Consider the following 57,261-nt stretch of genomic DNA (forward strand, 5'->3'; position numbering starts at 1 on the left):
CACCACCACCGTGCCGAACTCGGTGCGGAACAGCGAGCCGGTGGGGCACACGTCGAGGCAGGCCGCGTGGGTGCAGTGCTTGCAGACGTCCGACATCATCAGCCAGCGGAAGTCCGTGCGGCCCTCCGCGCCCCCGCCGCGCCCCGGCGGCTGCGCCCCGGGCATCCCCAGGAACTCCGGCCCGGCCGTCCGGCCCGGTGGGGTGGGGCGCCCGGCCGGGCGGGGCTGCTCGACGAACGCGACGTGCCGCCACGAGTTCGCGGTCAGCGCGCCGGTGTTGTCGTACGACATGCCGAGCAGGTCCAGCCCCGAGCCGGGGACGTCGTTCCACTCCTTGCAGGCCACCTCGCACGCCTTGCAGCCGATGCAGACGCTGGTGTCGGTGAAGAACCCCATCCGGGGTGGCGCGTCGGCCCAGCCCGCCTCCGGGGCCGGATCCAGCGGCCCGGACAGGCTGTGCGGGTCAGGAAGCATCACGGCCCTCCCCGGCACCGTCGGCGGCGGCCGGCGGGGGAACCGCCCCCGGGGTGAGCGTCGGGGCCGGATGGCCGGGGACGATGCCCGCCCGCCGCTGGTAGTCGGTCACCAGGTCCAGCAGGGCGGAGCCGGTGGGCCGCCGGCCGGGCCGCACGTCGCAGGTACCGATCTTGCTCTCCTGGATCAGCACGTTCGGGTCGAGGGTGATCCCGAACAGGTCGTTGGCCGAGTCGCCGGTCACCAGCCCCTCGAACCCGAAGTGGTACGGCAGCCACACCTGGTGGATCACCCGGCCGTCCACCCGCAGCGGCGTCAGCCGGTCGGTGACCAGCACCTTCGCCTCGATGACCGCCCGACCACTGACCAGGTGCGCCCAGCCCAGGTGCTCCAGGCCCCGCTCGGCGGCCACCTGCGGGGACACCTCGACGAACATCTCCGGTTGCAGCTCCGCCAGCGGACGCACGGTGCGGCTCATCCCGCCCGCCGTGTGGTGCTCGGTGAGCCGGCTGACCGTGAACACGTACGGGAACACCTGGCTGTGCTCCTGCGGCGGGCTCGGGTTCACCGAGTTCACCGGGTGCGCGTACACCTTGCGGGTGGGGTTGGCCTGCTGCCGGTAGAGCGGGTTGCGCACCGGCGACTCGGCCGGCTCGTAGTGCGTCGGCAGCGGGCCGTCGAGCACACCGCTGGGCGCGTACAGCCAGCCCTTGCCGTCGCCCTGCATCACGAACGGGTCGTCGCCGGCGATGCCCTCCGGGCCGGACGCGCCCTCCGGCGGCCGGTACGTCGGCGGTTTCGTCTTCTCGAAGTCCGGCACGTCGTAGCCGGTCCACTCCCCCGCGTCCGGGTCCCACCAGACGTAGCGCTTGCGCTCGCTCCACGGCCGGCCCTGCGGGTCGGCGGAGGCACGGTTGTAGAGGATGCGCCGGTTCGCCGGCCACGCCCAGCCCCACTCCGCGGCCACCCAGTCCTGCTCGTGCCGGGGCTTGCGCCGCGCCGCCTGGTTGACGCCGTCGGCGTACACCCCGGAGTAGATCCAACAACCGACGGCGGTGGAACCGTCGTCGCGGGCCTCGGCGAACGTGGACAGCGGGCGGCCGGTCGCCACCTCGTAGCCGTTGATCTCGCGCAGCACCGCCTCGGCGCTCGGCTCGTCGTGCGGGCCGTGCGTGGGGTAGTCCCAGGCCAGGTCGAGCAGCGCCCGGTCGCGCGGCAGGTCGGAGCCGGCCAGCTTCTCCCGCAGCCGCCGCCCGAGATGGTAGAAGAACCACAGCTCGGAGCGGGCGTCGCCCGGCGGGTCGACGGCCTTCTCCCGCCACTGCAACAGCCGCTGGGTCTGGGTGAAGGTGCCCTCCTTCTCCACGTGCGAGGCCGCCGGCAGGAAGAACACCTCCGTCCCGCACCGCTCCGGCACGATCTCGCCGGTGGCGACCTCCGGGCCGTTACGCCAGAACGTCGCGCTCTCGATCATGAACAGGTCGCGGACCACCAGCCAGTCGAGGTTGGCCATGCCCAGGCGCTGGGCCCGGCCGTGCGCCGACCCGACCGCCGGGTTCTGGCCGAGCAGGAAGTAACCCTTCACCTTCCCGTCGATCATGTTCAGCACCTGCTGGTACGTGCCGTGGTCGCCGGTCATCCGGGGCAGGTACCCGTAGCAGAAGTCGTTCTCCGGCGTCGCCGCGTCCCCCCAGTACGCCTTGAGCAGACTCGCCGCGTAGGCGCGGGCGTTGCCCCAGAAGCCCTTCTGACCCGGGTGGCGGATGCTGTCCACCCACTCGTCGAAGGTGGGGTGGTCGGCGTGGTGCGGCATCGGCAGGTAGCCCGGCAGCAGGTTGAACAGCGTCGGGATGTCCGTGGAGCCCTGGATGCTGGCGTGCCCGCGCAGCGCCAGGATGCCCCCGCCGGGGCGGCCCATGTTGCCCAGCAGCAGCTGGATGATCGCGCCCGTACGGATGTACTGCACGCCGACGCTGTGCTGCGTCCACCCCACCGAGTAGATCAGCACGCCGGTGCGCTCCCGACCCGAGTTGGCCGTCCACGCCTCGGCCAGCTCCAGGAACCTCTCCCGCGGGATGCCGCAGACCCGCTCCACCATCTCCGGGGTGTAGCGGGCGAAGTGCCGCCTGAGGATCTGGTAGACGCAACGCGGGTGCTGCAACGTCTCGTCGCGTTCGACCTGCCCGCCCACCTGGGCGCCGTGCGACTCGTGGCGCAGCCCGGCGGCGGTGTCGCGCTCCTTGGCGGTGTGCCCGCTGCCGGAGTCGGACTCGTGGCCCGCGTACTGCCAGGAGTCCTGGACGTAGGAGCCGGTCTCCGGGTCGAAGCCGGAGAAGAACCCGTCGCCGTCCTCGGTGTCGACGAACCGCTCGCTGACGATCGTCGCGGCGTTCGTGTACGCCAGCACGTACTCCCGGAAGTCCAGCTCGTTCTCCAGGATGTGCCGCACCACGCCACCGAGCAGCGCGATGTCGGAGCCCGCGCGGATCGGCAGGTACGTGTCGGCCAGCGCGCTGGTGCGGGTGAACCGCGGATCGACGTGGAACACCTTGGCGCCGCGCCGCTTCGCCTCCATCACCCACTGGAAGCCCACCGGATGGGCCTCGGCCATGTTGGAGCCCTGGATGACGACGACGTCAGCGTTGGCGACGTCCTGCTGGAAGTCCGTCGCGCCACCGCGACCGAAGCTGGCCCCCAGACCGGGGACGGTGGCGGAGTGTCAAATGCGGGCCTGGTTCTCGATCTGGAGCGCCCCCATCGCCGTGAACAGCTTCTTGATGAGGTAGTTCTCCTCGTTGTCCAGCGTCGCCCCGCCCAGGCTGGAGATGCCCAGCGTCCGGTTGAGCGGCCGGCCCTGGCTGTCGACGTCCTCCCACGTCTCGGCACGGGCGGCGAGGATCCGGTCGGCGATCATGTCGAGCGCGACGTCGAGGTCGAGATCCTCCCACTCGGTGCCGTAGGGGCGCCGGTAGCGGACCTTCGTCTGCCGCAGCGGGCTGGTGACCAGGCTCCTGCTGGCGGAGCCCTTCGGGCAGAGCCGCCCCCGGGAGATCGGGCTGTCCGGGTCGCCCTCGATCTGGGTGACCCGGTCGTCCTTGACGTACACGCGCTGCCCGCAGCCGACCGCGCAGTAGGGGCAGACCGAGCGCGCCATGCGGTCGGCGGTCTCGGTGCGGGCGGTCAGCCCGGCCGAACGCGCCGACTGCGCGGCGGCGCCCCGGCCCAGCGGGTCGGTGCCGGTGAGCTGCCGGTAGACCGGCCAGCCCTCGATGAAGGTCCGCAGACCCATCCCGCGACACCCCCTCCCGCGGCCCCGACGCCGTCGACGCCTCGAACACTAGGGCAGCCGGCACGCGCCCGCGACCCGAGCCCGCCATCACCACCCGCCCGCCGCCGTCCGCGCCCCACGACCGCTTTCTTTCACGTACGCGAAACCGGCGCCACCCGAGCCGGACTGGCTCGGGCGACGCCGGTTCGTACCTGCTCGGGACGTGCCGTCGGCCGGCACCCGTGTTCGGGTGCCGGCCGGCGGTCCCCCTTGTGGTGGAAGGTCTGTGTCAGCTGTTCCAGTGCTCGGTGACGAGGTCGGCGGCCTGCTGCTCCCACTGCGCGTAGTGGTCGGGGTAGGCCGACACCTGCACCGTCTGCGCCGCCTTCGTCAGCGGCATGTCCTGCCACCCGTCGACCTGCTTGAGACCCTTCAGGAACGCCATGGTCGAGTACTCCGGGTCGGTGATCTGCTCCACCGTGCCCCAACCCGAGGACGGGCGCTGCTGGAACAGGCCCTGCGAGTCATGGTCGTTGCGCTCACCCAGATGACCCAGGTTCTCCAGCTTCGACTCCTGCAACGCCGTCGCGATCGCCACCACAGCGGCACGCTCGTCCATCCCGGCCTTCTTCGTCGCCGCGACGATCGCCTTCACGTTACCGACCTGCTCGTCCGACAGATCGATCCGCGACTGCGCACCCTGCACACCGTGCGGAACCAGCTTGCCCTTGTCCACGCCCGGCTTGTCGGCCTGCACCGCCACGGTCACGGGCGTGCCCTCGACCGGCGAGGCGGCGTGAGCGGCAGCCGGACCGGCGAACACACCACCGGCAAAGGCCAGACCAGCAATACCCAGAACGCTCTTACGCATGATCGTGTTCACGATGGGCTCCATTCGGGGGGAAGGCACCCACGAGCCGAAGGGGGTCGGCAGCAGGGGTGCAAGCACCGTCCGGCGCTCAAGGAAGCTCAAGGAAGCTCAAGGGGAAAAGATCAGACCGACCAGGATCTCGCCGGGGCGGGGGACGCCCTCGCGTCGGCCGGACCATGTGTAACGACCGCCGGCCCGCCGTCATTCCGGGCCCGGCACCCCCGCCCGCAGGCGGCGACGTGCCCTCACTCGGCCGTACGCAGGGTGTAACGACCCCGACCCCGCCACGATTCCGCACCCACGATGCCCCCGATCACACCCCGAAACCGGACACCCGACCCGACACCCGACACGCCGGACACCAGGCGGCCCAGGACGTCGGCACACGCCGGGCACACGCCGCAGACCGAACGCTCGGGCGCAAACCGGATCGTCGGCGAGCGGCGCCGATACGAACAGGGCGGCACGGACGACGCGCAACCACCGACGGGGTGTGGCCCGCCGTGCCCGGCGCAGGGATCAAGCCTGACCGCCCGGAGCCGGGCACGGCGGGCCACACCCCCACCACGACGGCACCGCATCCTGACCACCCGAACCCGGCCACGGCGGACCACACCCCACCACGACACAGAGCAGGCCAGAAGAAAGGCCCGAGAACCCCGCAGGCCACACCCCGCCCACCACCAGCACCGACAATCGCGGAACCGGGCGTACCCTGACAGCATGCACGGCCTCTCCCCCACCGCGACCCGCGTGGCCCACCTGGCCCGCCCGGGCCGGCCCGCCGTGGTGACCCGGACGCTCGCCGAGCTCACCGGTCCCACCCGAGGCGTCGTGGAGCTGCCCGTGCGGCTGATGTGGAACGCCGACCGCACGTTCGACCTGGGCGACCCGGACGAGCTGCTCTGGATGTACGAGAACGTCCTGCGGGAGACCACCCGCGCCGAGGACCTCCGCACGCTCATCAACGGACGCACGCTGCGCCGGGTGTGGCGGCTGCTCAACCTGCCCCGGGGCGTCCGCCAGGCGTGGGAGAGCCGCCACCGGGGGCTGCGTACCGCGTGAACACCCCGCACCCGCACGAGTTCTATCGCGAGGTGGCCCGGGTGGCCCTGTCCGCCGCCGGGCCCTACCGGTTCGTGCTCGGTGGCGGGGTGGCCTGGGCGGCGCACGGGCTGGTGACCCGCCCAACCGAGGACGTCGACCTCTTCGCCGACGTCGAGGGGGCGGCCGCGGCGGCGGCGGACGGGGTGCGGGCGGCGCTGGAGCGGGCCGGCTACGAGGTGAGTGACGCGGATCCCGACAGCGAGCTGGGTGACCTGTTCGACGGCTTCGACCGGGACCTGAAGGACTTCGTGGTGGCCCGGGCCGGGCGGCGGATCCGGCTCAGCCTGGCCCGCCTCGACCGGCACCGCAGTCCCGTGGTGATGGACCTCGGCCCCGTCATGGACGTCCGCGACCTGATGGCCAACAAGACCGCCGCCCTGGTCAACCGGCGGGAGGTCCGGGACTACATCGACGTCGCGGCGGCCCTGGCGCAGCACGACGTGGCGGAGCTGCTGGAGCTGGCCCGCCAGCTCGACCCCGCGCTGGACGAGGCGGACGTGCGGGCAGCCGGCCGCTACCTGGACCGGCTGCCCGACCGCCGCTTCGCCCGCTACGGCCTCGACGCCGCCGCCGTCGCCCGCCTGCGCGCCCGCCTCGCCGCCTGGCCCCGCTGACGCGGCGGCACGGCGGGCCTACTTGGTGGGGCGCCCGCCGGTGACGCCGAGGATCTCGCCGGTGACGTAGCTGGACTCCTGGGAGGCGAAGAAGACGTACGCGGGGGCCAGCTCGGCCGGCTGGCCGGGGCGGCCCTCCGGGGTGTCCTGACCGAACTGCTCGACCTTCTTCTCGGGCATGGTCGCCGGGATCAGCGGCGTCCAGATCGGGCCGGGCGCCACCGCGTTCACCCGGATGCCCCGGTCGGCCAGGTCGGCGGCGAGCGCCTTGGTGAAGTTGGCGATGCCGGCCTTGGTGGTGGCGTAGTCCAGCAGTTGCGGCGACGGGTCGAACGCCTGGATCGACGAGGTGTTGATGATGGCCGACCCCTCGGCCAGGTGCGGGATCGCGGCCCGGCAGAGCCAGAACATCGCGTACAGGTTGGTCTTGAGGACCCGGTCGAACTGCTCGTCGTCGATGCCGAGGATGCCCTTGTCCTGCGACATCTGGTAGGCCGCGTTGTTGACCAGGATGTCGATCCCGCCGAGGTCGCGCACCGCGCGCTCGATCAGCTCCTCGCAGTGCCGCTGGTCGGTGATGTCGCCGCGCACCGCGACGCCCCTGCGGCCGGCCTCCTCGACCAGCCGCACCGTCTCCCGTGCGTCGGCGTCCTCCTCCTGGCCGAGATAGGAGATGAGCACGTCGGCGCCCTCCCGGGCGTACGCGATGGCGATCGCGCGGCCGATGCCGGAGTCGCCGCCGGTGATCACCGCCCGCCGGCCCGCCAGCTTGCCGCTGCCGTGGTACGACTCCTCGCCGTGGTCCGGCTTCGGGGTCATCTCCCGAGTCGAGCCGGGCGGCGTCTGCTGCTGCTTCGGTTGCCCCTCCTGCTGGCCGTACTGGCTGGTGGGGTCCTGCTGGGTGTGCTGGTCCTCGGTCACCGACGTCTCCTCGCGCACCGGTCGGGTCTGGTCCCCCACCGCCCTACCCTGCGGAGGCGGGCGGAAACTGGGCCCACGGTGTTACACCGAACGACCTGCAGGCGCTGGTGGTGTGAAACACCTCGGGCTGCTGTGGCAGGAGTGACGTGCCGCTCGTTATGGTGCGCTCGGCGCCTCGCAGGCGCCCGAACCCCCATGGAAGGGCACGTCATGACCTCTCCCTCCGGCCCGTCGCGTCGGACGGTGCTCGCCGCCGCGGCCGCGGCGGCGAGCGTCCCGCTGATCGCCGCCACCCCCGCCCAGGCGGCCGGCGCGGCCCGGTCGCGAACCTGGGACCTCACGATCCTCGGCACCTCGGACACCCACGGCAACGTCTACAACTGGGACTACTACCGCGACGCCGAGTACGACGACAGCAAGCACAACGACGTCGGCGTCGCCAAGCTGGCCACCCTGGTCAACCAGATCCGCGCCGAGCGGCGCGGCAGGGCGACGCTGGTGCTCGACGCCGGCGACACCATCCAGGGCACGCCGCTGGCCACCTTCTACGCCAAGCAGGAGCCGATCACCACCACCGGCGCGACGCACCCGATGGCCAACGCCATGAACGTGCTCGGCTACGACGCCGTGACCCTGGGCAACCACGAGTTCAACTACGGCCTGCCCCTGCTGGCCAGGTGGATCTCACAGCTCGGCTTCCCGGCGCTGGCCGCCAACGCCGTCAACGTCGCCACCGGCAAGCCGGCCTTCCTGCCGTTCGTCATCAAGAAGGTCTCCGTCGGCTTCGCCGCGCCGCCGCTGCGGGTCGGCATCCTCGGCCTGACCAACCCCGGCAGCGCCATCTGGGACAAGGCCAACGTCGAGGGCAGGCTGCGGTTCGACGACATGATCGACACGGCAAGGAAGTACGTGCCGATCATGCGGGAGCGCGGCGCCGACATCGTGCTGATCTCCGCCCACGGCGGCGACAGCGGCACCTCCAGCTACGGGCCGGAACTGCCGATCGAGAACCCGACGGCGCTGATCGCCGAGCAGGTCCCCGGCATCGACGCGATCCTCTTCGGCCACGCCCACGCCGAGGTCGCCGAGAAGTTCGTGACCAACACCGAGACCGGCGAGCGGGTGCTGCTCACCGAGCCGTCGAAGTGGGGCCAGCGGCTGAGCCGGATGGACTTCACCCTGGCCCGCGAGAAGGGCCGGTGGAAGATCACCAAGAAGTCCGCCGCCCTGCTCAACACCAACACCGTCGTCGAGGACCCGCAGGTCCTGGCCGCCGTACGGGCGCAGCACCAGAAGACCGTCGCGTACGTCAACCAAGTGGTGGCCCGCTCCACCGTCGAGCTGTCGGCGGCTGAGAGCCGGTACAAGGACACCCCGATCCTGGACTTCATCAACCACGTCCAGACCGAGGTGGTCGGCAAGGCGCTCGCCGGCACGTCCTACGCGGCCCTGCCGGTGCTGTCGATCGCGGCGCCGTTCAGCCGCACGGCGGTCTTCCCCGCCGGCGACGTGAAGATCCGCGACGTGGCCGGGCTGTACGTCTTCGACAACACCCTCGAGGCGGTCGTGCTCAGCGGCGCCGAGGTGCGCACCTACCTGGAGTTCTCGGCGAAGTACTTCCGGACCCTCGCCCCCGGCGCGCCGGTGGACACCGAGACGATCAGCGACCCGGCGGTGCCGGACTACAACTACGACGTCTTCTCCGGCCTGGACTACGACATCGACATCTCCCGGCCGGTCGGCCGGCGCATCACCCGCCTGGTGCTGCCCGGCACCGACACGCCGGTGGCGGACAACGCGCAGTTCGTGGTGGCGGTGAACAACTACCGCCGTAGCGGCGGCGGCAACTTCCCCGGCATCGTGAGGACCCAGGTCTACAACGAGCAGCAGGAGATCCGCCAGCTGCTGATCGACTGGGCGCAGGCCAGGGGCGTGATCGACCCGGCCGACTTCCACCAGCCGAACTGGCGGCTGGTGCGCGAGGGCGTGCCGGTCTTCTGACCGACGATCACCGGACGGGCCGTGGGCGGATCGCCCGCGGCCCGTCCGCGTACCGGCCCGGTGTCCGTGGACGGGTGGGGCGCAGACCTGTCAGGCCCCGTGGCGCAGGTCCCACCGGTCCTCGTCGGCGGGCTCGGGCCGGTCCCGGCGCGCCTCGGTCTCGGTCAGCGCGACACGCTCCTCGGGACGGGCCGCCGGCGGCAACTCGCCGAAGCGCACGTGCCGCAGGAAGGCGTACTCGTCGTCGGTGAACGGCGACTCCGGTCGGTCCTCTGTCATTCGCGCGCTCCCCTCGTCGTGGCCATTCTGGGTCCGTCGTCCCGCGTCCGTCACCACCCCTAGAGCATCCTAGGATCCTGGATGGATGCTGCGGTCCTGGCGGGTCACGCGCCGATCAGGACGGCAGCGTGGCCGGCCGCGCCGGCAGCCGGTCCAGCAGCGCCAGGGCCGCCCGCACCGGGGCGCGGCCCAGCGTCTCGTCGAAGCTCGCCCGCCCCTGACAGAACCGGACGAACATCCGCCAGCCCGGCGGGGTCGCCAGCAGCGCGTGGAACACCTCCGGCCGCCGCGCGAACACGTCGAGCAGGCGGTGCCCGGCCCGCATCGACGGCACCAGGTCCCGCCGCACCCCGCGCTCGTACCCGGCGAGGTCGTCGGCCGCGACCGCCTCCCCGGCCAGCTCGCCGGAGCGCAGCGCGTAGCTGATCCCCTCCCGGCTCCACGGCTCCAGCAGCCCCGCCGCGTCGCCCGCCACGAGCACCCGACCCCGGCGCAGCGGGGAGTCGTCCGCGCGGCAGCGGGTCAGGTGCCCCGAGTCGTGCGCCGGCTCCACCCCCGACAGGCCCAGCCGGTCGACGAACGACCGCAGGTAGGCCCGCGTCCGCTCCCCGTCGCCCCGGGAGGCGATCACGCCGACCGTGAGCCGGTCGCCCTTGGGGAAGACCCAGGCGTACGAGCCGGGCAGCGGGCCCCAGTCCAGCAGCACCCGGCCCCGCCAGCGGGCCTGCTCCGCCGGCGGCACCGGCAACTCCAGCTCCAACCCCAGGTCGACCTGCCGGTGACGGACCCCGACGTGCCGGGCCGTCACGCCCGAGGAGCCGTCCGCCCCGATCACGGCCCGCGCGTGCACCGCCTCCCCGTCGGCCAGCCGCAGGCGTACGACCTCGGGGTCCTGCTCGACGGCGCGGACCGCGGCGCGCTCGCGGACCTCGGCCCCGGCGGCGACCGCGGCGGCGCGCAGCCGGTCGTCGAACTCCTCGCGGCGCACCATCGTCACGAGCGGCCCGCCGGGGTGCCGCCGGGTGAATCGGCGTCGCCCGTCGCGGGTGAACGTGACCCGGTCGACCCGGTCGTGGGCGGGCACCTCGATCCGCTCCCCCACCGCCGCCAGCGAGGTGCCGATGAGGCCACCCCCGCAGGTCTTGTAACGGGGGTGGGCGGCGCGTTCCAGCACGAGCGTGCGCAGGCCCGCGCGGGCGGCGGCATGGGCGGCGGAGAGGCCGGCCGGGCCGGCGCCGACGACGGCGAGGTCCCAGATGATCACCGGTGCAGCGTATGTCAGGAGGCCGTCCCCCGGCGGCGTCGACGCGGCCGGCCACCGCCCGATCGGGTGGGCATCTTCGGTCGGCCACCGGGTAACCGCGCGGCGCGACCGCCCGCGGGGCGGGCAAGGCGAAGGAGGACATCATGCGGCAGGTGCAACTGTCGGAGGTCGAGGAACGGGTGTACGACGCCGTCGCGGCGCTGGAGGCGCGCGGGCAGGTGCCGTACCCGGACCTGATCGCCGAGGAGGCAGGCCTGACCGAGGAGCAGTTGCATGCGCCGCTGCACCTGCTGACCGAGAAGAACCTGCTGCACCGGGAGGACTCGCCGATGGCCGGGCTGGACTTCGGCCCCCGGTTCTGCGCCCGCCAGATGGCGTGAGCCGACGGGCGCGCCGCGACGACTCGCCTCCCGGGGACCGGGGTAGCGGACAGCGATGCCCGGTCACCGGTCCACGGGAGGCCCGATGAGCGCGGCGCGTACGCCGCGACCGGCCGACGCCACCGCGTCGCCGGACGACAGGCGGCGCTGGCAGGCCCTCGGGGTCGGGCTGGTCGCCGCGTTCATGACCCTGCTCGACGTGAGCATCGTCAACGTCGCCGTCCCGTCGATGGACCGCGCCCTCGGCGCCTCCCCCAGCGACGTGCAGTGGGTGCTCTCCGGGTACGCCCTCACGTTCGGGCTGGTGCTGGTCTCGGCCGGGCGCTTCGGCGACGCGCGCGGCCGGCGGGCCGCGTTCGTCTTCGGGATCGCGCTGTTCACGCTCGCCAGCGCGCTCGCCGGGCTGGCGGCCTCCCCCGCGTGGCTGGTCGGCGCACGGCTGCTCCAGGGCGCCGCCGCCGGGGTGGTCAACCCGCAGGTCACCGGCCTGATCCAGGAACTGTTCCAGGGGCCTGAGCGGGCCCGCCCCTTCGGGCTGCTCGGCGCCACCATCGGCATCTCCACCGCCGTCGGGCCGCTGCTCGGCGGCCTGCTGATCGCCGTCGGCGGCGCGGAGCACGGCTGGCGGTGGGTGTTCTTCGTCAACGTGCCCGTCGGGGTCGTGGCGGTCGTCCTCGGCTGGCGGCTGCTCCCGGCCCGCCCGGCACGCCCGGCGGACCACCGGCGGCTGGACCCCGTCGGGGTGCTGCTGCTCGGGGCCGGCGTGCTGCTGGTGCTGCTGCCGCTGGTCCAGCAGCAGTGGCCGAGCCGCGCGAAGTGGCTGCTCGTACCGGCCGGGCTGGTCGCCCTGGCCGGATTCTGGGGGTGGGAACGGTGGTACGCCCGCCGCCGGGAGCCGCTGTTCGACCTGCGCCTGTTCGGCCTCCGGTCGTACGCCCTCGGGTCGCTGATCGCGCTGGTCTACTTCGGCGGGTTCACCGCGATCTTCTTCATCTTCACGCTGTACCTGCAGAACGGCCTCGGCTACAGCGCGCTGGTCGCCGGCCTGGCCATCACCCCGTTCGCCCTGGGCTCGGCCGCGGCGTCCGCGCTCGGCGGCCGGATCGTCAACCGCTTCGGCCGGCCACTGGTGGCGGTCGGGCTGCTCACCGTGGTGGTCGGACTCGTCGCGGTGACCGGCGTACTCGAACTTGCCTCGCCGGACGCGAGCGTGCCGTGGCTGACGGCGGCACCGCTGCTGGTCGCCGGGCTGGGCAGCGGCCTGGTGATCGCCCCGAACCAGACGCTCACGCTGTCCCAGGTGCCGGTGCCGGAGGCGGGCAGCGGCGCGGGCATGCTGCAGACCGGTCAACGCATCGGCTCCGCGGCCGGCATCGCCGCCGTCGGCTCGGTCTTCTTCTCCTCGCTGGCCGGCAGCGACGGCGACTACTCGGCGGCGTTCCGGCACTCGCTCCTGCTGGCCGCCGCGGTCATCGCGCTGGCGTTGGTCGCCGCCCTGGTGGACGTCGCCCTCGGCCGCCGCCACTGACCGCCACCCGCGCCGAGGGGTGCCCGGCGCAGTGCCCTCGTTCGCAGTGCGGTGCTTGCAGGATGCCGGCTGATCTCCGTGTCCTGGAGACGCCGTCGGCCGGCACCCGTGTTCGGGTGCCGGCCGGCGGTCCCCCTTGTGGTGGAAGGTCTGTGTCAGCTGTTCCAGTGCTCGGCGACGAGGTCGGCGGCCTGCTGCTCCCACTGGGCGTAGTGGTCGGGGTAGGCCGACACCTGCACCGTCTGCGCCGCCTTCGTCAGCGGCATGTCCTGCCACCCGTCGACCTGCTTGAGACCCTTCAGGAACGCCATGGTCGAGTACTCCGGGTCGGTGATCTGCTCCACCGTGCCCCACCCACTCGACGGGCGCTGCTGGAACAGGCCCTGCGAGTCATGGTCGTTGCGCTCACCCAGATGACCCAGGTTCTCCAGCTTCGACTCCTGCAACGCCGTCGCGATCGCCACCACAGCGGCACGCTCGTCCATCCCGGCCTTCTTCGTCGCCGCGACGATCGCCTTCACGTTACCGACCTGCTCGTCCGACAGATCGATCCGCGACTGCGCACCCTGCACACCGTGCGGAACCAGCTTGCCCTTGTCCACGCCCGGCTTGTCAGCCTGCACCGCCACGGTCACGGGCGTGCCCTCGACCGGCGAGGCGTGAGCGGCAGCCGGACCGGCGAACACACCACCGACAACAGCCAGACCAGCAATACCCAGAACGCTCTTACGCATGATCGTGTTCACGATGGGCTCCATTCGGGGGGAAGGCACCCGCACGACTACCGAGGGGGATCGAAACGCGGGTGCAAGCACCGTCCGGCGCTCAAGGAAGCTCAAGGGGAAAAGATCAGACCGACCAGGATCTCGCCGGGGCGGGGGACGCCCTCGCGTCGGCCGGACCATGTCCAACGACCGCCGGCCCGCCGTCATTCCGGGCCCGGCACCCCCACCCGCAGGCGGAACGTGCCCTCACTCGGCCGTACGCAGGGTGTAACGACCCCGACCCCGCCACGATTCCGCACCCACGATGCCCCCGGCCACACCCCGAAACCGGACAACCGACCCGACACCCGACACCGTCGACCAACAGCCACCAGAGGACGGCGGCGCACCCGGGAGCGTGGGCCGACCGGAGCATCGGCGTGCAGGCGGGCGTCTCGCATCCCGGCCGCCGGCCAGGCCGCTCCACCTGCTGTCGGTGCAGCGCTGGTCGAGCCCCTCACCACAGCGGTCACACCGTGCGACGCTGTCGAGCTGCCCGCACAGACGGGGGCACACCGCCGCCCGTCGCAGGGGGCCGGCACTGGCACGGGCGGCGGCAGCGCTGGACGGGCGGCGGATTCGGGTGGCGCAGACGCGACCGGCCGGCCCCGAGCGGGGCCGGCCGGTCGTCATGACGATGCGGTGGTCACCGATCGTCATGCGGCTGTCACCAGAGCTGCGCGACGATGTCCGCCGCCTGCTCCTCCCACTGCGCGTACGCGAACGGGTAGGCCGAGACCTGCACCGTCTGCGCGGCGGTGGTCAGCGGTAGGTCCTGCCAGCCGCCGACGTTCTTGAGCGCCTCGAAGAACGCCCGCGACGAGTACTCCGGATCGGTGATCTGGTCGGGCGAGCCCCAACCCGACGACGGGCGCTGCTGGAACAGGCCCTGCGAGTCGTGGTCGTTGTACGCGCCCAGGTGGCCGAGGTTGTAGAGCTTCGACTCCTGCAGCGAGGTCGCGATGCCGATGACGGCTCCTCGCTTGCCCACGCCGGTCTCCTTGGCCTCCTCGACGATGGCCTTGGCGTTCGCGAGCTGCGCGTCGTCGAGCGGGACGCGCGACTGGGCGCCCTGCACGCCGTGCGGGATCAACTCGTTCCGGCTGGGCTTGTCAGCGGGCTTGTCCGTCGTGCCGCCGGTGGTCAGGGCCGACTCCTCGCCGGGAGCGGGCTGGGTCCGGCCGGTGGCCTGCTCGATCGCGGCCACGGCACCCTCGTGCGGCCCGCTCGTCACCGGTGCGGCCACAGCCGTCGGCCCGAAGGCCAGGCCACCGAGGGCGGCGACACCCGCCACGCTCAGCGCGATCTTACGATTCGGGTCCTTCGAGTCCTTCGCGATGGCCGGGAGCCACCGAGTGAAGTCGTACTTCACGATGGTTGCCCTTTCGGTCAGGCGAAGCGCTCCTGGCTGAGCGCTCCTCGGGGGAACTGCCCGCGCCGGAGAGGTTTCGGTTCCGGCGATACGGGGGACACAACCAGGTCGCCCTGTCGGTCATTCCGGATATGGACCGGTGACGGCAAGCTGCGGTCTCCGTCACTCGACACCGGGGGCACCGAACGCGCGCCGCCCGTCGTCGACCCAAGGCGACAGATAGGGCGAATCCGAGGCCCCACAGCCTGCTGCCTCCGGTCGGCCGGCGAGCGCGCCGGGGTGGCAGCCCGTCCGGGCCGGGGTGACCGCCCGGCGACCGCAGGTCTTCCGCCCGCCGTCGCTCTCGCCTGGCAGAGCGCGCTACTTCGTGCGAACTGCGGCCTTCGGGGAAGCCGAGGGCGCAGTTTCCGGGAAGTTGTCCGGATCTTGGCCGTCGAGGCATGCGGCGGTCAGCGCATGCGGCGGTCGGGGCAGGGCTCCCGGTCGGCTCGCGCGGCGGTCGGGTCGGCTCTTACGGCGGTCGGGTCGGCTCGTGGTCAGGTCGCGCGGGGGGCGCCGAACCGGACGAGGACGTGCCAGAGCTGTTTGAGGTGCTGGAGCGTGACCTCGGCCGGCCCTCGATCGGCCCACCGGGAGGGCTCGGTGGCCAGGGACGCCGCCGCGCGCCCGATCAGGGCGGCGTCGATCGGGTCTCCCGGCCGGGCGAACTCCGCGTGCACCCGGGCGGCCAGCGGCGGGATGGCCGGCCCCCGGAAGTCGGGGTCGATCCCGTCGACGGGAAGCTCGAAGCCGGCGTGCCAGTGCAGGGCGACCCCGTGGCGTCGGGCGAGCGCGTCGAGCGTCTCGCCGGTCTCGGTGCCCTGGAACGACGGGTCCGCGACCACCATCTCCACGTCCCGGGCCAGGCTCAGCTCGCCGTGGATCTGCGCCTCGATGTAGTCGTCGAGGGCGCGGCCCGCCGCGCCGGGGGCGGCGGCGAGGTCCTCGCGGCGGCGCAGCAGCGACTGGACCAGGGTCACCACGTCCCCCGGCACGCCGAGGCTGACCCCGGTGCCGTCGGTCGCCGCGAGCAGGGCCGCGAGCACCGGCTCGAAGACGTCGATCGTGCCCAGGTCGCGGGGGCCCAGGTGACTGTCGCCGAAGCAGAACGTCGCCCGCGCCAGCACCTCCGGGCGCAGCCGCAGATGGCAGGAGCCGAACCGGGGGCAGGCACCGTCCGGGTGGTCGAGGAGGTTCAGGCCGCCGTACTTCGGGCGGTCCATCGGCAGCACGCCGGGTGCCTGGTAGGCGCCGCCGAAGAGTGACTCCTCCCAGCGGTCCCGGTCGCCGCCGGGAAATGCGGTCAGCCCGCCGTTGGAGATACCGGTCTCGAACTGGCTGCGGTAGACGCCCTCGGCGTCGAGTGCGGCGGCGACGGTACGCCCGTCGGCGAGGAGCCGGTCGGGGTGGAAGTTGAGGGTGAGACGGCCGTGCCGGCCGATGGCCTCGATCAGCCGCTCCGGCCGGTGTGTCACGCCGGAGCCGGCGAGCGCGCGGGCGACGGCGGCCAGGGCGGCGGGACGATCCCGCAACGCCGTCGCGCGGACGTGCTCGATCGCCGCGCGCTGGGCGGGGGTGAGTGCCGCGTGGAGGGCGGCCGGGCTGGCGGTGGGCTGCACGGTGACGGATCATTCCTCGGCGCGGGACGGAACGCATCTCGTTTCCTGTGCGAACGGCATCGCGGGTGGAGCGCCCCCGAACCGCCTGCCCCGCCCGCCTCCACCGCCGGCGTCGGGGCTAGTCCTCGCGGGCCCGGTCGGTGCCGAAGCCGTCGAGCGCGGTCCGCTCGTCCGCGTCGAGCAGCTCCTGGAAGAGCGTGATCTGCAGGCCGGCGGGGGCGTCGAGGCGGGAGTTGAGCGACTGCCAGGGCGTCACCGTCGGCGGGGCGATCTCGGTGGCGCCGGCGGAGACCAGGCGTCGGGTGGCGGACCGGCTGTCGTCCACCTCGAAGGCCACCCTGATCCTCGGAGCCACCTGCCGCCCCACCTCGACCTCGTCGATCATGCGCTTCTGCGCCGGGTTGGCGATCTCCAGCGTTGCCCGGCCGGCGTCGAGGATCACCACCCGGGCGTCCCCCTCCCCGGAGAACGCGGCCTGCTCGGGCAGGCCCAGCGCGTCACGGAAGAAGGTCACGGCCGCCTCGTAGTCCTCGGCCTCCACGACCAGGCGAAGCTGGCGTACGGCGGGCGGACGGGCGTCGTCGTGCGTCGTCATGCCGACGCAGCCTAGTCGGGCGCCTCGGGCCGGCTGTCGACGGTTCACCCGTTGGTCCGGCACCAGGACAGAGGATTACAGTGGGTGGGCCGACCGGAAGGCAATGAATTGACTGTTGGTGCGGCGGTCGACCGGGGGATGGGGATGCCGGGCGATCGCCTCTGCTGGGCCCGTGACGAGGCCGACGCCCTGGATGGCGTCGGCTGTTCCGTCGTGTCCGCCGCCCGACGCGGTCGGTCCGCCGTCCGCGCCGTTCGTCCACGGGTCGTGGCGGTGCGGCCGGCTGTCGCCCGGGGTGCGGCGCGGCTTCAGCCCGTCGGTCCGCGTTCGGTGCGGGCCGGCCGTGCCCCGGTCGCGCGTCGCCCGACCACTGCGGTCCGGCGCACCGTCTTCCTCCCCGGGCGACCGGGATGACCCCCGGGCCGAACGGGGCGGCCGACGCGTTCGTGCACGAGGGCCTCTTCTACCGCGACCCGGACGAACTGCTGGCGGGCACGGTGCCGTTCGTCACCGGTGGGCTCACCGCCGGGGAACCGGTGCTGGTCGCCATGCCCGGCGCGAACCTGGGACTGGTCCGCGACGCGGTCGGCGACGCCGACGGGGTGCGGTGGGCGGACATGGGCGAGGCCGGGCGCAACCCGGGCCGGATCATCCCGTGGGTGTTGCAGGCGTTCATCGACCGCCATGCCGGGCGGCGGGTACGGATCATCGGCGAGCCGATCTGGGCCGGGCGCAGCGACACCGAGTATCCGGCCTGCGCCCAGCACGAGGCACTGATCAACATGGCGTTCGCCGGGCGCGAGGCCACCATCCTGTGCCCGTACGACGTGGCGGGCCTCGACGACGACGTCCTCGCCGACGCGTACGCGACGCATCCGGTGCTGGTCGACGACGCCGGGCGACGGCCCAGCCCGGCCTACGCGCCGGCGGACGTGGTCGCCCGCTACAACCTTCCGCTGCCGGCGCCGGCGGAGCCCGTCGCGGCGCTGGCCTACCGGTTCGAGACGCTGCCCGCGGTGCGCGCGTTCGTCGCCGGCCACGGCCAGGTCGCCGGGCTGGACGAGGACCGGGTGGACGACCTGCAGATCGCCGTGACCGAGCTGGCCACGAACAGCGTCGCGCACGCCGGCGGCGGCGGCGTGCTGCGGGTGTGGCGCACCGCCGAGCACCTGGTCTGCGAGATTCGTGACGACGGCTGGCTGGCCGACCCGCTCGCCGGCCGGTTGACCCCGGCGGCCGACGGTGTCGGCGGGCGCGGCCTGGTGATCGTGCAGGCGCTGTGCGACCTGGTCCGGGTGCACAGCACCGCCGCCGGGACGACGGTGCGCCTGCACATGCGTCGCCCCGGCTGACCGGCGCCGCCCCTTCCCCGCCGGGCCGAGCCCTCTCAGTGCCCTCGGGCCAGCCACTCGTCCAGGTGCGGGGCCTCCGCGCCGATCGTCGTGCTGTCGCCGTGCCCGGTGTGCACCACCGTCTGCGCCGCAAGGGTGAGCAGCCGGTCCCGGATGGAGGCGACGATCGTGCCGAAGTCGCTGTACGAGCGCCCGGTGGCGCCCGGCCCGCCCGCGAAGAGGGTGTCACCGGTGAAGACCGCGCCGAGCGCCGGCGCGTGGAAGCTGCACGCGCCGGGGCTGTGCCCGGGGGTGTGCAGGACGGTGAGCGTGATTCCGGCGACCTCCACGTCCTGCCCGTCCCGCAGGTCGCCGCCGGGCGCCTCGTCGGGGTGCACCATGTCCCACAGCACCCGGTCGGCGGGATGCAGCAGCACCGGCGCGCCGGTGGCCCGCGCCAGTGCGGGGGCCACCCGCACGTGGTCGTCGTGGGCGTGGGTGGCGAGGATGGCCCGTACCCGCCGGTCGCCGACGGCGGCCAGAATCGCGTCGACGTCGTGCGGGGCGTCGACGACGACGCACTCGGTGTCGTCGCCGACCACCCAGACGTTGTTGTCGACGTGGAAGGTCTGCCCGTCGAGGGAGAACGTGCCGGAGGTGACGGCGTGGTCGACGCGGGCCGCCATCAGAAGACCACCACCGAGCGGAGCACGTCGCCGCGGTGCATCCGGGCGAACGCCTCCTCCACCTGGTCCAGCGCGATCTCCTCGGTGACGAAGGCGTCCAGGTCGAGCCGGCCCTGCAGGTAGAGCTCGGTCAGCATCGGGAAGTCGCGGCTGGGCAGGCAGTCGCCGTACCAGCTGGACTTGAGCGAGCCGCCGCGACCGAAGACGTCCAGCAGCGGCACCTCGACGGTCATCTCCGGCGTCGGCACGCCCACCAGCACCACCGTGCCGGCCAGGTCGCGGGCGTAGAACGCCTGCTTCCAGGTCTCGGGCCGACCGACCGCGTCGATCACCACGTCGGCGCCGAAGCCGCCGGTGGCGGCGCGGATCGCCTCGACCGGGTCGTCCTCGCGGGCGTTGACCGTGTGGGTGGCGCCGAACTTCCGCGCCCAGTCGAGCTTGCGGGGGTCGGTGTCCACCGCGACGATCGTCGTCGCGCCGGCCAGCACCGCGCCGGCGACGGCCGCGTCCCCGACGCCGCCGCAGCCGATCACGGCCACGGAGTCGCCCCGGGTGACGCCGCCGGTGTTCATCGCCGCGCCGAGACCGGCCATCACGCCGCAGCCGAGCAGCCCGACGGCGGCGGGGCGGGCGGCCGGGTCCACCTTCGTGCACTGGCCGGCGTGCACCAGCGTCTTCTCGGCGAAGGCGCCGATGCCCAGGGCCGGGGCCAACTCCGTGCCGTCGGTGAGGGTCATCTTGTTGGCCGCGTTGTGGGTGGCGAAGCAGTACCAGGGGCGGCCCCGCCGGCAGGCGCGGCACACCCCGCAGACCGCCCGCCAGTTGAGCACCACGAAGTCGCCCGGCGCGACCGAGTCGACGCCGGCGCCGACCTGCTCGACGATGCCGGCGGCCTCGTGCCCGAGCAGGAAGGGGTAGTCGTCGTTGATGCCGCCCTCCCGGTAGTGCAGGTCGGTGTGGCAGACCCCGCACGACTGGATCCGCACGACCGCCTCGCCCGGCCCGGGGTCGGGCACCACGATCGTGGTCACCTCGACCGGCGCGCCCTTGCTGCGGGAGATGACTCCCCGGACCTGCTGGCTCACGGTCTCCTCCTGCTCCACGCCGGCGCGTCGCGCCGCCGTCGTCGGGTGCGCTGCCGCGGCACCGTCGCTGACGTCCCCGGCGAACCTACCGCCGATCGTCCCGCACGTCCCAGCACCGCTCGCGGCGGTTGGCGCCGCCCACGCGGGGTAGGCGGGGGCACGGTTCGACAGTCGGACGGGAGAGCGCCATGAAGTTCAGCCATCTGCCGCTGCGGGTCAGCGTCGGCGCGTTCATCCTCAACTCAGGCCTGGGCAAGCGGAGCCTGGAGGGGGAGGCGGCGCAGGGCATGCACGCCATGGCCGTGGGCGCGGTCCCCCAGCTCGGCCAGCTCGAGCCCGACCGGTTCGCCCGGCTGCTCTCCCGGGCGGAGATCGCCCTGGGCGCCGCGCTGCTCGCGCCGTTCGTGCCGTCGGCGCTGGTGGGCCTGGGGCTGTCCGCCTTCGGCGCGGGGCTGGTGCAGCTCTACCTCAGGACGCCGGGGATGCGGGAGCCGGGCAGCCTGAAGCCCACCCAGCAGGGCACCGGCCTGGCCAAGGACGTGTGGCTGCTCGGGGCCGGCCTGACCCTGGTGCTGGACGACCTGACCCACCGCCGCCGCTGGGGCTGCTGACGCCAGCGCCGGGCCGCGCCTGACACGCCGGTCGGGTCGTTGTCGCCGCCCGCCGGCACCTCGTGGCGGCGGGCGGGTGCGCGGCGCGCCGGCCGGGTCCGTCGCGCGGGGGCGGCGGGCCGGGGTTCAGCGCGGATCGGGGGTACGCTCGCGCGCCGCCGCCGCCCGCCGGGTGGCGTTGCGGTAGCGCAGGACCTGCACCGTGCCGAGCGCCCAGAGGGCGTACTGGACGGCGAAGGCCCAGCGGAAGGCGGCCAGGTCGGGGGCGGCCCGACCGGCCGGCGTGGCCAGGTCGAGCACGACGCCGACGGCCAGCACCAGCAGGATCGCGGCCACGAAGCCGCCGACGTTGACGACGCCGGTGGCGCTGCCGATCCGGTGGACCGGGTTGGCGGTGCGCGCGTAGTCGAATCCGATCATGGAGCCGGGGCCGTTGAGCGCGAGCGCCAGCACCAGCGCGACGAGCAGCCAGCCCGGTGACCGTCCCGGCCACGCCAGCACGACGGCCCAGACCGCGGCGGTGGCGCCGGTGACGGCGAAGACCAGCACCGACCGGTGGAACGGGTACCGGGCGCACAGGTGGGCGACCACCGGCCCCGACAGGAAGGTCGCCACGGTCATCAGGGTGAGCAGCGACGCGGCGGCCGTCGGGCTCAGCCCCTGCCCCTGGACCAGGAAGGGGTATCCCCAGAGCAGGGCGAACACCGCGCCGGAGAACTGGGTCACGAAGTGCGTCCACAGCCCCAGCCGGGTGCCCGGCTGCGCCCAGGCGGCGCGCAGCTCCCGGCCGACGACGGCGAGGCGGGGCGCCGGACCGGTCGCGGTCTCCCGGTGCGGGGTGTCCCGGACGACCACGACGACCGTCAGCACCACCGTCGCCCCCACCGCCGCGGCGGTGAGGAAGGCGGGGGTCCAGCCCGCGCGGTGCAGCAACGCCACCAGCGGCACGGCGCCGAGGATCGCCCCCAACTGGCCGAACGTCCCGGTGAGCTGGGTCATCAGCGGGTTGCGCCGCCCTGGGAACCAGAACGCGACGATCCGCAGCACGCTGATGAAGGTCATCGCGTCGCCGAGCCCGACCAGGACGCGGGCGGCGATGGCGAGGCGCACGTCGGTGGCGAGGGCGAAGCAGAGCTGGCCGGCGACCATCAGCACGCCGCCGGCGACGAGCAGCCGGCGGGAGCCGAACCGGTCGAGCAGCACGCCGACCGGCACCTGCATCAGCGCGTACACGGCGAGCTGGGCGACGGAGAAGGTGGCCAGCACCGAGGCGTTGATCTGGAAGCGGTCCGCCGCGTCGACGCCGGTGACGCCGAGCGAGCTGCGGTGGAACACCGCGGCCACGTACGCGCTCACCGCCACGCCCCAGACCAGCGCGGCGGCCCGGCGCGGCGCGACCGGGGCGGGCGCCGGAACGCTGAGCACGCTCACCGCAGCGCCCGCAGCACGTGCGCGGCCTTGTCGATGTGCGCGGCGACGGCGGCGAGCCAGCGCCGCGGGTCGTCGGAGTCGAGCGCGGCCAGCTGGTCGGCGTGCTCGGCCAGCGCGGTCTCGGCCCAGCCGGGCGAGAGCCGGAAGCTGGCCTCTCCCATCCGCAGTTGCCGGTCGCGCAGCCGCTGGTACAGCTCGGCGAGGATCTCGTTGCCGGCCGCGTCGACCACTGTGGCGTGGAACGCCCGGTCGGCCTCCATCAGCGCGGTCAGGTCGCCGGCGGCGTGCGCGGCGCGCATCTCGGCCAGCCGGGCGGCGAGGTGGTCCCGCAGCTCCCGCCGCCGGGGCCAGACCCGCTCGGCCGCGTGCAGCTCGACCAGCCGCCGTGCCTCGATCACGTCGGTGACCTCGCGGGCGGAGACCGGGCGGATCAGCGCGCCCCGCTTGGGGTAGAGCTTGACGAGCCCTTCGGCCTCCAGGCGCAGCAGCGCCTCGCGTACCGGGGTGCGGGACACCCCGGTGGCCTCGGCGATCTCCCCCTCGGTCACCAGCGACCCGCCCGGGTGGATCTGCTCCAGGATCGCCCGCTTGAGGTGGCGGTAGGCGCGGTCGGCGGCCGACGGCGCGGTCGTCCGGCCGGCGGTGGCCCGGCCCGGCGAGGAGGGATGCGTCATGTATCTATGATGCGTTTCCGGCGTGGTGGCTGTTCGTCGCCCCGGCCGGCGGTGGCGCGCGCCACGCCGGCGCTGGGCCCGGGTGGCCCCGGCGACGTCAGCGCGGGCGGAGGGTCAGCAGCCCGTCGGGGTCGACGCCGGCGGCGGCGAACGGCGGGCCGAAGCCGCCCAGCAGGTCGGCCAGCCAGCGGGCCTCCCCCGGCGCGGCCCGCTCCAGCCGCATCCGGCGCATCCGCACCGGGGCCGCGCGCAGCCGCCGCAGCGCCCCGGTCGCCGCGTCGAGGACGGGCAACCAGAGCAGCCGCAGCTCGGGCCGGTACGACTCCTGCCCGCCGATCCCCTCGTAGTCGTCGACCAGATCGCCGCAGCCGTAGAGGATCAGGCGGTCGCGGTGGACCTCGACCGGGCGCGGGTGGTGCGACGAGTGGCCGTGCACCACGTCCACGCCGGCGTCGACCAGCCGGTGGGCGAAGTCGACGTGCCCGGGCGGCACCTCGTACCCCCAGTTGGAGCCCCAGTGCACGGAGACCAGGACCCGGTCGCCGGGCCCGGCCACGGCGGCGATCCGCCCGGCCAGCGCGTCCGCCGACGCGGCCGACACCTCCGGCAGGTACGCCACCCCCGGCGCGTCGGCGGCGGCCGCCCAGGCCGGGGGCACGCCGCTGGACGGCGCGGCGACCGACCAGACCAGCAGGCGGCGGCCGCCTGCGAGAGGCACCCGGGCGGGCTCCCAGGCCGACCCGGCGTCCCGCCCGGCGCCGGCGGTGGCGATGCCGGCGCCGGCCAGCGCGTCGAGGGTGTCGGCGAGCCCGACCGGCCCGAAGTCGAGGCTGTGGTTGTTCGCCAGCGCGCAGACGTCCAGCCGGGCCGCGGTGAGGCAGGGCAGGTTCCCCGGGTGCATCCGGTAGTGGACGGCCTTGGCCGGGGCGTGCTCGCCCTGGCCGGTCACCGCGGTCTCCAGGTTGACCACCCGCACGTCGGGGCGCAGCGCGTCGAGCAGGTCGAGCGCCTCGCCCCACGGCCAGTGCGCCGGCGCGGGGCGCGGGACGGGGCCGGCGGCGGCCTCGGCCAGGTCGACGTAGCCGCGCGCGTCCCGGACGGCCGGCTCGCGCAGCTCGGACGGGCCCGGTGCGGGCAGGATCGCGTCCACGCCCCGGCCGGTCATCACGTCGCCGCCGAGGAAGAGCGCCAGGTCGGGCATGCGGGGCGCTTTCCCCGTCGGGCCGCCCACTCACCTGAAAACGGTGGCCCGTCGGGGCGTGGGCGGCCCGGTTCGGGTAGCAGCGCCGCCATGACGGTTATGGTGGCGACCCGCAACCGGCGGGACCAGCTGCTGGAGACGCCGGGCCGGCACGCCGGCCGGGTGATCGTGGTGGACAACGGCTCCGACTACGCCGAGCGGGTGGTCGCCCACCACCTGCCGCCGCCCGCCGGGCGGGACCGGCGGGCGCGGCTCTGGGCGGAGGCGCTCAGCGCCACGAGGTGACCCGGGTGGGGCCGGCGGGCCGGCTGCCGGGGCGGACGGGACCCGCCCGCCCGGCACGGGCCGACCGTCGAACGGGCCGACCGTCAACCGGCCTCCGCTACCGCCGGCCGGGTCGCGGCGGGCCCGGCGCCGCCGTCCGCCGACGCGTCGCCGGCGGCGGCCCCCGCCGTCGACCAGAAGTCGACGAGCATGCGGTGGAACTCGTCGGCGCACTCGATCTGCGGCATGTGCCCGCAGTCGCGGAACAGGTGGGTGCGGGCACTGGGCAGGCGGGCCCGGGCGGCGTCCAGGTGCGTCGCCGGGAGGATGAGGTCCCTGTCGCCCCAGACGACGAAGGTGGGGATGTCGAGGCGTTCCACCTCGCCCAGCAGGTCCTCCCGCCACTGTGGGCTGACGCCCCGGAAGGTGCCGAGGTGGTGGGCGGTCTCCAGCATCACCCGGGCCGTGTAGGGCAGGCGGGCGATCTCCAGCGCGTGCGCGACGCGGTCGGCGGTGGCGAAGGCCGGGTCGTGGAAGAGCGACAGCACGACGCGGCGGGCGGCCCACCGGCTGGGCCGCAGCATCAGCCGGCCCAGCGGACGCAGCGCGAGCAGCCGGAGCGCCATGGTCACCTCCCGGCCGAAGCCGGCGCTGTTGACCAGCGTCAGGGTGGCGACCCGGCCCGGCTCGGACGCCGCGAGGCGCATGGCGACCGCCCCGCCGAGGGAGTTGCCAACCAGGTGCGCCGGGCGGTCGACGCCGACGACGTCGAGGTAGCGGCCGACGAACTCCGCCAGGGCCGGCAGGGTGTGCGGCCGGGCCATCGGCAGCGACCCGCCGTGGCCGGGCAGGTCGACGCTGTGCACCCGGAACCGGTCGGCGAGCCGCTCGTGCAGCTCGGTGAAGTCACGCAGGCTGCGACCGATGCCGTGCAGCAGCACCACCGGCGGCCCGTCGCCGTCGACGCGGTGGCACACCCGCCGGCCGTCGACGGTGACGTGCCGGGGCCGGTGCGCGGCCGGGGCGGTCACGCCGGCTCCCCGGCCGGGTCGGCCGCGGGGGCGGGCTCGGGTTGCCGTTGCGTCGGGGGCGGCGCGGCCGTGGCGCGGCGGGCGGGGCCGCCCGCCATCCGGTTGAGCCCGAAGGCGAGGATCCGGGGGTACGCCGCCGGCGCCACCCGGGCCAGCAGGTCGGGCAGCTTCGCCGACCAGCCGATCAGCACCCGGCCCCGGCGGCGCTCCACCCCGCGCAGGATCACCTCGGCGGCCCTGGCGGGGTCGATCGTGAGCAGCTTCTCGAACTGCCGGCGGCCGGTCTCGAACTCCTGGTGGGAGACGCCGCTGCCCACGCGTGCGTTCTGCGCGATGCGGGTGCGGATGCCGCCCGGATGCACCGACGTCACCCCGATCCCGTCCTCGGCCAGTTCCTGGCGCAGCGCCTCGGTGAAGCCCCGGACGGCGAACTTGCTGGCCGAGTAGGCGGTCTGGCCCGCCGGGGCGATTATCCCGAAGAGGCTGGAGACGTTGACCAGGTGCGCGCCGGGCTCCGCCCGCAGGGTGGGCAGCAGCGCGTGGGTCAGCTGCACCACGGCCCGGAAGTTGACGTCGACGACCCAGCTGAACTCGTCGAGGGTCACCTGGTCGAACCGGCCGCCCAGGGCCACCCCGGCGTTGTTGACCAGCAGCCGGACCGCCGGGTGCCGCTGCCGCAGCTCCTCGGCCACCCGCGCGGTGGCGGCGGCGTCGGCCAGGTCGTCCAGGTAGGTGGTGAGCTGCCGGTCGGGGTGCGCGGCGCGGACGGCCGCCACGACGGCGTCGAGCCGCCCCGCGTCCCGGTCGAGCAGCACCAGGTCGCTGCCCCGGCGGGCCAGCCCGTGGGCGAGGGCCTCGCCGATCCCGCTGGCCGCGCCCGTGACGACGGCCGTGCCGCCCGTGAAGACGAACCTACGCACGGACGGTCCTCCTTTCCGGTGTGCCGGCGTGGGAGAACCGCACGCCTTCGTCGCTGAGTCGGCCGTGCCGCATCAGCAGCACGTCCCGGGGATAGTTCTGGTGCAGCCGCCAGGGCGCCCGCGCACCCTGCTTGGGCAGCGCGTCGACGCTGCGCAGCACGTACCCGGCGGTCAGGTCGATGATCGGCGACAGCTCGCCGTCGGGCGGCGGAAGCGGGGTGACGACCTGCCGGCCGGTGCGGTCGAGGTGGCGCAGCAGCCGGCAGACGTAGCCGGCGACCAGGTCGGCCTTGAGCGTCCACGAGGCGTTGGTGTAGCCGATGGTCATCGCGAAGTTCGGCACCCCGGAGAGCATCATGCCCTTGTAGGCGACGGTGCCGGCCAGGTCGACCTCGGCGCCGTCCACGGTCAGGGTCATGCCGCCGAGGGCGAGCAGGTTGAGCCCGGTGGCGGTGACCACGACGTCCGCCGCCAGCTCCGCGCCGGAGGCGAGCCGGATGCCGTTCTCGGTGAAGGTGTCGACGGTGTCGGTGACCACCGACGCCCGGCCCGTCCGCAACGCCGTGAACAGGTCGCCGTCGGGCACCACGCACAGCCGCTGGTCCCAGGGGTCGTAGCGGGGCGAGAAGTGCCGGTCGACGTCGTAGCCGGCCGGCAGCCGACCCCGCACGGCGCGCAGCAGCAGGCGCTTGACCAGGGCGGGGGCGCGCCGGCTGAGCTGGAAGTTGGCGGTGCCGAGCAGGACGTTCTTCCAGCGCACGACCGGATACGCGGCCTTCGCCGGCAGCCAGCGCCGCAGCGCGTCGGCGAGTACGTCGCGCGACGGCAGCGCCAGGACGTACGTGGGCGAACGCTGGAGCATGGTGACGTGGGCCGCCCGCTCGGCCATCGCCGGCACCAGGGTCACCGCGGTGGCGCCGCTGCCGATCACCACCACCCGCTTGCCGGTGTGGTCGAGGTCCTCGGGCCAGTGCTGCGGGTGCACGATCCGCCCGGCGTACCGCTCCGTGCCGGGAAACCGCGGGGTGTGGCCGGCGTCGTAGCGGTAGTAGCCCGAGCAGGTGAACAGGAACGAGCAGGTCAGCTCGACCGTCTCGCCGGTGTCGTCGCGGTGGGCGCGCACCGTCCAGCGGGCCCGCTCGCTGTCCCACTCGGCGCGCACGACGCGGTGCCGGAAGCGGATGTGGTCGGTGACGCCGTATTCCCGGGCGGTGCGGCGGACGTAGTCGCGGATGGCGTCGCCGTCGGCGATGGCCTTCGGGTCCGTCCACGGCCGGAACGAGTAGCCGAGGGTGAACATGTCGGAGTCGGACCGGACGCCGGGGTAGCGGAACAGGTCCCAGGTGCCGGCGATCGCGTCGCGGGCCTCCAGCACCGCGTACGTCTTCTCCGGACACTCGCGGCGCAGGTGGCAGGCGGCGCCGATGCCGGACAGGCCGGCGCCGACGATGAGCACGTCGACATGGTCGGTCGCCATCCCGCCTCCCGTCCGCCGTGTGACACCGGACACTATCCACGGCCGTCGACGCCAGTCAACACCCTGTCGAGTGCCATCGACAGGGTGTCGATCCGGTGTAGAGTCACCGGCCATGACGCAGGCCCGTACGGCCGCCGGGAACGCCACCGCCCGCGGACGGCGCGCGGGGCGCTCGGCCGGGGACGAACGTGAGCTGGCCATCCTCGCCACCGCCGAGCGGCTCCTGCGGCAGCGGGCCGTCGCCGACATCTCGGTCGACGACCTGGCGCGCGGCGCCGGCATCTCCCGGCCCACCTTCTACTTCTACTTCCCGTCGAAGGACGCGGTGCTGCTGACGCTGCTCGACCGGGTCACCGAGGAGGCCGACGCCGCGGCCGGGGACGTGCTGGAGCGGCTGGCCGAGGACCCGCGGGCGCGGTGGCGGGAGCTGATCCACCGGTTCCACGAGACGTTCGGCGCGCACCGGGCGGTGGTGCTGGCCTGTGCCCAGGTGCGCGGCACCAACGCCGAGGTGCGCCGGCTCTGGGCGAGCGTCCTGGAACGCTGGGTGCACGCCATCGAGACGGCCGTCGAGGCCGAGCGCCGCCGGGGCGCGGCCCCCGACGGCGTGCCGGCCCGCGACCTGGCCATCGCGCTGAACTCGATGAACGAGCGCGTCTGGTACGCCACGTTCGCCGGCGACGGGCCGGCCGTGGCCGAGCGGGACGTGGTCGACGTGCTGCTCGACGTCTGGCTGGCGGCGATCTACCGCAGCACCGCTCCCCCGCCGGCGTGACCCGCCGTCGGCCGGGCCCGGCCGGCTTCGGCGGCCCGGTCAGCCGGCCCGATCGGCTTCGGCGGCCCGGTCAGCCGGCCGGCGCCCGGCTGAACTCCATGACCCAGTTGGTCTCCCAGGTGCGCTCCCCGTCGGTGGAGAACGCCTGTTCCCAGCGGCACGACGTGGGGGTGATCGCGGTCCAGACGAACCGGCACCGCACCGGGCGGCCCTCGTCGACGTCGTCGGCGAAGAACGTGCCGGTCCCGTCGACGAACCGGCCCACCACCGGCGGCAGCTCCAGCACGCCACGCCGGCTGTTCATCCAGTAGATCGACCAGGTGCCGGCCGCCGGGTCGAAGATCCGCACGGTGGCGCCGGAGAAGCCCCGCGTCGGAAAGGTGATCTCGTCGAAGCTGCCGGCGCCGCCGAAGAAGGTGCCGGCCACGGAGACCCCGGGGAACTCGTCCCAGTCGTCGCTGCCGACGTGCCGCTCGCGCAGGCGTCGGTTGGTCACGTCCCAGGTGCCGACGAGGAAGTCGAAGTCGCCCATCAGCGTCCCACCGGCCCCTCGGGGCGGGTGTCGGCGAGCCAGCCGGCCAGGTCCGGGCGCTGCGGGGCCAGCACGTGCCGGGCCCAGGCCGCCCGCTCATGCTCCAGCACGGCCAGCTCCCAGACGCAGCCCGCCCACGGGCGGTTCAGCTCCACGAAGCGCGTCGGGTCGTCGTCCGGGCAGTCCAGGGCGGGCTGGCCGGCCGCCGCGATCCGGATCTCGACGACGTTGTCCCAGACCCAGCTGTACGCCAGCAGGTACGCCCCCGTGTCGGCGCCCCGGTGCAGCACGACCCAGCCGGCCGCCGGGGTGTCGTCGCCGGCGCGGTCCGGCAGCAGGCGGGGCAGCACCACGTACGCGGCCCGCTCCACCTCCGGGGCGATCCGCCGCTGCGGCTGGTCGACGTGGTAGCGCTTGAGTTGCCGGCCGGCGACCGTGAGAGGCCCCGGCACCCGCAGTTCCTTGTCGTGAAATGCCATGCCGGGACGGTACGGACGCTCCCCTGACAGCTAGTGTCAGCGAAGTGCGGGCCAGTCGACTCATCTCCCTGCTGATGCTGCTCCAGGCGCACGGGCGGATGACCGCCGCGCAGCTCGCCGAGCGGCTGGAGGTGTCCACCCGCACCGTCTACCGCGACGTCGAGGCACTGCACACCGCCGGCATCCCGCTCTACGGCGAGGCCGGGCACGCGGGCGGCTACCGGCTCGTCGAGGGCTGGCGGACGCGGCTGACCGGGCTGACCGCGCAGGAGGCGGAGCGGCTCTTCCTCGCCGGCCTGCCCGGGCCCGCCGCCGAGCTGGGCTACGGGGCGGCCGTGGCCGCGCTCCAGCTCAAGCTGCACGCCGCCCTGCCACCCGAGCTGGCCGACCGCGCCGCACGGATCCAGGAACGCTTCCACCTGGACACCCCCAACTGGTACGCCGACGGCGACACCTCGCCGCACCTGCCCGACGTGGCCGAGGCGGTCTGGCGGCAGCGGCGGATCGCGGTGCGCTACCGCAGCTGGGCCGGGGAGGTCGACCGGGTGCTGGAGCCCTACGGCCTGGTCCTCAAGGGCGGCCGGTGGTACGCGGTCGCCGGCCGGCCCGGGCGCGACGAGCCCGCCACCTACCGGGTCAACCAGGTCCTGTCGCTGACCACGTCGGACGAGGAGTTCACCCGGCCGGCCGGGTTCGACCTGCCCGCGTGGTGGCGCGAGCACGTGGCGCGGTTCCGGGCCCACCTGCACCGCGACGACGCCACCGTCCGGCTCTCCCCGCGCGGCCGGGAACGGCTGCGGGAGGTCGCCAGCGAGCTGGTGGCGGCCTCCGCCGAGCGGACCGCCGGGCCGCCCGACGACGCCGGCTGGGTGACCGCCGTCATCCCGATCGAGTCGCTCACCCACGCCCACGGCGACCTGCTGCGGCTCGGCGCCGACGTGGAGGTGCTGGCCCCGGCCGCGCTGCGCGAGCGGCTCGCCGCCACCGCCGCCGACCTCGCCGCCCTGTACGCCCCGCGCCCCGTTCCCGAGGTGTCCCCGCCGCCGCCGTGACCGCCCGTCCACGCCCGGCGGCCCGACGTCGGCGCGCCGGAAAGCCCGGCCCGGCCCCGCCTCGACGGCAATCCGACACCCTGCGGCGACACTCCGACCACTCGGCGTATTGCCTGCCGGTCGGTGCGGTCGTTGAGTGGGCAGGGGAAGGCTTCGACCACCGCGTCAGCGGACCGGGAGGCGATCGTGGGGCTCATCCAGATCGAGGGCACGGCCGAGGTGCTGCGCGGGCTGCGCGGCGTGGCGGGGCTCGACCTGATCGACCCGAGCGCCGCGGCACTGGGCGGGGACCGCTACCGCATCTCGGCGTACGCGCCGGAGGAACTGATCCCCGAACTGCAGGCGCGCGGCGCCCAGGTGCGGGTGATGATGTCGACCGGTCAGTTCGACGCCTTCCATGCCGAGGTCGCACGGCACCTCGCCCCACCACCGGAGTCGTCGGCCCCGCCGGAGAGCGCCGGGGAGCGCTGAGGTGCCCCCGCCGTACCCGGACATCACCGCGCCGCTGCGCGCGCAGGAGATCGAGGACGCGCTCGCCGACCTCGCCGCCAGCTTTCCCGCGCTGTGCACCCGGACGGTCTTCCCGACGGAGACCGCCGAGGGCCGGACGCACAGCTACGTCAGGATCGCCAACGGCAGCGGCCCGAACCGGCCGGCGGCGCTGATCGTCGGCGGGGTGCACGCCCGCGAGTGGGCGCCGCCCGACGCGCTGGTCGCCCTCGCCCGCAACCTGCTGGTGTCGTACACGTCGGGCACCGACGTCGTCTTCCCGGCGATGACCGTCACCCCACTGGCCGGCGCCCCGGTCCGCTACCGCGCCTGGCGGATCCCGGCGGCCGACGTCAACGACATCGTCACGAAGCTCGACCTCTACGTCCTGCCGCTGCTCAACCCGGACGGGCGCGAGCACGACCTGACCCACCTCAGCGAGCCGGGCTGGCGCAAGAACCGCAGCCCCCAGGCGGGCGGCGAGATCGGCGTCGACCTGAACCGCAACTTCGACATCATCTGGCGGTTCGAGGACTACTACGACGTGGCGCTCTACCGCGCCCGGTACGGCTCGGACCCGGCCTCCACGTCGCCGGCCGAGGACACCTACCGCGGGCCGTCGGCGCATTCCGAGGTGGAGACCCGTCACCTGGAGTCCCTGCTGGACACCCTGCCGATCCACTACTACGCGGACGTGCACATGTTCGGCCGCAACATCCTCTACTCCTGGGGGTTGGAGGAGGACGGCGACGACCCGGCGATGCACTGGCGGGCGCCCGCCTTCGCCGGCACCCGGGACGGGCTGATCGCCGGGGATCCGGCGCTGCCGTCGGGCCGGACCGACTACAAGGAATACCTCCCCGACGACCCGCCGCACCGGATCCGCTCGCGGGCGCGCCTGATCGCCACGGCGATGCACGACGAGATCCTCCGGTCGGCCGGGGTCGACCCCGCCGCGCCCGCCTCCACGACCCAGCGCGCCCACTCCGAGTACACCGTCGGGCAGAGCGCGTTCCTCTACCTCCCCGTGGGCGGCGGGCCGAACTCCGGGTGCAGCGACGACTACGCGTGCAGCCGGCAGTTCGCGCTGCCGAACCGGCAGCCGATCTTCGCGTACTGCCTGGAGACGGGGCACGCCGAGGAGCAGGGCTTCCACTGCAACTACGCCGATCCGCCCGGCCACTTCCGCAAGATCAACCGTGAGATCCACGCGGCGGTGACGGCGCTGCTCAAGGTGGCCGCCTCAGCCCCGCTGCCCGCTGCCGGCGGCGGGGGCGGAGGCGGAGGCTGCCTGATCGCCACCGCGGCGCTGGGGCACCCCGACCATCCGGACGTGCGCTACCTGCGGCACCTGCGCGACGAGCGGCTACGGGCCTCACCGCGCGGCGCCCGGATCGCCGACACCCTGGACCGGGTCTACTACAGCTTCAGCCCGGCCGTGGCCCGGTGGCTGCGGCGGCACCGCCGGGCCCGCACGGCCGTGCGGGTCGGGCTGATCCGACCGCTCGCCGCCACCCTGCGCCTGTTCCTCGGGCCGCGGCGGACACCGGCGCCGAGCCGGACCGCGTCCGCCGGTGAGCCCCCACCGAGCCGGACCGCGTCCGCCGGTGAGCCCTCGCCGAGCCGGACCGCGTCCGCCGGCGCGCCCCCGCCGAGCCGGACCGCGTCCGCCGGCGCGCCCCCGCCGGGGCGGACCGCTGCCGCCGCCGGGCCGCCGGGCGGGCGGCGCGACGGCACCGACCCGGGAGGTGGGAGCTGATGGCCGGGACCGCCGAGCAGCTCGCCGTCGAACTGGCCCGGCTACTCGACCCGGTCACCGAGCGGCTGGCCGCCGGGCAGCTTGTCGACCTCTTCGCCGAGCTGGGCCTGCCGCTGCCCGGCCCGGTCGCGGGCGCCCCCGGTGTGGCCGCCGCCGCCGGCACCGCCGGCACCGCCCTCGCCGCCCTCCCGCCGGCGGTCACCGCCCTGGTCGACGCGATCGCCGACGACGACTCCGCCGCCATCGCCGCCGCCCTGGGCGACCTGCTGCCGCTGATCGTCGACGCCGTCGACGCCGTCCGGGCCCTGGCCGGCGCGGTGCAGTCCGCGTACGCCGCCGGCGGTGCGGTCAGCGCGCCGCTGGCCGCGATCCTCGCCGATCTGCCGCAACGCCTGGTCGACTGGACCGCCGCCAGCTACCTGCTGGACCGTCGGCCGGCGCTCGGCCGCGCCCTCGCCCTGTTCGGGCTCGTCGACAACGTCGCCGTGCCCGCCGACGGGGACCGGCCCGCCTACCTGCGGCGCGGGCTCCGGCTGGACCGGCTCGGGGTGTTGCTCGACGATCCGGCCGCAGCCCTGAGCCAGGTGTACGGCTGGGGCGGGTCCACCCTCGACGCCGCGCTGTTGTTCGCCCGGCTGCGCGACTGGCTGACCGCCGTCGGCGTACCGGCGGTGGTGCTCGCCGGGTCCGGCGGCCGTCCCGAGCTGGCCGCGTTCCTGTTCCGGCTGCACGCGGTGGCGGGGCTGCCCCCGGGCACGCCCACCCCGCTGGAGCTGACCCTCGACGTGTTCGACCTCGGCGGGCTGGACATCCCCCTGCCGATCGGCGACACCTGGGCGGTATGCCTGCGCGGCCAGGGCAGCCTCGACCTCGGCGCCGCCCTGCGCGTCGAGCCGCCCGCCACGCTGCGCCCGCAGGCCCCCGCTCCCGGGGTCGCCGGCGAGCTGACCGTGTCGGCGGAGCGGCTGCCCACCGGCCCGGGGCCGATGGTGCTCTTCGGCGAGGCCGACGGCACCCGGCTCACGGCCACCGCCGTCCGGGCCGCCGTCGGCGCCGCGTTCGCCGCCGACGGGGGCGGGGTCAGCGCCCGGCTGGTCGTCGACGCCGAGGTCGCCGCGGGCCGCCTGGTGATCGCCTTCGGCGGCGCCGACGGCTTCCTGTCCAGCGTGCTGCCGGCCACCCTGGAGGTCGACTTCGACCTCGGGCTGCACTGGGACCCGGTGGCCGGGCTGACCCTGCGCGGCGGCGCCGGGCTGGTGCTGGCCGTCCCCCTCACGGTGCGCCTGGGCCCGCTGCGCCTGGACCGGCTCGACCTGGCCCTGCGCCCCGGCGCGGCCGGCATCACCCTCGAGGTCCGCCTCACCGGCGGCATCGACCTCGGGCCGTTCGCCGCGAGCGTGACCGGCATCGGCGTCGGCGCCGACCTGGCCGTACGCGACGGCAACCTGGGCCCGGTCGACCTGACCTTCCGCTTCCTGCCGCCCACCGGGCTCGGCATGGTCGTCGACGCCGGGCCGGTCACCGGCGGAGGCTTCATCGGCTTCGACGAGCCGGCCGGCCGCTACTCGGGCGTCCTCGCACTCAAGCTCGGCGTGGTCGGGGTGGAGGCGGTCGGCCTGCTCGACACCCGGCTGCCCGGCGGCGGGTCCGGCTACGCGCTGCTGATCCTGCTGCGGGCCACCTTCCCGCCGATCCAGCTCGGCTTCGGCTTCGCGCTCTCCTCCGTCGGCGGGCTGCTCGCGCTGAACCGGCAGACCGACGTGGACGCGCTGCGCGCCCGGATGGCGTCCGGCACCGTCGGGCGGATCCTCGCCCCGGAGGACCCGGTCCGCAACGCCCCGGTGCTCCTGGCCGACCTGGCGGCGGTCTTCCCGCCCACGCCCGGCGTGATCGTGGTCGGGCCGACACTGCAACTGTCCTGGGCGGAGCTGGTCCGCTTCGACATCGGCGTGTTCATCGAGCTGCCCGGCCCGCGCAGGATCGTGATCCTCGGCTCGGCGCGGGCGGGGATCGAGAACCCGTCCGGCGGCCGGCCCTACCTGCAGATCCGGCTGGACATCCTGGGCGTGGTCGACTTCGCGCAGCAACTGGTCGCCTTCGACGCGGTCCTCGTCGACAGCCACCTGCTGGAGATCCTCGAACTGACCGGGGGCGCGGCGTTCCGGCTCAGCTACGGCGCCGAGCCGTACGTGGTGCTGACCGTCGGCGGCTTCCATCCGGCGTACAACCCGGCGCCCCTGGTGTTTCCCGCCGGCCTGACCCGGATCGCCATGACCCGCGGCGAGCCCGACGACCTGCTCTACTTCCGCTTCGAGGGCTACTTCGCGGTCACCACGAACACGCTGCAGTTCGGCGCGGCCGTCGAGGTCGTCGTCAACCTGGGGCCGTTCAACATCCGGGGCTTCCTCGGCTTCGACGCGCTGATCCGGTTCCAGCCGTTCCACTTCGACTTCGCCATCCGCGCCTCGGTGCGGGTGCGCTGGCGCGGCCGCACCCTGGCCGGGCTGGACCTCACCGGCAGCCTCTCCGGTCCCGGCCCGGTGGTCTTCCACGGCAGGGTGACCCTGGAGATCCTGTTCTTCGAGATCACCTTCGCGGAGACCATCACCCTCGGCTCGACCACGCCACCGGCCGTCACGCCGGTCGCCTCGGCCGTGGCCGAGCTCGCCGGGGAGCTCGCCGACCCGGCCAACCTGCGCAGCACCGGCGCGGCCGACACCGCCGTGGTCGTCGAGCCGGCCCGCACCGCCGCGCTGCCCGTGGTCTCGCCGCTGGGCCAGGCCGTCTGGACCCAGGAACGCGCCCCGCTGGACCTGCTGCTGCAACGCTTCGAGGGCGCGCCGCTGACCCGGCCGGAGACCGTCACCGCCACCGGCCCGCAGGTCACCGGCACCGAGGTCGACTGGTTCGCGCCGGGCGGCTTCGCCGACCTCACCGACGCCGACGCGCTGAACCGGCGCGCCTTCGAACGGCTCGCCGCCGGCGTCCGGCTGGGCGGCGAGGGCGTCGACGCCGGACCGGCCACCGTGCTCACCGTCACCGTCAAGCAGATCCGGCTGCCCGCGCCGCCGGTGCTGCTCGTCGCCGCCGCGCTGCCCCGGTGGCTGCTCGCCGCGGCGGCCGGCCGCACCGGTCGACCCGAGCGCGACCCGGTCACGCCGGCGGTGGGCGTGCGGGACGAGACCTGGGCCGTGCACGGCGCGGGGGGCGCGGTGACGACCGGGCTGTCCCAGGCGCAGGCCCACCAGCTGGCCACCGTGGGCGGCGCCGGCGCCGCCGTCGCGGCGACCGACCCCGTGCCGACGATGAGCTTCTAGGGGGAGGCGAGGATGGCCGACGAACAGCTCACCTTCCACGGCTGGGCGCGGGAGCGGATCGCCGCGCTGGCCACCGGCGTGCAGGACGGGCGGCCCCGGGTCGAGACGCCCGTCACCCTCACCGGCACCGACGCCACCGGCGCGACCACCACCGCCGCCACCGGCACCGTACGGTTCCTGCTCGCCGGCCCGGCCGACGTGGTCCGCCTCGCCCCCGGGGCGGTAACCCGCCGCTACCCGACGCCCGGCACCGTCGACCACGAGTCGGACCGCTGCCCGCACGTGGAGTTCGCCGACGCGACCCTGCCGTGGCGGTACGCCCCGGCGCCCCGCCCGGCCGCCGGCGCCGGCGCGCAGCACCCCTGGCTGGTGCTGGTCGTCGGGCTGGAGGGCGACGAGCTGACCCTCGCCGGGGACCAGGTGACGCTCAGCCCGGCCGTCCAGGCGTTGCACCCGCTGGGCACCGGTGCGACGCCGTACCGGTGGGCGCACCTGCAGGTGGACACCGCCGGCAGGCGGATCGCCCGGCTGCTCTCCGGCCGCCCCCTCGCCGCGGGCACCGACTACGTCGCGGCGCTGGTGCCGGCGTACGACGCGGCGGGGCAGCCGCGGTGGGCGGGCACCGGCCCGGCCACGGTGCCCTGCTACGACACCTGGCGATTCCGCACCGCCACCCCGGCGGGCAGCTTCGAGGACCTGGCCGCCGCGCTGCGCCCCGGCGCCGCCGAGCCGGAGACCGGCCGGGCACCGCTGGACTACCCCCGTGTGCCCGACGCCGGCGACCTGGCGGTGCGCGGCGCGCTCGCCCCGCTCGGCGGTACCGACGCGGCGCTGCCCGCCGAGGTCCACGACGACCTGGACGCGCTGCGCACCCCCGCGCGGGACGACCGGGGCCGGCCGATCGTCGGGCTGCCCCGCTACGGCGAGGCGTGGCGGGCCGGCGCCCCGGAGGAGACCACCTGGGGCGCCGGCCTGAACACCGACCCCCGGGACCGGGGCGTCGCCGGGCTCGGGCTGGAGCTGGGCATCCGCCTCCAGGAGGAGCTGGTCGCCGAGGCCCGCGCCCACCAGGGGGCGCTCGCGGAGGCGCGGCAGCGGATCCGGGACCTGGTGCTCGGTCTGCACGCCGCGGGCGGGCTGTGGCGGCGTCGGACGCCCGGCGACGCGTACGAGCGGCTCTGGCTGCTCGGGCCGGCGCTGGGCCGCGTGGTCACCCCGGACGGGACGGTGGCCGCGCTCGCCACCGCCGCGGACCGGCCACTGCCCGCGGGGCTGTTCTCCGGCGCGGCCCGGCGGATCCTGCGCGCCGGGCCGGCGCGGACCGCGCTGACCGCCGCCGCAGCGGCGCCGCCGGCCGAGGTGCTGAAGGCCGCCAACCGGTGCCCGCGCCCGCCCCGCCCCGGCGCCGGCGGGCTGCCGCTGGAGGATCTCGGCATCGACCTCGCCGACCTTGAGGAGCGTCGACGTCGGGCGGCGGAGACCGGCGAGGTGGACCTGACCGCCGCCGCCGAGCGGGCCAAGGAGCTGGCCGAGGCGGCCCACCCGAAGCTGCGTGACCTGGCGTACTCGGTGGCCGAGCGGCTGGCCCGGGCGGCGCACTCCGGATCACCGGCGCCGTGGGCCCAGGCCGTGGCCCTGCTGGCCGCCGCCGCGACCGTCGACGACCGCGACGAACGGGAGCTGGAGCGGCTCGTCGCCGCCCTGCTGGAGCTGCTCGAACGCTGGCCGAAGCCGGCCGGCGAGGACGACCTGCCGACGCTGCTCGACGGGCTGGCCGAGCCGGAGCCGGTGGAGCCGCCGTGCCGCCCGGTCGACCTGGACGCGCTGGCCGCCGGGGTGGCCGCGGCGTTCGACCCGACCCGCCCCGACGCCGCCGCCCGGGTGCGCGTGCTGTCCACGATCGATGGTCTCGATCCGGCGCGGCCGCTCGCCCCGCCGGAGGTCTGCGTGGGGCTGGACCGGCCGGTCTGGGCCGACCTGCGCGACGCCTTCGACGAGTGGCTGCTGCCCGGCGTCGGCGCGCTGCCGGACAACTCGGTGATCGCGGTGGAGACCAATCCGCGTTTCGTCGACGCCCTGCTGACCGGGCTGAACACCCAGCTCCTCGGCGAGCTGCGGTGGCGCAACATCCCGGTGGCCACCGGCTGCACCCCGCTGCGGGTGTTCTGGAGCCGGACCGACACCGGCACCGGCGTACGCGTCGACGACATCACCGGCATCGGCAGCTGGCCGGACGGCAGCGGTCTGGGCACCCCGGCGCACCGCCCGGCCGGTGCCTCGGGCCGGGACCTGGTCGTGGTGATCAAGGGGCGGTTGTTCCTCCGCTACCCGGCCACCGTCGTCTACCTGGTCACCGCCGAGCACGCCGGCACGGTCGACTTCGGGCAGGACCCGCCGGCCGGCGCGGTCCGGGTGCTGCCCAGCTTCCAGGGGCGGATCGGCACCGACGTGACCTTCTTCGGCTTCCAGGGGTTCGAGCCGGCCGACGTGCTGCGGCACTGGCTGGTCTTCGAGGAACCCCCGGCCGGCTACCGCTTCGCCAACGACGCGTCGACTTCCCCGGCGCCGGAGACCTGGGCGCGGACCAGTTTCGCCCGCCCGGTGCGGGTGCTCATCCGCGGCGACCACCTCGACCCGGAGGGACCGTGATGGCGGAACCAGTCGTCGGCGTGCTGCTGCCGGTGCGGATCGAGACCCGGTTCTCCCCCGGCCTGCTGCGCCTGCGGGTCGTGCCGGACGAGCCCTGGTTCGCCCGGCACGACCCGCGGGTGTCGCCGGGCGAGATCGACGCGGTGCGGCGCCACCTCGACGCCGGGGGCGGCGAGGTGGCCTGGCGCGAGCTGACCGTCCAGGTCGGCGGGGCACGGGCGGTCTGGCTGGTCCGGACGCTGGTGGTCACCGCCCCCGACGGCACCGCCGCGCTGCGGCCGGTCGGCGCGGGCGAGCTGCGCACCGAACCGGCGTTCCCCCGGATCGAGGGGTTCCCGGACACGCTGCACGTCTGGCTGGCCCGCGGCGGCGGCCCACCGGCCGTGGTGTTGACCCTCACCGTCGACCGGAGTCGACTCGCCGTCGACTTCCCCGACCCGGACGCGCCCGCCGATCGGCGGTGGTGGGACGACTGGGACGAGGCCGTCGCGGCCGGCCTGGCCGGAAAGGTGCCGCTGGACGGCGACCCGACCGACGTCGACGCGCTCTACGTCACCGGTCTCGGCGACGGCGACCCGGGCGCGCTGTTCGGCAGCCACCGCGACGAGGGACGGCTGTCGCTGCTGGCCCCCGGCTCGGCGACGAACACGGTGGACGGCGCGCCCGCCGTACCCGTCACCGGGGATCCGACGGCCTGGTGGGGCGTGCTCACCGGGGCGCCCACCGACACCGAGCGGCTGGTCTCCGCCGCGCTCACCGGCGATCCCGGGCTGCTCGGCGCCCTGCCGGGCGGCGCGGAGCCGCACCGACGCTGGGCGGGCGGGGCGGTGGCCGGGCTCTGGCCCGCGCTGTGGGGTTTCGCCGGGGCGGACGTGTGGGCGGTGCCGACCGGCGCCGCCGCCGAGTGGGCGCCCGGGGCGCTGCTGCCCGAGGGTCCGTTCCCGACGCTGCGCGTCGGCCCCCAGCCGTACGGGCTGCTGCCGGCCACGGTGCTGCGCCGCTGGGTGCCCGAGCCGAAGGACCCGCCGGTCGAGGCGGGCCTGGTCGAGCCGCTGTCCCACCTGCGCGCCGAGTACGCCGCCGCCGCCGAGCAGCGGGGCACGGTGGTCGGGGCGTCCACCGAGGAACTGCTCGACCTGATCGGTCAGGTGCCGACCTCGCCGCTGTTCCGACACCGTCGGGCCTGGCCGCTGGAGCTGTGGTGGCTGGTGCTGCTCCTGCTCGGCTACGGCACCTCCTGGTCCGACCTGGACGCGGCCTGGCGGCACCGGCACCCCGACGCCGATCGGCTGGGCCTGGCGCCGCACCGCCGCTACGGAGCCACGGGCGCGCCCCGCCGACTGGAGATCCCGCTCGTGACGCCGGACGGCATGCCCGCCGGCACCGGCGTCGCCGACGTGCTGAAGCGGCTGGTGGAGATCGCGGAGGAGCAGCCGTGGGCCTACGCCAACCGCGCGAACCTGGAGAAGGAACTGCTCAGGGAATATCCGCTGGACAGCCTGCTGCTGCGGCTCGCCGTCCGGTCGTTGCAGGTGGCCATCGGCGACGTGGGGCGGGCGCTGGCCGGCGAGGCCCCGCCCGGCCCGGAGCCGGTGGCCCGGGACGCCGCCACCGCCGGCCGGCTCCAGGGCTGGATCGCCGACACCCCCGCCACAGCGCTGCACGGCCCCACCCCGCAGGCCCGCGCCTACGAGCGGGTGGTCGACGGGCTGCTCACGCTCGGCGAGATCGACCCGCCCCGGCTGGAACGGCTGCTGCGCGCCAGCGTGGACACCGCCGCTTACCGCGTCGACCCCTGGCTGCTGGGGCCGCCCACCCGGCGGCTGCACGACCTGGTGCGACAGCAGGCGGCCAAGCCCCGGCTCGGCGCGTACGGCTGGGTGGACCGGCCCCGGCCGGGGGCCCCCGGGCCCACGGCCGCCGGCCTGATCCACGCGCCCTCGGCCGGGCAGGGTCTCGCCGCCACGGTGCTGCGGGACCGGGCGGTCAGCGACCCGTCGTCCCGCTGGGACCTGGACCTCACGTCCCGGTCGGTCCGCGACGCCGACCGGATCGCCGAACACGTCCGGGTCGGCGCGCACCTGGCCGAGGCGCTCGGCCGCGAGGTCGAGCGGGTGGTGGGCACGCCGGCCGACGTGGAGCGGCTGCGCCGGGACTTCCCCGTCCGCACCGAGCACGCCGGGCGGCGGGTCTGCGACGGGCTGGCCGTGCTGGCCGCCCCGCCCGGTGGACTCGGGCTGGACCCGGCCCGCCTGGCCGGCCTGGACCGGCTTCGCGTCGCCATGGACGCCTACGGGGACCTGCTGGTCGCCGAGGCCGTGCACCACGTCACCGAGGGCCGGGCCGAGGTGGCCGGGGCGGCGCTCGACGCCGCCGCCGGGTTGACCCGGCCGCCGCGGCTGGGGTTGCTGCGCACCCCCCGGGAGGGACGGGCGGTCGGCACCGGCGTGGTCGTCGTCCTCCCGCACGTCGCCGACCCGGTCCTGCCGGTGGACCCGACCGACCGGGCCGCCCTCGCCCCGGCCGCCCTGGCCGACCCGGCGACCGCCGCGTTCCTGGCCGCCCAGGTCGGCGCCGACTGGACGTTCGAGGTCGCCGCCGGCGGGCTGGTCGCCACCGTCACCCTCGACGCGCTGGGGCTCGGCCCGGCGGACGCGCTGGCCCTGACGCGCACCGACCTGGAGCGCCTCGCCGTCGCCGCCGGTGCCGCCGCGCTCGGCGCGGACCCGGCCGAGGCCACGCTGACCGGCGGCGACGGCGGCGACCGCTACGAGGCCGCCGCGCGGCTGGTCGCCCTGGTCGGGCGCCGGCCGGCCGACCCGGACGCGACGGCCGAGCGGCCGGACTCCGCCGACCCGCCCGCCGCCGCCCACGCCGACCTGCTCGCCCGCTACGGCCGGGTCCGGGACACGGCGGCGGCCCTGGCCGTCCGGCTCGCCGCCGAGCTGGCGCTGACCGCGGACGACGGCGGCATCGGCGGCGCCGACCCGGCGGTGCTGACCCGCCTGGTCACCGCCGCCCGTGCCTGGGGGCTCGCCCCCGACCCGACGCCGACGGAGGCGACGTCGGGCGCCGAGGCCGCGCAGCGGCGGCTGGTGGCGCAGGCCGCCCGGGTGCGGGAGCTGCTCGACGCGCGGCTCGCCGCCGCCGCCGACACCGCGCCGGCCGGCCCGGGGTCGCCCTCCCCGGCGGCGGAGCTGACGCGCGACGACCTGGTCGGGCAGCTCGCCGCGCTGGTCAGCCCGACGGGCCAGCTCGCGCTGACCGCCCGGCTGCCCCGCTCGGCGCTGCCCGCGCTGACCGGCGACGGGACGGTCGACACGGACTGGTTGCCGGTGGTCGCGGCCGTCCGGGAGCCGCTCGCCAGGCTGGAGGCGCACCAGCTCGCCGACGGCACTCCCGCCGCCGCCGGGCCGGCCCTCGCCGCCTGGAGCAACAAGCCCGGCGACCCGTGGCAGAGCGGCGGGCCCGACGGGCGACGGCTGATCCTCGCGTACGCCGACCCGACGCTCGACCTCACCGCCACGCCGCCGGGGGCACCGGTCGCGGTGGCCGTGCTCGACCGGTTCACCGAGGTGGTTCCGGAGGCGGCGCAGGCCACGGCGGCGACCTTCGGCTTCGACGCCCCGGCCGCCCGCGCGCCGCAGGCGATCCTGCTCGCCGTGCCGCCGGACCTGTCCCGACCGCTCGACCCCGAGACCCTGGTGGAGCTCCTCGCCGAGGTCCGCGAGCTGGCCCGGGCCCGGGTCGCCCGGCCGGCAGACCTCACCCCCGGCCTGCGCGGGCTGCTGCCGACCGGGCTGCTGCCCGCCGACGGGCCCACGGGGGTCCCGCTCGATCCGACCCGGAGGTGACCCGGCGATGGCGCTGGTCTTCGACACGGTACGACGGCTGGAGGCGGACCCGGCCGGGCCGGACCTGACCCGTGGCTTCGCCGCCGAGGTCGCCGACCCGGCCTGGTTGCTCGGCCGGCAGTGGCAGCTCGGCGAGCACCAGGGCGAGGACGCGTCCTCCCCGGTACGGGTCAGCTACCGGGCCCGGCTCACCCCCGTCGACCCGCTGGGCGGGCAGCCGCACCTGGACCCGCGCACCACCCCCGCCGAGGCGATCGTCGAGTCCGAGCCGGGTGACTGGTGGACGCCCGGCCGGCGGATCGCGGCGGGTCGCTCGGTCGCGGCGGCGGCCGGCGCGGCCGGAACGCCCCTGCCGACCGACCCGACCCTGCTGCTCGCGGCGCTGCCGGTGCCGTACGACGTCCTGGACGGCACCGGCGTGGACGGCCGCGAGCTGTGGCGACGGCGCGGCGAGCTGGGCGTGCCCGTGGCCTGGTTCGCCGGGCTGCGCCCGCCGGAGCCGGAGCCGGTGGACCTGTGGGATCCGGCGGAACTGGCCTACGACGCCGACTTCACCGCCGACGGGGTGACCCTGGCGCTGCGCCGGCACGACGGCGGCGACCTCGACTGGTACGCGGTGGACGCCGACCGTCCGCTGCCCGACCCGCCCGAGCCGGTCGACGCGGCGACCACCGTGCCCCGGCGGGTCCGGTACCCGGGCGCGCCGCTGCCCCGCTGGTGGCAGATCGAGGACGCCGCGGTGGACGTCGGCGGCTACCCGCCGGACCGCTCCCACCTGGCGACGCTGCTGCTGATCGACCTGATCGTCAACCACTCCGACGACTGGTTCGCCTTCCCGGTGCCCGGGCTGGCCGGGCACGTCGTCACCCTGGACGAGGTGGTGGTGCACGACTCGTTCGGCGAGGACTGGCCGGTGACGCCGCCCGCCGACTGGAGCCTGTTCGCCACCGACGGACTGGACAGCCGCTCCCTGGTGGTCTGGGCCACGGCGGCCACCCCGCTGGTCGGCCCGGTGCTCGACGAGGTGGTGATCGGCACCGACGAGGACGCCAACCTGGTCTGGGCGGTGGAGCGGCGGCTGCGCGGGCGCGGGGTGCTCGGCGACGAGGCGGCCCCGGCCGAGCCCCCGGCCCGCCTGGACGCCTCCGGCCGGCCCGGGTTCGCGTACCGGCCCATGACGAGGGTGCCCCGGCACTGGCACCCGTACGTGGTGGAGGACGTCGCCGGCCGGCGCCGTTACGTTCAGGGGCGCGGGGTGGACCTGTCCGGCCCGACGGCGGTGCTGCTGCCGGAGGCGGAGAGCGACCTGCTGGTCGACCCGGCCGCCGGCGGGACGCATCCCACCCATCAGCTCGAACCGGCGGCGGTGCCGGCCGACGGGGTGCGGGTGGAGCGGCGGGCGATGCTGGCCCGGGCCACCGACGGCACGCCGGTGCTGTGGACCCAGCGGCGGCGGCAGCCGTTGCTCACCCCACCGTCCCTGGGGCTGCGCTTCGACGTGTTGGAGCAGGTGCCGCCGGAGGTGGTGGCGTGAACCGGCGGTGACTCCACAGGGGACGCCGGCGGGGCACCACGTGTCGTCCGGTTGTGCCACCCTGGGGCGACCGCCCGGCTCACCGGAGGTGATGGCCACGTCACGACTGTGCGAACTCGTCGCCGTGCCCGGCGCCGCGCCGGTGACCCTCGACGTCGCCGCGGGCACCTCGGCCGCGCTGGTGGCCGACCCGCCCGTCGGCACCGCCGTCGCCCGGGTGGTGGCCGGGCTGGCCGCGCCGGTCGCCGGCCAGGTGCTGGTCGGCGGCCGCGACGTCACCGCCCTGCCGCCGCCGCGCCGGCGGATCGCCTACGTTCCGGCCGGCGGTGCGCTGCTGCCCCACCTGACCGTGCGCCGCAACATCGCCTACGGCCAGCGCCGGCGGGAGCGGGTACGGGAGGTCGCCGACGACTGGACGGCGACGGTGGTCGACCGGCTGGAGCTGGCGCCGACACTGGCGCTGCGGCCGCACCTGCTGTCGGAGGCGCAGCGGTTCCGGGTGGCGCTGGCCAGGGCGGTCGCCTGCCTGCCCGAGGTGCTGGTGATCGACCTGCCGACCGGGGCGGTCGGCGGCGGGCGGCTCACCGACCTGGTGGGGCGGCTGTCCCCGCCGGACACTCCGGGCGCGGCCGTGCTGGTCTGCACGGCCGATCCGGGTGCCCTGACCGACGTGCCGGTCGCCGCCGAGGTGGTCGGGTGACCCCGGCGGGGCGGCTGCGCCGCCGCGCCCTGCTGCGGGCCACCGCGGCGGCGGGTGCCACCGCCCTCGCCGGCTGTTCCCGGGCGGAGCCGTCGGTGCAGGTCGCGGTGGTCTGGAGCGGCAGCGAGCTGGCCCGGTTCCGCGAGGTGGTGGCCGGCTACGGCGCGGGCGTGCAGGTGATCAGCGCCGGCAACGACATCGACGCGTTCCTGCGCGCCCGCCAGCTCGCCGGCACCAGCCCCGACGTGGCGATCCTGCCCCGCTCGGGCCTGGTCGCGGAGTACGCCCGGCGCGGCTGGCTGCGGGAGCTCAGCCCGGCCGCCAGCTACGCCCTCCCGCCCGGCATGACCGACCTGCTCTCCGCCGACGGGCGGCGCTACGGCGTCTGGGTCAAGGCGGCGCACAAGTCGCTGTTCTGGTACTTCCCGTCGATGCTGCCCGAGCCGCCGCGCACCTGGGACCATCTGGTCGCGCTCACCCGCCGGCTGGGCGCGCGGGCCCGGTCCGGCGACGGGCCGGCGCCGTTGGCCGTGGGCGCCGCCGACGGCTGGGTGCTCACCGACTGGTTCGAGAACGTCCTCGCCGACGTGGCGCCGCCCGGCTTCTACGAGGCGTTGGCCCACGGCGAGGCCGACTGGCGGGCCGGCCCGGTGCGCGCCGCGCTGGACCGGCTCGCCGAGTTGTGGAGCGTCGACGGCGCGTTCCCCGGCGGCGGCCGGCGCGCCCTGCTCACCCAGTACGAGGAGTCGGTGATCCAACTGGTCCACCACCGGCGGGCCACGATGCTCTTCGAGGCCGACTTCGTCGACGACATCGGCGGAATCTTCCGCCGGGGCCCCGAGCCGCCGGAGACGTTCCGGTTCCCGGGCGCGCGGGTGGCCGGCGGGCCGCTGATCGTCGGCGGCGACGCGGCCGTGGCGTTCGCCGGCTCGGGCCGGGGCCCGGAGCTGGTGCGTTGGCTCAGCGACGGGTCCGCGTTCGCGCCGTGGCTGCGCGCCGGCGGCTACCTCTCCCCCAACGTCTCCGTGCCGCTGGCCGACTACCGCGACCCGGTCCGCCGCCGCCTCGCCGCGGAGCTGCGCACGGCGCAGACGGTCCGCTTCGACCTGTCCGACCGGCTGCCCGGGCCGTTCACCGGCTCCGACGGGGTGGGCATCTGGCGGATCATGCAGGACTTCTTCGCCGACGTCACCGACGGGGTCTCCGCCCGCGAGGCGGCCCGCCGGGCCATCGGTCAACTGGCCGCGGCGGCCCGCTCGGCGGGGGGCGGCCGGTGAGCCGGGTCCTGGGCGAGCTGGCGGTCCTCGACGACGTCGGGCCGCCCCGGCGCGGGCGGGCCTACCCGGCGGCGGGGGCCACCTCGGCGCTGCTGCTGCCCGCCCTGCTGCTGCTCGGTGGGCTGGTGGCGTGGCCGGTGCTGCGTACGCTGCACGCCAGCGTCACCACCGACGGCCGGTGGGTCGGCGCGGAGCACTACCGCACCGCGCTGGCCGCGCCCGGCACCGGCGCGGTGGTGGGGCGCACGCTGCTCTGGGCGCTGGTCGTGCCCGCCGTGGTGACCGTGCTGGGCTACCTGCTCGCCGCCGCGTCGCGCCGCTCCCAGGAGGGTGGGCTGGTCCGGCTGATCCTGGTGGTGCCGACGGCGTTGCCGCTGGTGGTCACCGGGGTCACCTTCCGGCTGATGTACGACCCGGACCCGGGGCGCGGGCTGGCCACGCTGGTCGCCGCGAGGCTGACCGGGCGGTCGGCGGCGGACGCGCCGCACCTGCTCGGCCCCGGCCTGGTCACGGTGGCGCTGATGTCGGCGTTCGTGTGGGCGTGGGTCGGGCTGGCGGTGCTGGTGTTCCGGGCCGCCCTCGACGCCGTCCCGCCGAGTCTCGCCGACGCGGTACGCGCCTACGGCGGCAACCGCCGCGACGTGCTCTGGGACGCGCAGTGGCGGCCGCTGCTGCTGCGTACGGTCGCCGTGGTCTTCACCCTGGTAGCGCTCGGCACGGCCCGCACGTTCGACCTGATCCTGGTGCTGGCGCCCGGCTCGGTACGCGACGAGGCGTCCGTGCTGGCGCTGCGGGTCTGGCAGACCTCGAACGGCGCCACCACCGGCGAGGGCGCCGCGCTCGGCGTGGTCTGGCTGGTGGCGGTCGCCGCCGGAATGCTGGTCGCGGCGCTGTTCGTGCGGCAGGCGTGGCCGCCGCCCCGGGACCCCGCGCCCGTCGGGCCCGACCCGGCGACGCCGGCGCCACGCCGGTCGACGCGGCTGCTGGCCGCAGGCGCGGCAGTCGCCTGGCTGGTGCCGCTGGGGGTGCTGCTCGCGACGTCGCTGCACGGCAAGGTGGACGCGGCGGCCCGGGGCTGGTGGGCGAGTCCACCGAGCCTCGCTTCCTACCAGAAGCTGGTCACCGGCGTCGAGCTGTGGCGCACGTTGGGCTTCACGCTGGTGCTGGCGGCGGTGGTGACGGCGGCGGTGCTGGCCGTCGCGCTGCTGGCCGCGTATCCCCTCGCCTGGTTGACCGGGCCGGCGGCCCAGGGCACCGGCCTGCTGCTGATGGCCGCCAGCATCGTGCCCGTGCAGGTCATCGCGGGGCCGGTCAACGAGGTGCTCGGGGTGGTGCTCTCCTCGGGCACGGCGCGCGGCCTGGCGCTGGTGCACGTCGCGCTGGGGGTGCCGTTCGCCGTGCTGGTGCTGCGCAACGCCTTCGCCGACCTGCCCGGCGAGCAGGTGCGGGCGGCCCGGGTGGGCGGCCGGCACTGGTGGGGCACGCTGCGGCTGCTCGCCCGGCACAACCGCCCCGCCGTGGTCGCCGTCGCGGTGCTGGAGTTCGTGCAGGTGTGGAACGATCTGGTGGTGGGCCTGCTGTTCAGCGGGCCGGGGGCGGTGCCGCTGGGGCTGTTCCTCGCCGGCCAGACCCGGGGGTTCGTGGCCAACAGCGGCGAGCTCGCCGCCGGTTCGGTGATCGCCTCGGTCCTGCCGGTGCTGCTGGTGGTGCTGGCCCGCCGTCAGCTCGTCGCCGGCCTGGTCGCCGGGGGCGTCCGGTGAGCGGGCCGACCGGCCGCTCCCGCCGGCCGCGGCGGCTGAGCCTGCTGCTGGCCATCGGCGGCGTGGTGGGCGGGACGGTCAGCGCGGTGCTCGGCAACGTCACCGGCAACCTGCTCTCCGAGCTGTCCGTGGCCCAGCTCGGCTCGGCGAGCGCCGGGGTGATCGTGCTCGGCCTCGCCGCCGCGACGGTCGTGGAGTGGCGCCGCCAGCGGCAGCAGGCCGCGACGACGGACGACGTCGAGGCCGCGCCCGCCGCCGGCGCGCCCACCCTGCCCTGGCCGGCCGGGTTCACCGGGCGGGCCGGGCACGTCGAGGCGATCATCGACCTGCTCAAGAAGGAACACGCGGTCGCGGTGGTCGGCCGGCGGGCCGTCGGCACCTCCGCCTGCGCCGTCCAGGCCGCCAACCTCTGCCGGGAGGACTTCCCCGACGGTCAGTATTACCTCGACCTGCGCCGGGGCGGCCGGCCGCACTCCGCGAGGCAGGTGCTCACCGCGCTGGCCCGGATCCTCGGCACCCGGCCGCCGGTGTCGGGCCGCGCCGACGACCTCGCCGACGCCGCCGACGAGCTGAGGGGGCAGCTCGACGGCCGGGAGATCCTGGTCGTGCTGGACAACGTGGACGATCCCGCCCAGGTCCGGCCGCTGCTGCCGCCGACCGCGCGGGCCTGCCGGTTGCTGCTGGTGGGCACGCCCGCGCTGGACGCCCTGGAGGGGTGGCGGCCCACGGCCTCGCCGAGCCGGACGCCGACGACGCGGTCGAGCTGTTCGCCGCCGCGGGCGCCGCCGCCCCCGTCGCCCGGCCGCACCGTCCTGATCCCCGCACCGACCCGGCCGTACGCGCGGTCGTCGAGCTGTGCGGCCGGCAGCCCCGCACGGTGGCGGAGCTGGGTCGGCGTACGGCGCAGCACGGCTGGCGGCACGCCGACGTGCTCGACGCGCTGCGCCGCGCCGTCGACACGCCCCCGCACCAGCACGTCGCCGCCTCCCCGGCGACCCAGTTGGTGACGGGGCGGGACACCGCCTACCACGCGCTGGGCGGCGAGGCGCGGCGGCTGTGGCGGTTGATGTCGCTCAGCCCGGTGCCGCTGGACCGGCCGACGATCGGGGCGCTGGCCGGCCGCCGCCCGGAGCGGGTGGCCGCGCTGCTGCACGAGCTGGCGGCCGGCGGGTTCGTGGCCGGTGCGCCCGGCGACCGTTACGAGGTGCGTCCGCTGCTGGCCCCGTACGCCCGGATGCACCTGCGCGACGCGGAGCCGGCGCGGCGGCGGGTGGCGGCGCAGGCGCGGCTCACCCGGCACCTGGCCCGCCGGGCCGAGCGGCACGCCGCGAGCCTGGCGGTGGCCGCCTCGCCGCCGGACCGGGAGCCCACCCTGGCCCTGGACGACGATCCGTACGGCTGGTTCGACCTGCACCAGGAGCTGCTGCTGGCGGTGGTGCGGGTGCCCGCGGGCGCCGCCGAAACCCTGCCGCGACGGGTGCGTCGCTGGTGGTTCCGGCTGGCGGTGGCGCTGTGCGGCTGGCTGGCGCACGCGGAGCGGCTCGGCGAGTGGGAGGAGGTGTGCCGCACGGTGCTCGCCACCCCCACGGCCGACGACCGGCCGGAGATCGCCGGCTGGGCGCACAACGAGTTGGGCGTGCTGCGCCGCCGCCGGGGCGACCCGCAGGGCGCGGCGACGGCGCTCAGCCTCGCGGTGGCGGAGCGGGGCCGGCGCGGCACCGCGCAGGCGCGGATGAACCTCGGCCTGGTGCTGCTGGATCTCGGTCAGCTCGACGACGCCGTGGAGCACCTGGAGCTGTCGCGGCGGCACCGCTCCGGCGCGGACCGGGCCGGGCACGCGTTGACCGACCTCGGGCTGGGCGCCGCCCGGCTGGCGCGGGGCGAGCTGGACTCCGCGCACCACCACCTGGTGCGGGCGGCGAACGCCTTCCGCGCGCTCGGCGACGCCCGCGGCTACGCGGCGGCCCTGACGAACCTGGTGCTGGTGCACGCCGGGCAGGGCGAGCACCTCGACGCGGCACAGTCGTGGCGGGCGGCGCTGCGCGAGTACGAGTCCGTGACCGACCCGTCGAACCGGCCGGCCGCGCTGCTCAACGCCGGGGCGGTGCTGCTGGCCTCCGCGCCGGGTCAGGCGCGGCAGGCGTACGAGCTGCTCGCGGAGAGCCGGCGGCTGCGCGACGACCGGCCGACGGCGGGGCTGGGCCGCACCCTGCTCTACCTCGGCGACGCGGCGGCTGCCCTGGGTGACGCCGCCGAGGCGCGACGGCACTGGGTGGACGCGGCCACCGTGTGCGAGGAGGCGCGCGACGCCGACGGTCAGGCCGCGGCGGACGCCCGCCTCGTCGGCGCCGACGCGCCCGCCTGAGCGGGGGCGCTCAGGGCTTGACCTGACCCGTCCGGGCGAGAATACTTAGGTTCATGCCTAAGCGATCTGGCGACGAGGGCGGGGAGGCCGGCGCGCGGCTCGACGACGTGTTCCACGCGCTGTCGGATCCCACCCGTCGCCAGGTCGTCGAGCGCCTCAGCCGGGGCCCGGCGACGACCAGCGAGCTGGCCCGCCCGTTCGACATGGCGCTGCCGTCGTTCACCCAGCACCTGCGCGTCCTCGAGCACGCCGGTCTGGTGACGTCGGAGAAGGCGGGGCGGGTGCGCACCTACCGGCTCGCACCCGGACCGCTCGACCGGGTCGACGCCTGGCTCGCCGAGCGGCGCGCGCTCTGGACCCGGCGCCTCGACCAACTCGACGCACTTCTCCACGACCTGAAGGAGCAGCAGGAATGATCGCGTACGACATGGATCCGAAGCTCGACCTCGTCCTGGAGCGCACGGTCGACGTCGCGCCCGAGCTCGTCTGGAAGGCCTGGACCACGCCCGAGTTGATCGTGCGATGGTTCGCCCCGAAGCCCTGGTCGACCTCGTCCTGCGAGATCGACCTGCGACCGGGCGGCAGGTTCGACACGGTGATGCGCTCGCCGGAGGGCGAGGAGTACCCGAGCAGCGGCTGCATCCTGGTGGTCGAGGAGAACCGGACGCTGGTCTTCACCTCCGCGCTGGCGTCGGGCTTCCGCCCGCAGAACACCGGGGACGGCTTCCCGTTCACCGCGGTCGTCAGCCTCGAACCTGCCGGCGCCGGCACGAGATACACCGCCACGGCGATCCACGCCGACGCCGCGGCCAGGAAGTCGCACGAGGAGATGGGCTTCGTCGAGGGCTGGGGCGCGGCGCTCGACCAACTGGTCGAGGTCGCCAGGTCCCTCTGACCCGGCGCGCCACCGCCGCCCCGGCCACCGCCCGGTGGCCGGGGCGGGGTGGGGCCGCCGACGCCGGACGCGATCTCGACCCGACGTCGGCTCGCCGTCCGCGCCGGCCTCGCCGCGTGCGGGCCGGAGCACCGAGACCGCCGGCCGGCCCGCCCTCATCGAGGCGGCGGGGGCGGTCACCCGGCCAGCGCGGCGGCGATCGCCTCGACGCCCTCCTCGATGTCGGAGACCGTGTTGGCCGCGTAGCCGAGGACCAGCCCCGGCGGGTGGGGGCGCTGGCAGTGCCAGGACAGCGGCTGCGCCTTCACCCCGCGCTCCAGGGCCCGCGCCGCCACCTCCGTGTCCGTGACCGCGCCGTCGAACGTGACCGTCAGGTGCAGCCCGGCCGCCGCCCCGTGCACCGTCGCCCCCGGCACGTGCCGGGCGATCGCGGCGACCATCGCGTCGCGCCGCCGGACGTGGCGTCGGCGCAGCAGCCGCAGCTGCCGCTCCAGCGCGCCCGAGGTCATCAGCTCGGCCAGCACCAGCTGCGGCAGCACCGCGTTGCCCAGGTCGGCGTTGCGCCTGGCCTCGACCACCGCGTCCCGGTGCCGCGCCGGGACCAGCAGCCAGCCGATCCGCAGGGCGGGCGCGAGCAGCTTCGACACGCTGCCGGCGTAGCAGACGTGGTCGGGCAGCATGGCCCGCAGGGCGGGCACGGGCGGCCGGTCGTAGCGGTGCTCGGCGTCGTAGTCGTCCTCGATGACCAGCCCGCCGGCCCGGGCCCACGCGGCGACGCGGCGGCGTCGTTCGCCGTCGAGCACCACGCCGGTCGGGAACTGGTGGGCCGGGGTGAGCAGCACCGCCGGCACGCCGCTGGCCGCCAGCTCGTCGACCCGCAGCCCGGCGTCGTCGACCGCGATCGGCGGGGTGGCGACCCGCCAGTTGTTCAGCTGTTGCCGCACGCCGAGCGAGCCCGGGTCCTCCACGGCGACGGTGTCGACGCCGGCCGGGCGCAGCGCCTGCGCGAGCAGCCCCAGCGCCTGGGAGACGCCCGTCGTGACGATCACCTCGGCGGGGTCGACGGCGATGCCCCGGCTGCGGGCGAGCCAGGCCGCGACGGCCCGCCGCAGCGCGGGCGCGCCGCGCGGGTCGCCGTAGCCGAAGTCCGACGCGGCCAGGCGCCGCAGCACGGCCCGCTCGGCGCGCAGCCAGTCCCCCCGGGGGAAGGCCGCCAGATCGGGTACGCCGGGCGTCAGGTCGATTCGCGCGGGCGCCGTGCGTACGGCGTCGAAGATCCCGGAGCCCGGGGCGCGCGGGAAGAGCGCGGCCGGTGGGGGCGCGGCGGTCGGGCCCGACCGTACGGGCGTCGCGGCCGGCGCGGCCACGACCACGGTGCCGGCGCGCCCCCGGCCGGCGACGTGGCCCTCCTCCACCATCCGTTGGTACGCCTCGACGACGACGCCCCGGGAGACGCCGAGGTCGGCGGCGAGCACCCGGGTGGCGGGCAGTCGGCCGCCGACGGGGAGCCGACCGTCGGCGATGGCCCGGCGGAGCTGGTCGGCGAGCCAGTCGGCGCGGCGGCCGGGCGGCGCGGTGGCGATGTCGAGGTGCAGGAAATCCGACCCGGCAGTTATGGACCCCTCGGCATCGCCTGGTTTGGCACTACGCATCGGACCATGCTGGCAGCAGAGTAGGAGACGTCGCCACACCCGCCCACCATCCGGAAAGGACGACGATGACCGTCGCGTTCCTGCTCACCTCCCTCCTCGTGGTCGCCACCCCCGGCACCGGCACGATCTACACACTCGCCGCCGGCCTGGGCCGGGGTCCCCGGGCGGGCCTGCTCGCCGCCGTCGGCTGCACCCTGGGCGTCGTCCCGCACCTGGCGGCGGCGGTCACCGGCCTGGCCGCGCTGCTGCACTCCAGCGCGATGGCGTTCCAGGTGCTCAAGTACGGCGGGGTGGCCTACCTGCTCTACCTCGCCTGGATGACGCTGCGGGACCGCGACGGGTTCACGATCGACACGGCCGCACCCGCGCCCTCGCCCGCCCGGGTGATCGCGGTCGCGGTCCTGTCGAACCTGCTCAACCCGAAGCTGACCATGTTCTTCCTCGCCTTCCTGCCGCAGTTCGTGCGACCGGGCGCACCCGACCAGCTCACCCGGATGCTGTTCCTCGGCGCGGTGTTCATGCTGCTCACCCTCGTGGTGCTCGCCGCCTACGGGATGCTCGCCGGCGCCGTGCGCGACCGGGTGCTGGCCCGGCCGGCCGTGACCCGCTGGCTGCGCCGGGGCTTCGCCGGTTCGTTCGTCGGGCTCGGGCTGCTGCTGGCCCGCGCCGAGGCCTGAGATGAGGGACACCACCGTGCACTTCCGACACTCCCCCGAGATCTGGACCGCGCACCCCGGGCTCGTCGCCGGCGTCCTGTACGCCGAGGGCGTCGGCGGCGCGCCCCGCGCCGCGCTGCCCCTCGACGAGCTGCACGCGGTGGCGCGGGAGCGGCTCGCCGGAGGCACCGAGGCGGGCTTCCCGGAGATCCAGGCGTGGCGACGGACGTTCGCCCGGACGGGGCTGGCCCCGACGAGATACCGCTGCGCGGCGGAGTCGCTGCTGCGGCGGCTGCGCACCGAGGGCCGACTGCCCGAGGTGCACCCGCTGGTCAACCTGGGCAACGCCGTCTCGGCCGCGTACGCCATCCCGGTCGGGATCTTCGACGCGACGCGGATCGGCGGCGGGCTCGAGGTACGGCCGGCGCGGGGCGACGAGCGCTACCTGACGTTCGGCGGTGCCGAGGAGCGCCCCGACCCGGGCGAGGTGATCTTCGCGGATCCGCGGGGGCGGGCGCACGCCCGGCGCTGGACCAACCGGCAGAGCGGCTGGTCGGCCGTGCGCGAGGACACCGAGACCGTCCTGGTGGTGGTCGAGGCGATGCACGACTCGGCCGACCGGGACGTGCCGCGCCTGCTGGCCACCCTCGCCGACGCCCTGGCCACCGGCTGGTCGGCGACGTGCCGCACCAGGCTGCTGACCGCGACGTCGCCCGGCTTCGACCCTCAGATGCCGGACGAGTCGGTCGGCACGCCCGCCGGCAGGGTGGGCGCCCCGGCCAGCGGGGTGTCGGTGCGGCAGGACAGCCCCACCGTGTAGGCGGTCATCGACAGCGAGCCGTGGGCGTACCCGTCCACCAGCACCTCCGAGCCTCCGCCGGCCGCGCCGGCGAGGCCGGCCAGGTAGAGCAGCGGGATGAAGTGGTCGGGCGTGACCATCCGGACACGGTCGGTGGCGGCGGCTCGGCCGGCCGCGTGGCGGGCCCGCTGCGGTGTCGGCGCGGGGCCGCCGGTCAGCTCGGCAACTCGCGCCAGGCCGGGTTCTCGCCGCGCCAGGCGCCGGCGAGAATGACCGCCGAGGCCCGGCCGGGGCACTCCTGCACGCGGGAGCGGCCGGACGCGCCGCCGATCTGCACCTGCACGTCCCAGCGCTGCCCGTCGGTGCGGATGTACACGTCGCGGCGCCCACGCTGGGACGTGTCGCCGTTCCACCAGTGCTTCTCGACCCTCACCCGCCGACCGTATAGCAATTCCCACGCGGACGGCACAGCGCGGGCGACGCCTTTACCGGACCGACACCCTCGGCGGTGGTCCGTCGGAGGCGCCACGGCGCCGGACGGGCGGCGGCGCCCGCGCCCGGCGCGCCGCACCCGGCCCGCCCGCCGGGGCGCGTGCGGCGCGGCCGGCTCGCCGCCCGACCCCCGCCCGATCCGGCCGAGGTGCCCGCCGGGCGGACGGGCGCGCCCGTCAGACGGACTCGCCCGCCGCCAGGAAGCGGTAGCCGGGCACGGTCTCGGCGAACCAGCCGTTGACGCTGGCCAGCCCGCGCTCGTTGAGCTGGGCGTCGTGGATCGGGACGACCCGGCCCGCCCCGGCGGCGCGGGCGAAGTCGATGGCCTCGGTGAGCTTCAGCCAGGACGCCTGGGCCGGGACGAGCAGGGTGCGCACCGGCCGGTCCGGCGGGTGCAGCGAGTCGCCCGGGTGGTAGACCTCGTCGGCCACGACGTATCCGAGGTTGGCGCAGTCGGGTTTGCCGTCGTGGATGGTGGCATGCCGGCCGCCGAGCGCGGTCACGGCGAGGCCGGCGGCGGTGAACCGCTGCCCGGCGCGCACCCGGGTCACGGGCAGCGGGGCGAGATCGGGCAGCGCCGCGCCCTCGGGCGCGAAGACCGGCACCCCGAGGCCGGCCAACCGGAGCACGTCGACATGGTCGGTGTGCTCGTGGGTGACCAGCACGGCGTCCGCGCCGGCGAGGGCGCGCGGCTCGCTCCACGTGCCCGGGTCGACGACCAGCACGCCGCCGTCGTGCTCCAGCCGGACGCAGGAGTGGGTGAACTTGGTGACCCGCACCCGCCGACCGTACGCCGACGGCCCACGCCCGTCAGCCCTCCCGGCCCTCGCCGGTGATCCGGTCGAACTCGTCGGGGCCGATCTCGCCCTCGCGCAGCCGGCGGGCGTTCGCGGCGAACCGGCCGATCGCCCGGCCCCGCACCGCCGCGCCCGGATCCGGCTCGTCGTCCGGGTCGAGGTCGGCGCACTCGTCGGCGACCTGCCGGGGGTCGTCGGGATCCGGGGACTCGCCGTGCAGCCGCCGCAGCGCCGCGCGCAGCCGCGCGTCCGCGGCCTCGCTCGTGCCCCAGGCCCGGGCCAGCTCGACGGTGCGGCCGAGCGTGCCCTCGCCGGCCTTCTCCTCCCGCAGGGTGGCCCGCATCATCCGGAGGAACCGTACGGTGGTCGCGTCCGAGTCGTCCATGATCATGCCGGCAGGGTAGCGGGGGCGTGCGACACGTTCAGTCGTGGCCGGCGTGCTCGGCGGGCGCCGGTGGTCGACCGGCCCGCTGACCCGGCTCCACCACCACGAACTGGCCCATCATCCCGGCGTCCTCGTGGTAGAGCAGGTGACAGTGGAACATGTACGGCACGTTCGGGTCACTGTGGTCGGTGAGACGCAGGATCAGCCGGACGGGCCGCTGCGGCGCGAGGTAGACGGTGTCCTTCCAGCCGCCCAGCGCGGGCGGCGGCGCCTGCCCGCCGACCGAGAGCACCTGGAACTGCACGTCGTGCACGTGGAAGTTGTGCGGGGCGCCGTCGGAGTTGACGACCTCCCAGACCTCGGTGGTGTCCCTGGTGGCCGCGAAGTCGATCCGGTCCATCCGCATGGAGCGGCCGTTGATGGCGCGGCCCGCGAGGGTGAACCGTCGGGTCTGCCCGGCGGAGGCCGGGTCCAGCCGGTCGAGGGGCACGAGCGTGTCGGGCACCGGCGGTGACGCCGCGAGGGTGCCGGCGGCGCGCAGTTGCAGGACGTCGAAGCGGTCCGCCCCGCCGGCGAACCGGTCGGCCAGCGCGCCGGCGCCGAGGTCGGGCGGGAAGCTGCGCAGGGTCACCCGCTCCCCCGGGCGGACGTCCACCACGATCTCCGCCCGTTCGCCCGGGGAGAGCTGCACCCGGTCGACCCGCGCGGTACGGGGCAGCAGCCCGCCGTCGCTGCCGATCAGTGCGAACGGCCGCCCGTCGGACAGGCCGAAGTCGTACGCGCGGGCGGTGGAGCCGTTGAGCAGGCGCAGCCGGACCCGTTCGGTGGTGACGTCCAGGTACGGCCCGACGGTGCCGTTGACCAGCAGCGTGTCGCCGAGCACCCCGATGCCCGCGATCATGTTGCGGGTCTTCTTGAACTGGCCGCTGCGGGAGAAGTTGCGGTCCTGCACGATCACCGGGACGTCGTCCACGCCGTACCGGCGGGGCAGCGGCAGGGCCGCCTCCCGGTCGTCGTCGACGATGAACATGCCGGCGAGCCCCCGGTAGACGTGCTCCTCGGTGGCGCCGTGCGGGTGCGGGTGGTACCAGAGGGTGGCGGCCGGCTGGTCCACCGTCCAGGTCGGCGACCAGGTGGCGCCGGGCCGGATCGGCTGGTGCGGGCCGCCGTCCATCCGGGCCGGCAGGTGCATGCCGTGCCAGTGCACGCTGGTCGCCTCGGCGAGCCTGTTGACCA

The 57,261-nt window shown here is 75.5% G+C and carries 49 protein-coding genes and 1 pseudogene (2 of these 50 cut by a window edge); 24 read left to right on the forward strand and 26 right to left on the reverse strand.

Annotated elements, in window-relative coordinates; genetic code table 11:
• The 3 genes and pseudogenes from GA0070606_RS31405 to GA0070606_RS31420 all read right to left on the reverse strand — a co-directional run.
• Nucleotides 1-474, reverse strand: partial view of a 4Fe-4S dicluster domain-containing protein gene (locus GA0070606_RS31405; protein WP_091106979.1) — the 5' portion only. It extends 453 nt beyond the left edge of the window; 474 of the gene's 927 nt are visible here — the first part of the coding sequence; the start codon lies at nt 472-474; its stop codon lies beyond the left edge, outside the window.
• Between the two features lie 75 nt (nt 475-549).
• A pseudogene (fdh, locus tag GA0070606_RS31410) lies at nt 550-3,763 on the reverse strand (formate dehydrogenase); the annotation flags it as partial.
• A 268-nt stretch (nt 3,764-4,031) separates the two neighbouring features.
• Nucleotides 4,032-4,625, reverse strand: a complete 594-nt coding sequence (locus GA0070606_RS31420) for a hypothetical protein (RefSeq protein WP_091108467.1) — start codon at nt 4,623-4,625, stop codon at nt 4,032-4,034.
• A gap of 711 nt (nt 4,626-5,336) precedes the next feature.
• Between GA0070606_RS31420 and GA0070606_RS31425 the strand changes: the two genes are divergently transcribed.
• Together GA0070606_RS31425 and GA0070606_RS31430 are read left to right on the forward strand one after the other, a co-directional pair.
• Nucleotides 5,337-5,678, forward strand: a complete 342-nt coding sequence (locus GA0070606_RS31425; RefSeq protein WP_091106984.1) for a hypothetical protein — start codon at nt 5,337-5,339, stop codon at nt 5,676-5,678.
• The gene (locus GA0070606_RS31430; protein ID WP_245724892.1) at nt 5,675-6,334 is read left to right on the forward strand and encodes a nucleotidyl transferase AbiEii/AbiGii toxin family protein; all 660 of its coding nucleotides are present in this window, start codon (nt 5,675-5,677) and stop codon (nt 6,332-6,334) included. The genes GA0070606_RS31425 and GA0070606_RS31430 overlap by 4 nt, the downstream gene beginning before the upstream one ends.
• Nucleotides 6,335-6,352: 18 nt before the next feature.
• On the opposite strand, the gene GA0070606_RS31435 is transcribed toward GA0070606_RS31430, so the two are convergent.
• On the reverse strand, nt 6,353-7,255 hold the full coding sequence (locus GA0070606_RS31435; RefSeq protein WP_091108469.1) for an SDR family oxidoreductase: 903 nt from the start codon (nt 7,253-7,255) through the stop codon (nt 6,353-6,355).
• A 210-nt stretch (nt 7,256-7,465) separates the two neighbouring features.
• On the opposite strand from GA0070606_RS31435, the gene GA0070606_RS31440 reads away from it, so the two are divergent.
• Nucleotides 7,466-9,256, forward strand: a complete 1,791-nt coding sequence (locus GA0070606_RS31440; RefSeq protein WP_091106989.1) for a bifunctional metallophosphatase/5'-nucleotidase — start codon at nt 7,466-7,468, stop codon at nt 9,254-9,256.
• A 90-nt stretch (nt 9,257-9,346) separates the two neighbouring features.
• On the opposite strand, the gene GA0070606_RS31445 is transcribed toward GA0070606_RS31440, so the two are convergent.
• Both GA0070606_RS31445 and GA0070606_RS31450 read right to left on the reverse strand, forming a co-directional pair.
• A complete protein-coding gene (locus tag GA0070606_RS31445; protein WP_091106990.1) occupies nt 9,347-9,535 on the reverse strand; it encodes a hypothetical protein in 189 nt (62 codons plus the stop codon).
• A 115-nt stretch (nt 9,536-9,650) separates the two neighbouring features.
• Nucleotides 9,651-10,799, reverse strand: a complete 1,149-nt coding sequence (locus GA0070606_RS31450; protein WP_091106993.1) for a geranylgeranyl reductase family protein — start codon at nt 10,797-10,799, stop codon at nt 9,651-9,653.
• 143 nt (nt 10,800-10,942) lie between these two features.
• On the opposite strand from GA0070606_RS31450, the gene GA0070606_RS31455 reads away from it, so the two are divergent.
• Nucleotides 10,943-11,179: a hypothetical protein gene (locus tag GA0070606_RS31455; protein WP_091106995.1), complete on the forward strand. Its 237-nt coding sequence runs from the start codon at nt 10,943-10,945 to the stop codon at nt 11,177-11,179.
• Nucleotides 11,180-11,264: 85 nt separating this feature from the next.
• A complete protein-coding gene (locus tag GA0070606_RS31460; protein ID WP_091106997.1) occupies nt 11,265-12,707 on the forward strand; it encodes an MFS transporter in 1,443 nt (480 codons plus the stop codon).
• Nucleotides 12,708-12,862: 155 nt separating this feature from the next.
• Here the strand turns inward: GA0070606_RS31460 and GA0070606_RS31465 are convergent, their stop codons facing one another.
• The 4 genes from GA0070606_RS31465 to GA0070606_RS31480 all read right to left on the reverse strand — a co-directional run bounded on the left by GA0070606_RS31465 (nt 12,863) and on the right by GA0070606_RS31480 (nt 17,096).
• A complete protein-coding gene (locus tag GA0070606_RS31465; RefSeq protein ID WP_091108471.1) occupies nt 12,863-13,453 on the reverse strand; it encodes a hypothetical protein in 591 nt (196 codons plus the stop codon).
• A 685-nt stretch (nt 13,454-14,138) separates the two neighbouring features.
• Nucleotides 14,139-14,843: a hypothetical protein gene (locus GA0070606_RS31470; protein ID WP_091106998.1), complete on the reverse strand. Its 705-nt coding sequence runs from the start codon at nt 14,841-14,843 to the stop codon at nt 14,139-14,141.
• A 536-nt stretch (nt 14,844-15,379) separates the two neighbouring features.
• Nucleotides 15,380-16,501 carry a DUF3626 domain-containing protein gene (locus tag GA0070606_RS31475; RefSeq protein ID WP_091107000.1) on the reverse strand — a complete coding sequence of 374 codons (1,122 nt, stop codon included), beginning with the start codon at nt 16,499-16,501 and terminating at the stop codon, nt 15,380-15,382.
• A gap of 118 nt (nt 16,502-16,619) precedes the next feature.
• Complete coding sequence (locus GA0070606_RS31480) at nt 16,620-17,096, reverse strand: VOC family protein (protein WP_091107002.1); 477 nt, start codon at nt 17,094-17,096, stop codon at nt 16,620-16,622.
• Between the two features lie 410 nt (nt 17,097-17,506).
• Here GA0070606_RS31480 and GA0070606_RS31485 point away from each other — a divergent pair, with 410 nt between their 5' ends.
• On the forward strand, nt 17,507-18,448 hold the full coding sequence (locus GA0070606_RS31485) for a sensor histidine kinase (protein ID WP_091107004.1): 942 nt from the start codon (nt 17,507-17,509) through the stop codon (nt 18,446-18,448).
• A gap of 35 nt (nt 18,449-18,483) precedes the next feature.
• Here the strand turns inward: GA0070606_RS31485 and GA0070606_RS31490 are convergent, their stop codons facing one another.
• Nucleotides 18,484-19,113 carry an MBL fold metallo-hydrolase gene (locus GA0070606_RS31490; RefSeq protein WP_091107006.1) on the reverse strand — a complete coding sequence of 210 codons (630 nt, stop codon included), beginning with the start codon at nt 19,111-19,113 and terminating at the stop codon, nt 18,484-18,486.
• Complete coding sequence (locus GA0070606_RS31495) at nt 19,113-20,198, reverse strand: S-(hydroxymethyl)mycothiol dehydrogenase (RefSeq protein ID WP_091108473.1); 1,086 nt, start codon at nt 20,196-20,198, stop codon at nt 19,113-19,115. Before GA0070606_RS31495 ends, GA0070606_RS31490 begins: the two co-directional genes overlap by 1 nt.
• A 188-nt stretch (nt 20,199-20,386) precedes the next feature.
• Between GA0070606_RS31495 and GA0070606_RS31500 the strand changes: the two genes are divergently transcribed.
• Complete coding sequence (locus GA0070606_RS31500; RefSeq protein ID WP_091107009.1) at nt 20,387-20,809, forward strand: hypothetical protein; 423 nt, start codon at nt 20,387-20,389, stop codon at nt 20,807-20,809.
• A gap of 126 nt (nt 20,810-20,935) precedes the next feature.
• On the opposite strand, the gene GA0070606_RS31505 is transcribed toward GA0070606_RS31500, so the two are convergent.
• The 3 genes from GA0070606_RS31505 to GA0070606_RS31515 form a co-directional block, all read right to left on the reverse strand.
• Complete coding sequence (locus tag GA0070606_RS31505) at nt 20,936-22,240, reverse strand: MFS transporter (RefSeq protein ID WP_245724505.1); 1,305 nt, start codon at nt 22,238-22,240, stop codon at nt 20,936-20,938.
• On the reverse strand, nt 22,237-22,914 hold the full coding sequence (locus GA0070606_RS31510) for a GntR family transcriptional regulator (RefSeq protein ID WP_091094509.1): 678 nt from the start codon (nt 22,912-22,914) through the stop codon (nt 22,237-22,239). The genes GA0070606_RS31505 and GA0070606_RS31510 overlap by 4 nt, the downstream gene beginning before the upstream one ends.
• 97 nt (nt 22,915-23,011) lie before the next feature.
• Complete coding sequence (locus GA0070606_RS31515) at nt 23,012-24,115, reverse strand: CapA family protein (protein WP_091094510.1); 1,104 nt, start codon at nt 24,113-24,115, stop codon at nt 23,012-23,014.
• A gap of 90 nt (nt 24,116-24,205) precedes the next feature.
• On the opposite strand from GA0070606_RS31515, the gene GA0070606_RS31520 reads away from it, so the two are divergent.
• The gene (locus tag GA0070606_RS31520; RefSeq protein ID WP_141721479.1) at nt 24,206-24,400 is read left to right on the forward strand and encodes a hypothetical protein; all 195 of its coding nucleotides are present in this window, start codon (nt 24,206-24,208) and stop codon (nt 24,398-24,400) included.
• Nucleotides 24,401-24,483: 83 nt separating this feature from the next.
• Here the strand turns inward: GA0070606_RS31520 and GA0070606_RS31525 are convergent, their stop codons facing one another.
• The 3 genes from GA0070606_RS31525 to GA0070606_RS31535 are packed head-to-tail and all read right to left on the reverse strand — an operon-like array spanning nt 24,484 to nt 27,807.
• Nucleotides 24,484-25,410, reverse strand: a complete 927-nt coding sequence (locus GA0070606_RS31525) for an alpha/beta fold hydrolase (RefSeq protein WP_091107012.1) — start codon at nt 25,408-25,410, stop codon at nt 24,484-24,486.
• Nucleotides 25,407-26,330 (reverse strand): SDR family NAD(P)-dependent oxidoreductase, encoded by a 924-nt coding sequence (locus GA0070606_RS31530; protein WP_091107014.1) that lies wholly within the window; start codon nt 26,328-26,330, stop codon nt 25,407-25,409. The genes GA0070606_RS31525 and GA0070606_RS31530 overlap by 4 nt, the downstream gene beginning before the upstream one ends.
• Nucleotides 26,323-27,807: a flavin-containing monooxygenase gene (locus tag GA0070606_RS31535; RefSeq protein ID WP_091107016.1), complete on the reverse strand. Its 1,485-nt coding sequence runs from the start codon at nt 27,805-27,807 to the stop codon at nt 26,323-26,325. The genes GA0070606_RS31530 and GA0070606_RS31535 overlap by 8 nt, the downstream gene beginning before the upstream one ends.
• Before the next feature lie 112 nt (nt 27,808-27,919).
• On the opposite strand from GA0070606_RS31535, the gene GA0070606_RS31540 reads away from it, so the two are divergent.
• Entirely contained in the window at nt 27,920-28,582 is a 663-nt protein-coding gene (locus GA0070606_RS31540) for a TetR/AcrR family transcriptional regulator (RefSeq protein WP_091107018.1), read from the forward strand.
• A 70-nt stretch (nt 28,583-28,652) separates the two neighbouring features.
• On the opposite strand, the gene GA0070606_RS31545 is transcribed toward GA0070606_RS31540, so the two are convergent.
• Together GA0070606_RS31545 and GA0070606_RS31550 are read right to left on the reverse strand one after the other, a co-directional pair.
• Entirely contained in the window at nt 28,653-29,114 is a 462-nt protein-coding gene (locus tag GA0070606_RS31545; RefSeq protein WP_091107020.1) for a hypothetical protein, read from the reverse strand.
• The gene (locus GA0070606_RS31550) at nt 29,114-29,593 is read right to left on the reverse strand and encodes a hypothetical protein (RefSeq protein ID WP_091107022.1); all 480 of its coding nucleotides are present in this window, start codon (nt 29,591-29,593) and stop codon (nt 29,114-29,116) included. Before GA0070606_RS31550 ends, GA0070606_RS31545 begins: the two co-directional genes overlap by 1 nt.
• 44 nt (nt 29,594-29,637) lie before the next feature.
• Here GA0070606_RS31550 and GA0070606_RS31555 point away from each other — a divergent pair, with 44 nt between their 5' ends.
• The 13 genes from GA0070606_RS31555 (at nt 29,638) to GA0070606_RS31615 (ending at nt 51,244) form a co-directional block, all read left to right on the forward strand.
• Entirely contained in the window at nt 29,638-30,645 is a 1,008-nt protein-coding gene (locus GA0070606_RS31555) for a helix-turn-helix transcriptional regulator (RefSeq protein WP_091107023.1), read from the forward strand.
• 186 nt (nt 30,646-30,831) lie between these two features.
• Nucleotides 30,832-31,116 (forward strand): hypothetical protein, encoded by a 285-nt coding sequence (locus tag GA0070606_RS31560; protein ID WP_091107026.1) that lies wholly within the window; start codon nt 30,832-30,834, stop codon nt 31,114-31,116.
• Nucleotide 31,117: 1 nt separating this feature from the next.
• Nucleotides 31,118-32,893: a M14 family zinc carboxypeptidase gene (locus GA0070606_RS31565; RefSeq protein WP_176737494.1), complete on the forward strand. Its 1,776-nt coding sequence runs from the start codon at nt 31,118-31,120 to the stop codon at nt 32,891-32,893.
• Entirely contained in the window at nt 32,893-36,210 is a 3,318-nt protein-coding gene (locus GA0070606_RS31570; RefSeq protein WP_091107030.1) for a DUF6603 domain-containing protein, read from the forward strand. The genes GA0070606_RS31565 and GA0070606_RS31570 overlap by 1 nt, the downstream gene beginning before the upstream one ends.
• 12 nt (nt 36,211-36,222) lie before the next feature.
• Nucleotides 36,223-38,859 carry a hypothetical protein gene (locus GA0070606_RS31575; RefSeq protein WP_091107032.1) on the forward strand — a complete coding sequence of 879 codons (2,637 nt, stop codon included), beginning with the start codon at nt 36,223-36,225 and terminating at the stop codon, nt 38,857-38,859.
• Nucleotides 38,859-42,713 (forward strand): hypothetical protein, encoded by a 3,855-nt coding sequence (locus tag GA0070606_RS31580; protein WP_091107034.1) that lies wholly within the window; start codon nt 38,859-38,861, stop codon nt 42,711-42,713. The genes GA0070606_RS31575 and GA0070606_RS31580 overlap by 1 nt, the downstream gene beginning before the upstream one ends.
• A gap of 7 nt (nt 42,714-42,720) precedes the next feature.
• Nucleotides 42,721-44,247: a hypothetical protein gene (locus GA0070606_RS31585; RefSeq protein ID WP_091107036.1), complete on the forward strand. Its 1,527-nt coding sequence runs from the start codon at nt 42,721-42,723 to the stop codon at nt 44,245-44,247.
• Between the two features lie 91 nt (nt 44,248-44,338).
• Nucleotides 44,339-44,947 (forward strand): ATP-binding cassette domain-containing protein, encoded by a 609-nt coding sequence (locus tag GA0070606_RS31590; RefSeq protein ID WP_091107038.1) that lies wholly within the window; start codon nt 44,339-44,341, stop codon nt 44,945-44,947.
• Nucleotides 44,944-46,224, forward strand: a complete 1,281-nt coding sequence (locus GA0070606_RS31595) for an extracellular solute-binding protein (protein ID WP_141721906.1) — start codon at nt 44,944-44,946, stop codon at nt 46,222-46,224. Before GA0070606_RS31590 ends, GA0070606_RS31595 begins: the two co-directional genes overlap by 4 nt.
• Nucleotides 46,221-47,984 carry an ABC transporter permease subunit gene (locus GA0070606_RS31600; RefSeq protein WP_141721907.1) on the forward strand — a complete coding sequence of 588 codons (1,764 nt, stop codon included), beginning with the start codon at nt 46,221-46,223 and terminating at the stop codon, nt 47,982-47,984. The genes GA0070606_RS31595 and GA0070606_RS31600 overlap by 4 nt, the downstream gene beginning before the upstream one ends.
• Before the next feature lie 877 nt (nt 47,985-48,861).
• Nucleotides 48,862-50,349, forward strand: a complete 1,488-nt coding sequence (locus tag GA0070606_RS31605; RefSeq protein WP_091107041.1) for a tetratricopeptide repeat protein — start codon at nt 48,862-48,864, stop codon at nt 50,347-50,349.
• Nucleotides 50,350-50,402: 53 nt separating this feature from the next.
• Nucleotides 50,403-50,765 (forward strand): ArsR/SmtB family transcription factor, encoded by a 363-nt coding sequence (locus GA0070606_RS31610; RefSeq protein ID WP_091107043.1) that lies wholly within the window; start codon nt 50,403-50,405, stop codon nt 50,763-50,765.
• Entirely contained in the window at nt 50,762-51,244 is a 483-nt protein-coding gene (locus GA0070606_RS31615) for an SRPBCC family protein (RefSeq protein WP_091107045.1), read from the forward strand. The genes GA0070606_RS31610 and GA0070606_RS31615 overlap by 4 nt, the downstream gene beginning before the upstream one ends.
• 176 nt (nt 51,245-51,420) lie before the next feature.
• Here GA0070606_RS31615 and pdxR read toward each other — a convergent pair whose 3' ends face one another.
• Nucleotides 51,421-52,896, reverse strand: coding sequence for a MocR-like pyridoxine biosynthesis transcription factor PdxR (gene pdxR, locus GA0070606_RS31620; RefSeq protein WP_176737495.1), 1,476 nt, complete (start codon nt 52,894-52,896; stop codon nt 51,421-51,423).
• A gap of 65 nt (nt 52,897-52,961) precedes the next feature.
• Here pdxR and GA0070606_RS31625 point away from each other — a divergent pair, with 65 nt between their 5' ends.
• Nucleotides 52,962-53,573, forward strand: a complete 612-nt coding sequence (locus GA0070606_RS31625) for a LysE family translocator (protein ID WP_091107047.1) — start codon at nt 52,962-52,964, stop codon at nt 53,571-53,573.
• Nucleotide 53,574: 1 nt separating this feature from the next.
• The gene (locus tag GA0070606_RS31630; RefSeq protein ID WP_245724893.1) at nt 53,575-54,372 is read left to right on the forward strand and encodes a B3/B4 domain-containing protein; all 798 of its coding nucleotides are present in this window, start codon (nt 53,575-53,577) and stop codon (nt 54,370-54,372) included.
• On the opposite strand, the gene GA0070606_RS31635 is transcribed toward GA0070606_RS31630, so the two are convergent.
• From GA0070606_RS31635 to GA0070606_RS31655, 5 genes are all read right to left on the reverse strand, one after another.
• Nucleotides 54,279-54,491, reverse strand: coding sequence for a hypothetical protein (locus GA0070606_RS31635; RefSeq protein WP_218106116.1), 213 nt, complete (start codon nt 54,489-54,491; stop codon nt 54,279-54,281). The genes GA0070606_RS31630 and GA0070606_RS31635 overlap by 94 nt on opposite strands.
• A gap of 74 nt (nt 54,492-54,565) precedes the next feature.
• Nucleotides 54,566-54,784, reverse strand: coding sequence for a hypothetical protein (locus GA0070606_RS31640; protein WP_091107049.1), 219 nt, complete (start codon nt 54,782-54,784; stop codon nt 54,566-54,568).
• Nucleotides 54,785-55,019: 235 nt separating this feature from the next.
• On the reverse strand, nt 55,020-55,622 hold the full coding sequence (locus tag GA0070606_RS31645) for an MBL fold metallo-hydrolase (protein ID WP_091107051.1): 603 nt from the start codon (nt 55,620-55,622) through the stop codon (nt 55,020-55,022).
• A 31-nt stretch (nt 55,623-55,653) separates the two neighbouring features.
• A complete protein-coding gene (locus GA0070606_RS31650) occupies nt 55,654-56,031 on the reverse strand; it encodes a hypothetical protein (protein WP_091107053.1) in 378 nt (125 codons plus the stop codon).
• Nucleotides 56,032-56,062: 31 nt separating this feature from the next.
• A protein-coding gene (locus tag GA0070606_RS31655; RefSeq protein WP_218106117.1) for a multicopper oxidase family protein crosses the window boundary here: on the reverse strand, nt 56,063-57,261 show its 3' portion. The gene runs 337 nt beyond the window's last position; only the last 1,199 of its 1,536 coding nucleotides appear in the window; its start codon lies beyond the right edge, outside the window; it ends in the stop codon at nt 56,063-56,065.

The sequence above is a fragment of the Micromonospora citrea genome (genome assembly GCF_900090315.1).
Lineage (GTDB): Bacteria > Actinomycetota > Actinomycetes > Mycobacteriales > Micromonosporaceae > Micromonospora > Micromonospora citrea.

Bases quoted from the DNA above. Each gene is read 5' to 3' on its own strand.
- GA0070606_RS31590 (WP_091107038.1), top strand. From the start codon at position 44,339: ATGGCCACGTCACGACTGTGCGAACTCGTCGCCGTGCCCGGCGCCGCG.
- GA0070606_RS31490 (WP_091107006.1), bottom strand. From the start codon at position 19,113: ATGGCGGCCCGCGTCGACCACGCCGTCACCTCCGGCACGTTCTCCCTC.
- GA0070606_RS31580 (WP_091107034.1), top strand. From the start codon at position 38,859: ATGGCGGAACCAGTCGTCGGCGTGCTGCTGCCGGTGCGGATCGAGACC.
- GA0070606_RS31610 (WP_091107043.1), top strand. From the start codon at position 50,403: ATGCCTAAGCGATCTGGCGACGAGGGCGGGGAGGCCGGCGCGCGGCTC.
- GA0070606_RS31510 (WP_091094509.1), bottom strand. From the start codon at position 22,914: ATGACGCATCCCTCCTCGCCGGGCCGGGCCACCGCCGGCCGGACGACC.
- GA0070606_RS31545 (WP_091107020.1), bottom strand. From the start codon at position 29,114: ATGGGCGACTTCGACTTCCTCGTCGGCACCTGGGACGTGACCAACCGA.
- GA0070606_RS31440 (WP_091106989.1), top strand. From the start codon at position 7,466: ATGACCTCTCCCTCCGGCCCGTCGCGTCGGACGGTGCTCGCCGCCGCG.
- GA0070606_RS31615 (WP_091107045.1), top strand. From the start codon at position 50,762: ATGATCGCGTACGACATGGATCCGAAGCTCGACCTCGTCCTGGAGCGC.
- GA0070606_RS31635 (WP_218106116.1), bottom strand. From the start codon at position 54,491: ATGGTCACGCCCGACCACTTCATCCCGCTGCTCTACCTGGCCGGCCTC.
- GA0070606_RS31585 (WP_091107036.1), top strand. From the start codon at position 42,721: ATGGCGCTGGTCTTCGACACGGTACGACGGCTGGAGGCGGACCCGGCC.
- GA0070606_RS31460 (WP_091106997.1), top strand. From the start codon at position 11,265: ATGAGCGCGGCGCGTACGCCGCGACCGGCCGACGCCACCGCGTCGCCG.
- GA0070606_RS31625 (WP_091107047.1), top strand. From the start codon at position 52,962: ATGACCGTCGCGTTCCTGCTCACCTCCCTCCTCGTGGTCGCCACCCCC.
- GA0070606_RS31570 (WP_091107030.1), top strand. From the start codon at position 32,893: ATGGCCGGGACCGCCGAGCAGCTCGCCGTCGAACTGGCCCGGCTACTC.
- GA0070606_RS31480 (WP_091107002.1), bottom strand. From the start codon at position 17,096: ATGACGACGCACGACGACGCCCGTCCGCCCGCCGTACGCCAGCTTCGC.
- GA0070606_RS31630 (WP_245724893.1), top strand. From the start codon at position 53,575: ATGAGGGACACCACCGTGCACTTCCGACACTCCCCCGAGATCTGGACC.
- GA0070606_RS31500 (WP_091107009.1), top strand. From the start codon at position 20,387: ATGAAGTTCAGCCATCTGCCGCTGCGGGTCAGCGTCGGCGCGTTCATC.
- GA0070606_RS31445 (WP_091106990.1), bottom strand. From the start codon at position 9,535: ATGACAGAGGACCGACCGGAGTCGCCGTTCACCGACGACGAGTACGCC.
- GA0070606_RS31575 (WP_091107032.1), top strand. From the start codon at position 36,223: ATGGCCGACGAACAGCTCACCTTCCACGGCTGGGCGCGGGAGCGGATC.
- GA0070606_RS31455 (WP_091106995.1), top strand. From the start codon at position 10,943: ATGCGGCAGGTGCAACTGTCGGAGGTCGAGGAACGGGTGTACGACGCC.
- GA0070606_RS31550 (WP_091107022.1), bottom strand. From the start codon at position 29,593: ATGGCATTTCACGACAAGGAACTGCGGGTGCCGGGGCCTCTCACGGTC.
- GA0070606_RS31425 (WP_091106984.1), top strand. From the start codon at position 5,337: ATGCACGGCCTCTCCCCCACCGCGACCCGCGTGGCCCACCTGGCCCGC.
- GA0070606_RS31520 (WP_141721479.1), top strand. From the start codon at position 24,206: ATGACGGTTATGGTGGCGACCCGCAACCGGCGGGACCAGCTGCTGGAG.
- pdxR (WP_176737495.1), bottom strand. From the start codon at position 52,896: ATGCGTAGTGCCAAACCAGGCGATGCCGAGGGGTCCATAACTGCCGGG.
- GA0070606_RS31485 (WP_091107004.1), top strand. From the start codon at position 17,507: ATGACCCCCGGGCCGAACGGGGCGGCCGACGCGTTCGTGCACGAGGGC.
- GA0070606_RS31535 (WP_091107016.1), bottom strand. From the start codon at position 27,807: ATGGCGACCGACCATGTCGACGTGCTCATCGTCGGCGCCGGCCTGTCC.
- GA0070606_RS31650 (WP_091107053.1), bottom strand. From the start codon at position 56,031: ATGATCATGGACGACTCGGACGCGACCACCGTACGGTTCCTCCGGATG.
- GA0070606_RS31540 (WP_091107018.1), top strand. From the start codon at position 27,920: ATGACGCAGGCCCGTACGGCCGCCGGGAACGCCACCGCCCGCGGACGG.
- GA0070606_RS31515 (WP_091094510.1), bottom strand. From the start codon at position 24,115: ATGCCCGACCTGGCGCTCTTCCTCGGCGGCGACGTGATGACCGGCCGG.